Genomic DNA, 55,182 nt, shown 5'->3' on the forward strand with positions numbered 1-55,182 from the left:
ACGCCGAACGCCGCCTTCAGATGGGCGACGGCCTGGCGCAGCGCCGCGGGCCCTACCACTTTTTTGACAGCAGATCGTTCAACGCGGCTTTGTCGAGCATGGCGTCGGCCAGCAGGCGCTTCAGCTTTCCGTTCTCGTCTTCCAGGGCCCGGAGGCGCTGGGCGTCCGACACGCTCATCCCGCCGAACTTGGCCTTCCAGGCGTAGATCGTGCCCTCCGACACGCCGTGCTTGCGCGCCAGCTCGCCCGCTTTGGCGCCGGCCTCGTTCTCCCGCAGGATCCCGATGATCTGCTCTTCCGTGAATCTCGCTCGTTTCATTCCGTCCGTCCTTTCAAGGGCCGGACTCTAGCTCCGCGTGGAGGAAATTCTCAGGGGCACGTCACGCCCTCTACATCGGGGCGGTCGAAGGAGAAGAGGGCTGGCTCGGCCCCAAACACGTCTATCGCATGACGGATATCAAGGCGACGCCCGACGCATCGGACGCGGCTCGTCAAACCTATGCCGCCGACATTCTTAAGCCGGGCGGCTTCGCGGAGGGCGTCCGCTGGTATCAAGACAATACGCGCGAACCGATCCGCGATGAAACTCTGCGCGAGGGTTTGGTCGCAATGGGAGCAGTGATTGAACGCACCGACCTGCCTACTACCTCCAGCAAGCCGCGGTATGCACTTCGGAAAGATTTCGCAGATCTGTTCGATCCTACCCTTGAAGGCGATGTTCTGGTGTCGGCCATTACGGCTTGGAGCCGGGCGCATCTGAACGCCGGGGCGTTGGCGCGGATCGCCATCGTGCGCGGCGGCGCCAGCCAAGCGGACGATCAGGTCTTGGTCAACTTCCCCAATGGCGAAACTCAGCGCATGAAGCCTGGTCCGAGTTCGGTCATCACCAAGGCGGTGATCGAGGAGTTCGCCCCAAGGTTCCTAGCCAGTCCTACAGTCCTGTTTGTTTCAGAGAGCGGGGCGAAGGTCGTGGCCCGCTACGACGACATGGCCCGAAGGATCGGTTTGAAAATTCAGGCGGACAAGAACCTACCCGACGTGATCCTTGCCGATATCGACGGCGAACATCCTTTGCTGGTCTTTGTGGAAGTGGTCGCCACGGATGGCCCCATCAACGAGCGTCGCAAGTCTGCGCTGGCCGCGTTGGCCTCTGAGGCTGGTTTTCCAGTGGAGCACGTCGCTTATGTCACGGCCTTCCTTGATCGGAGCCGCGCTCCGTTCAAGAAGGCCGTCGATGGATTGGCATGGGGAAGCTATGCGTGGTTCGCGGCAGAACCAGAGCGACTGGTCGCGTTCTCCAGCGGTAAGCTAGCCCTGCTATAGCTGGAGTTGGTCGCCTTCCTGCGCAGCCCTCCAACAAACTTTGAAGGAAATGCGCGGCCATCTACCCCTGCACCGTCTCCGTGATGAAATGCCTCCCCTGCCGATCCTCGATCTCGACCACCCACAGGTCCGGGTCATACCCGCGCTGGCGGGCGATATAGGCGTCCAGTTCGGTTTCGCTGTCGGACGTCACCGGCTGGATCCACAGGCGGTCGCCGTCGGGGCCGAAGGCTTCGGTGAACAGGCGGGCGGTGCGGGTGGTGGTGTCGTAGGCCTTGACGATGACCGAGCCGGCGCGGGCGTCGCCCTTTTTGACGACGGTCGCATAGGCGCCCTCGATCTGGGCGCGGCGGATCAGGGCGCTGACCCACAGGTCGCTGGAAAGAAGCAATTCGCTAACCCTGCTCGAACACGGAACCCCAACCCTGGCGCGCTAGGGTCGGGGCATGAGGATAGGCCTTTCCCCCCGGCAAGCCAGAGGTTTCACGTCGGCCGTGCTGATCGCCGCGACGCCCCCCCTGTTCGTTTCGGGCGCAGCCTTCGCCGCGCCGCAGGACCGCTTCTATGAGCGCAGCTTCGTGCTGGCCGCCAACGACCGCTGCGGCCTGTTCGAGCCGCAGTTGACCGCCGCCCTGACGGCTGCGGCCTGGCAGGCGCGGGGCGCGGCCCTGCGCGCGGGATCCAGCGACCGGCAACTGGCCGAGACGGCCCAGCGCGCGCGGGCGCGGGCGAATACGACGCCGTGCGGCTCCACCGATCTGAAGACGGTTCAGGGCCGGGTCCAGACCGCCTTTTCCGGCTGGTCGCGCACGACGCGGATGGAGTTTCCCGGCGATCGCCGAAAGTGGAGCGCGGACCGCGCGGCCTATGCGCGCCCGACCTGGCGGTTGATGCAGGCGACCGTGACCGGCGCCTCGCCCGTGCGGTTCGGCATGGTCGGCGGCATGGACCGGCCGGATCAACTGGCCGCCGTGGTGTCCTGGCAGGGGCGCTCGCGGCCGACCGGGGTGCGGGTGGTGATGCGCGACCATACGGTGGCGCCGCGTCCGTGGCTGTCGCACGACCTGCCGCCCGCCGCGCAGCGCCGCGCCTTTTGGGCCGCCGGCGTGATCAGCGCCGAACCGATGCTGCTGCCCGAAGGCCGTCCGGCCGGTCAGGCCTGGCTGTTCCCCGCCGCCGCCGCCGACGCCCTCTCGGCCCTGGATCCGCGCGAGGTCTTCACCGTCGAGTTCCTGTTCCGCGACGGCAGCATCGCCCGCTCCACCTTCGAAGCGGGCGACTTCGCGGCGGGCCGGGCGTTCCTGGCGATGGGGCAGGTTTAGGGGGCGCGTTGCAGCTCTAACGCTGAACGGACCCTCAAGAGTGGGACATAGAGGTAGGCGACAGCGCCCTCGTAGGCCGCACCGCCGGTGTGGGCGCGTGTCCCGTTCCATCTCGTGGCCTCGCGCCGGGCGCGGGCTTCAGTCTGGCCTTGCATCATATGATCGACGCGACAGTCTCGATAGACGTCCCGTCGCACGATGCAACTTACCTCCATTGATCGACCCGGCGCGCCGGCGGTCGAGCTGGAGTCCGACGATACGACGACCAGCATCATCGGCGCTCGGGCCAGTGTGTCCCTGTCGTTCGTCAGCGCGTACCCGCAGGCCGTCAGAACGCGATCGACATTGGCATGTTCGGTCGGCAGTTCGAAGGTTGCCGTGACAGGCGAAGCCTGTCCGACGTCCGAACGCAGTTGCAGGGTGCCGACAGCGCGAAGAAAGCGTGCGTCACGCGCCGGGGCGGCGCTGAACCATGTACGTCCAGCAGCCACGTCCCATGTCTGAACGTCGGTCAGGCCATCCGCACGTTCGGCCCTCAGCCGATACAACGGGCCCGGTCGTTCCGGAAATCCCTGCAGAGCGACTTTCAGCTCACCCGCGCTGCATTGCACTATGATCGCTTGCCCTCCGTCGTAGCGAACGGCGGCGACGGACAGGTTGCGCGCCGCATCCTGGGCGAACTCCCAATCGTCACCCGTCTGTGCGCTGGCGAATGTCGCGTGGCTAAGACCGGCCGTGCTCATCGCGATCGCAAAAAATGTTGATGCCAAACGGTTCATGCCATTCCCTCCCTCATCCCTGCCGCAGGCTGAAAGCGGGTCGCCCAGACGTCAAGCCTAGACAGTGACCGGCGTCGCATCGACAGCCGCCTCGCTAGTCTCCACCACCATCACCGGCAACCGGATCATCACCGCTGCGCCTTCGCCCAGGGTGCTGTCGATGGTCATGCGGCCGCCGTGCAGTTCGGTCAGGCTGCGGACCAGGGACAGGCCCAGGCCGGTGCCTTGCGCCTTCTGGTCGGCGCCGCCGGCCTGTTCGAAGGGGCGGCCCAGGCGTTGCAAATCCTGCGGCGCGATGCCGACGCCGGTGTCGGACACGACCAGATCCAGGTCCGGGCCGTCGGCGTCCAGGGTGATGGTGACCGAGCCGCCCGCCGGGGTGAATTTGACCGCATTGGACAGCAGGTTCAGCGCCATCTGCTTCAGGGCGCGGGCGTCGGCGCGGACTTTGATGGGCTCTGACGGCAGGACGGCGGCCAGCTCGACCCCCTTGTCGTCGGCCTGAAGCCGGACCAGGGCGACGGCGGCGGACACGGCGTCGCGGGCGTCGAACGTCTCCATCGCCAGCTGGTAGCGCTCGGCCTCGATCTTGGACAGGTCCAGCACGTCGTTGATCAGGTCCAGCAGATGGCCGCCCGCCTGATGAATGGCGTCGGCGTAGCCAGCGTAGCGCTCGGGCAGGGGGCCGAACAGCTTCTGGCGCATGATGTCGGCGAAACCGAGCACGGCGTTCAGGGGCGTGCGCAGCTCGTGGCTCATATTGGCCAGGAAACGGGTCTTGCCGGCCGACTGGGCCTCGGCCTCGACGCGGGCGGTCTCCAGCCCCAGCTCGCGGGCGAACTGGGCCGTGCCGTCGAACGCCTGGGCGATCAGGCGCGGGCGGTCCGTCTCGTGCTGGAACGGGCCCAGGATCATGACGACCCGGCGGTCCAGGGCGATGCGCGGCGTGAACTGGACCTCGACCGACTGGCCCGACAGGGCGCGGGCCAGGGCCGCGGACACGGCCGGGCGGTCGGGCGCATGGACGGCCGAGATCAGGCCCTGTTCGGTCAGGGCCAGCACCGACAGCGCGGGCGGCGGCGTGCCCCAGGTGGCGACGGCGCGGCCGGATGGATCGAGCAGCAGCGTCAGGGCCGGCTGATCCTCCAGCAGGGCGGCGATCCGGGCGGCCTGATCTTCGGCCTCGGCCAGGCGACGCTGGCGCGCGCTCCAGGTCAGGCGCATGGCCGCGATGATCGCGCCCATGGCCAGCAGGCCCGAGACGGCGGCCAGCAAGGGGCCTTGCGCCTCCGCCCCGTTCAGCCAGGTCGAGATCAGCCCCGCCAGCAGCGGCAGGGCCACCGCAAAGGCGCCCATCCGGGTCAGACGGTCGGCGCCGACGCGGGCGTGATCGAGGGCGATCCCCGCCGCCAGCGGCGTCAGGATCAGGCCGGGCAGGGCGCCGGTCACGCCGCCGGTCAGGCCGGCCGAGGCGGTGGCGGCCAGGATCCAGCCGCCCATGACCGCCAGCCTCAGCCCCACGCTGTCGCGCACCATCAGCACGACGCCGAACACGCCGGGGAAGGCCATCAGCAGCAGGGCGGCCAGCGGCGCGTCCTTCAGCCTGTCCATCATCTGCGCCGCCAGCGCCGTCAGGGCCACCGCCACCGCCCAGATCGCATGCCACAAGGCGACCAGAGGGGCGCCCAGCGCCGCGTCGTGCGTTGCGTCGTCCTCGTATCTGGCGGGAGCGTCGGGTTTCAAGAAGGGCGGGCCATGGGTTTCGTCTGCGCTCAGACTAGGGCTGCGGCTGAGTCGGTGCGAGGCCGCTCCCCCCTGAGGCGAACCCCATTGCGGCGTTCACCATGAATATCGGGGGACAAAACGGCCGGTTGTCGTTAACGGCCGCGCGGCCTATCTGGCGGCCCATGACCAACCGCACGCCGCCGACCGACACCCTGGACCAGACCCTGGCCGAACTGGCCGAGGATTTCGACCTGCTGGGCGATTGGGAGCAGCGGATCGAATACGTCATCGAACTGGGCAAGGGGCTGGCCCCGCTGGACGAGGCCGACCGGATCGATGCCAACAAGGTGCCGGGCTGTGCGGCCCAGGTCTGGCTGGCGACGACCCAGGACGACGGTCGGCTGTGGTTCGCCGCCGACAGCGACAGCGCCCTGTCCAAGGGCAATATCGCCCTGCTGCTGAAACTCTATTCCGGCCGCACGCCTGACGAGATCCTCGACTTCGACGCCCGCGCGGCGCTGGATCGGCTGGGCCTGCCCTCGGCTTTGACGCGCCAGCGCGCCAACGGCCTGAACAGCATGGTCGGCCGCATCCGCGAGGCCGCGCTGGCGGTTCAGTAGTCGGGGCTTGCAACCGCCGGCCCGGCGACCCACGATCGCAGGGTCGTAACCGGGGGCGCGAATGGACCTGCTGAAGATCCTGCGCAGTTTCGAGGAGTTTCTCTTCGAGGCGGTCAGCTGGCTGGTCTTCTATCCCCTGACCCTGTGGCGGATCTTGCGTGGGCCGCTGGCGGCGATGGACTATTCGGACCGCGAGCAGAGCGACAGCGAGGAGCATCGCTATGACGACGCGCTCAGCCCGCCGCTGTTCCTTCTGGCCACCATCGTCCTGACCAATCTGCTGTCGATGGCGCTGCATGTGCCACAGCCGCCCGAGGCGACCGACCTCAGCCGCGTGGTCTATGCGTCCCAGCAGAACCTGGTCCTGTTCCGCTCGCTGGCCTTCAGCCTGATCCCGCTGGTCGCCGCCGTCACCCTGCTGCGCCACGAGAAGAAGCGTATCGCCCGCGAGACCCTGCGCGCGCCCTTCTATGCGCAATGCTATCTGGCGGCCGTCTGCGTCGCCTTCGTCTCGGTCGGCGGCGCCATCTTCCAGCGGCCCGAACTGCCCAATGCGGTGGGCGCGGCGATCATGATCGTCGGCGCGGCCTGGTTCCTCTTCGTGCAGTCGCGCTGGTTCGCCCGGCGGCTGAACGTGTCAAAGGCGCGCGGCGCCGTGATCGCCGTCCTGGCCCTGATCCGGGCGCTGATCTACCTGCTGGCGATCCTGGTCCCCGTATCCCTGATCTAAGGCGTCAATAGGGGGCCATCGACCGGACGTTGCCCGCCGCCGTAACGGTGCAAAGCGAGCGGTAGGGTCCCGTGGCCATGGTCAGCTCGAACTCGCCACGTCCGAGGTCACGCATGCCGATCGGCACACTGGAGCCATAGGGACGATTCTGAAACTCGTCGGCGCGGCGCGAGCAGGCCTGGCGCGCTGCATAGGGGGCGTTCTGCATCCAGCCGCTGTTGGCGTGGCGACGGTTCTGGCCTTCGTCCTCCCCGGCCAGATAGCCTTCGTGATAACCCTCTGTCTCGTGATTGGCGTCATAGTCGGCGCCGTGCAGGGCGGCCTCGTAGCCGCGCTGATATTCCCTGTCGTGGTCTGCACCGGCGTCACGGTGGCGGTTGTTGTGAGCGGCGATGGCGGCTGCCAGGCCGACGATGGCGACCCCGGCCGCAATGGCCGTCGCGTTGGAGCGATCCGAACCGCCCGAGCCGCACTCGCTGCGGCCCGCCTGGTTGATCGAGACGTAGCGGCCGTCGCGCGTCATGATCGACACGCAGTCGGCGCCGTTACGCCAATAGGTCATGCGCCCATCGCCCACGACTTCGGACCGATCGGTAGGCTGATAGCCGCGACGGTTCAGCTCGCCCTCAGCTTGACCGGCGCGCGCGCCGACAAGGTCGCCGAGAGCCGAGGGCGTTTGCGCCGCCGCAGGCAGGGCGGTCGCGAGCATCAAAGAGGACATCAGGCAGGCGAGGGGGCGGGACATGGGCGATCTCCGTGTGTCGGGACAACTCAAGGACGATGCCACATGCCAGCGGATTTCAAAAACCTGCGTTATGGTTAAGCGCGATTTTTTGGGTGCGATCGTTGCCCTTCACCCGATCCCATAGTGATCCGCCAGGGCCTGAAGCGCCTGTTTCAGCACCGTCTTACCCTGGCGGCGGCGTAGGCCCAAGCCCGTTTCGGCCAGTTGCAGGCTGTCGCCGTGGATGCAGATGCGGGTCAGGATGGGGCGAAGGCGCGGGCCGACGGCGGTCAGGGCCTGTTCGACGCGGCGGGCGGCGGACAGGGCGCGGTCGGTCGGCTCCATCCGGGCGGCGGTTCCCGAGCCGGCGGTCGGCAGGGCGTCCCAGCGCATGGTGACCGACGCGCCCTTCGTCGCCTGTTCCGCCTCGCGCCGCAGCCGTTCGCCGGCGGCGGCCTCGGCCGGGGTCAGCCAGGGGCGGCCGGACGCATCCTTGCGTCGCGCCAGCCAGGCGATGGGGCTTTCGCCCAGATTGGCCCGCGCCCGGACCATGCAGCCGTCCGGCTGCATCAGGTCGCGCTCGCCCGCCACGAAGCCGGGACGGCCAGGGGCGGGGGCAGGGGCGGGGGACGGCTTCGGGTCCGGCTGGGCGCGTCCCGACCAGCCGCCGCCGGGCCGCACGCGCAGGCCGGGCTGGTCGATCAGGGCGCGAAACTCGGCCTCGGTCAGGGTCAGGCTGATGCGGCTGCGGCGATCGGGCGACAGGCGCAAGGCATAGGCGCCGCCTTCGGCCGACAGCCAGGCGCCGGGCTTGGCCATCAGATCGCGCGCGCGTTCCAGAAGCCGGCTCATTGCGGCAGCTCCAGGCGGGGCGACTGATACAGGCCCTGGATGCACCCTTCGAGGTCGTTCATCAGGTCGTCGATGCTGCGCCGTTCGCGCTCGTCCTCGACCCAGCGGCAGGCGGCGCCGACGCTGGCGCGATTGACGCCGAAGACGTGGCCGACCCGCTCCAACGTCCAGCCATAGGCGACGTGGGACAGATACATGGCCAGCCAGCGCGGGCGGGCCGCGCGCGGGTTCATGCGGCCCCGGCCGGTCATCTGCGACGGATGGGCGCCGGTGCGCGCCGCGATCAGATGAATGGCCAGCCCGGCCTTGACCTGATCCTCCTCGGTGACCGGCACCCTGTAGTCCTCCAGCACGAAACGTCTCCCTCTCACGAACTCTCGACGCCGGCATCATAGGCGGCCGTGACGTCGCGATAGGAATATCGTCCTACTGTGCGCCAAAATCGGTCGTGGCGGCTTAACCGCCTTGCGGTTGCGGGCAGGACATTGTGCGGGGTGAGTTGTGAGTGGTGAGTGGTTAGGGGAGCATTCGTATGCGCTTTTCGGCGTCGCCCACTGACGAGTCACGCATCACCACTCACCCTCCGCGCCGACCAACATGGTTAATAAATTTCGAATCGTTGACTCCAGCCCCTCGACGCCGATTCGCAAATCAGCCTAGATTCGCCTCAATTGGATGGCGTTAACCCTTCTTAAGGTTTTCACGTCTTAACTTGCGAACAAGGTTACCCGGCCGTGTGTCAGGGTGGTTACCGCAAAGCTTTTGCCTGGAGGGGCACGTATGCGCGTCCTGTTGATTGAAGACGATCACGCAACCGCCCAAAGCATCGAACTGATGCTGAAGTCGGAAGGCTTCAACGTCTATACGACGGACCTGGGCGAGGAAGGCATCGATCTGGGCAAGATCTATGACTACGACCTCATTCTTCTTGACCTCAACCTGCCGGACATGAGCGGCCTTGAAGTCCTGCGCCAGCTGCGCGTCGGCAAGGTCAACACCCCGGTCATGATCCTGTCGGGCAGCCACGAGATCGAAACCAAGGTCAAGACCTTCGGCGGCGGCGCCGACGACTATATGACCAAGCCCTTCCACAAGGACGAGCTGATCGCGCGCACCCACGCCGTGGTCCGCCGCTCCAAGGGTCACGCCCAGGCGATCATCCACACCGGCGAGATCGCCGTGAACCTGGACGCCAAGACGGTCGAGGTGAACGGTCACCGCGTCCACCTGACGGGCAAGGAATACCAGATGCTGGAGCTGCTCTCGCTCCGCAAGGGCACGACCCTGACCAAGGAAATGTTCCTGAACCACCTGTACGGCGGCATGGACGAGCCCGAGCTGAAGATCATCGACGTCTTCATCTGCAAGCTGCGCAAGAAGCTGGCCACCGCCGCCGACGGCAAACACTATATCGAAACCGTCTGGGGCCGCGGCTATGTCCTGCGCGACCCGGCCGAGGGCGTCGTCACGGTCGCCGCCTGATCGACCTTCGATCCACGATTTCGAAACGCCCGCCGGTGACGGCGGGCGTTTTGCGTTGAGACCCTACTGACGCTTGGCCGGCATGTCGCGGCCGCCCTGATGCAGGATCAGGCCCTCGACGGCGCCGGCGGGGTTGCGGGTGAAGGTGATCTGGGCGTCGACGGCGGTCAGGTAGAAGGCGTCCTCAGCCTCCGCCGTCAGTGCGAAGGCGGGCTGTCCGGTGGCCTGGGCCATCAGCTTGCCGTCCACGACCGAGATCGTCAGGGCGAAGGTCGGGGCCAGATTATAAACGCCCTCATAAGCCTTCAGCACCTCGGGCGACAGGGCGACCGCGCGGCGTTCGCTGGGCAGGGTGACGGTTCCGCCGCGCGCCAGGGTGACCAAAGCCGCGCCCAGCTTACCGGGCGCCTCACCGTTCAGATTGCCCAGGACGATGACGGCGGTCCGGTCGCCCGGGTCATAGGCCATATAGGTGTTGAAGCCCTCGATGGCGCCGTTGTGCCAGACCAGACGCTTGCCGTCGGCCTCCGACACCATCAGCCCCATGGCGTAGCCGTTGCGGACCGGCGTGGTCAGGGCGGTCATGGACTGGGCGTTCAGCAGTCGTCCGCCGAACAGGCCCTGTTCCCACTTCAGCAGGTCGCGGGTGGTCGAATACAGGGCGCCGGCCCCGGTCGGGATGCTCATGTCCACATAGTCGGCGTTGACGACGCCGTCGGCGCCCGGCGCATAGCCCGAGGCGCGGCGGGGCAGGATCACGTCATGGCGGTCGTAACCGCTGTCGCTCATGCCCAGCGGGTGAAACAGATTGGCGGCTATGAAGTCGGCGTAGGTCTGGCCGCTGGCCGCCTCGATGATGGCGCTGAGCAGCACATAGCCCGAGTTGGAATAGGCGAACCGGGAGCCTGGCGCGAAGTCCAGCGGCCGGTCCCGGAACCGGGCGATCAGCTGGCTCATCGTCGCGGGCCGGGTCTTCTGCGCCTCAAAGTCGGAAAAGGCGGTGAAGTTGGGCACGCCCGCCGTGTGGCTGAGCAGGTGGCGCGGGGTGATCGCATCCCAGGCGGCCGGGGCGTCGGGCAGCCAGGTCTTGATCGGCGCATCCAGATCCAGCCTGCCCTGCTGGTTCAGCAGCATGACCGCGACGGCGGTGAACTGTTTCGACAGGGAGCCCAGGCGGAACTTCACATCACCGTCGTTGGGGATGTTCCATTCGCGATTGGCCAGGCCGTAGCCCTGATCCAGAAGGATGCGGCCGTCGCGGGCGACCAGGACGGCGCCGGAGAAGGCGTCGGCGTCGCTGGAGGCGCGGATCACCTGATCCATGCGCGCCACATCCTGGGCGGCGGCCGGGCGGCTGGCCAGCGGGCTGAGCGTGAGGGCCAGGGCGCTGGCGGCCAGCAGCAGGAGGGCCGGGCGACGGCGGGCGAGGGGCGACTGAGGCAACGGGCGGTCTCCTGAACGCGTCACGCTAACGCTTTCAGAGAGAGGCGGCGAGCGCGGCGTTCGGATGCAGGCGCCGCGACCTTTTCGTCAGGGCTGTCGGAAGGTCAGGGTCGCCTCCAGCCCGCCGCCGTCGGCGTTGGCGAGCGCCAGATGGGCGCCGGCGCGTTCGGCCATGCGGCGCGCGATGGTCAGCCCCAGGCCGGAACCGCCGCTGTCGCGCGAACGGGACGGATCGAGGCGGTAGAAGGGCTCGAACAGTTTCTCCAGTTGATCCGGCGCCACGCCGGTCCCGCGGTCGCGCACGATCAGGCGCACGCAATGGTCGTCGCGCACGGCGCTGACGGCCGCATCGCCGCCGTGGCGGACGGCGTTGTCGATCAGATTGGTCAGGCAGCGGCGCAGAGCCTGGGGCCGGGTCGGCACGACGGCGTTGCAGCCCTGAACGAACGCGACCGGCTGGCCCGCCTCGGCCGCGTCCTCGCAGATGGCGGACAGCAGCGCGTCCAGATCGACGGGGGTTGTGGCCTCGACGGTCGTCTCGATCCGGGCCAGGTCCAGCCCCTCGCGGACCAGATGCTGCATGCCCGCCAGATCGCTGATGAACTGGCCGCGCAGAGCCTCGTCCTCGATCTTTTCCACGCGCAGCCGCATCCGGGTCAGGGGCGTCTGGAGGTCGTGGGCGACGGCGGCCAGCACGCGGGTGCGATCCTCTATCAGGGCCTGCAGCCGGGTCTGCATGGCGTTCAGGGCGGCGGCGGCCTCGCGCACCTCGCGCGCGCCCTCCTCGACCAGGGGCGGGCGATCCAGATCGTGACTGAGGGCGACCGCGCCCTGGGACAGACGGTTCAGCGGCCCGGCCGCCAGCCGAGAAGCCATCCAGCCGGCCAGCAGCAGGGCGGCCAGACCCGCAAACAGCAGAACGGCGGCCTCGCGGCTGAGCGTCCACGGGCGCGGAGCGGGCGGCAGGCTGATCGCCACCGGGACGGGCGCGCCATTGGCCGGCCGCAGCACCAGGATGCGACACCGCAGACGATCGGTCGCCGCGCCGCACGCCCCGGCCGAGGCCTCGAACGCCTTGACCGAGACCCCGTCCACGCCCCGTCGCTTCAGCGCCTCGGCGACCGCATGGGTCAGCGACGGATCGGGCGCGCCCAGCCGCTGACCGGCCGCATCCGGCAGTCCGTCGGTCAGGCCGGCGGCGGGATCGTCGCTGGAGCCGGCCAGGTCCACGATCCGTTCGGCGGTGGTGAAGTCATGGGCCTGGGACAGGCGATGGCGATGGTTCAGGCCCAGGGCGGCGAAGGTCACGCCCGCCGCCAGCAGGGCGCCGACCAACAGCAGCAGGAACAGCCGCGTGGTCTCGGCCCCGGCCCGGCCGTGGCGGCTTCTTACGCGCGCCCCCATCACGCGCGCCATGTCACAGGCCCCGCCAGCATATAGCCCAGGCTGCGCACCGTCCGGATCAGGGCCGGGGCCTTGGCGTCGTCGCCCAGCTTCTGGCGCAGGCGGCTGACCCTCAGGTCGATGGCGCGGTCGTCGGCGTCGGCGACGGTGGACAGGGCGCGGATCCGCTCGCGCGACAGGGGCTTGCCGCCGTTCCTGACCAGGGCGTGCAGCAGGTCGAAGTCGGCGCCCGACAGCGGGGCCAGCCGTCCGTCCGGCGCCGTCAGGGCCCGCGCGGCGATGTCCAGCGACCAGCCGGAAAAGTCGGCGTGCCGCCCTTCGACCGCCGTCGCCTCGCCGCCGGTGCGCCGCAGGACGGTGCGGATGCGGGCCACCAGCTCGCGGGGCTCGAACGGCTTGGCCATATAGTCGTCGGCGCCCATCTCCAGCCCCACGATCCGGTCGATCGGATCGCCGCGCGCCGTCAGGATGATGACCGGCGTTTTGGACGCCGCCCGGATGCCGCGACACAGCGACAGGCCGTCCTCGTCCGGCAGGTTCAGGTCCAGCACCACCAGATCGACCGGCCCGGCCTCCAGCGCCGCCTTCATCGCCCGGCCGTCGGCGGCCTTCACCGTGCGAAACCCGTGCTGCTCCAGATGGTCGGACAACAGGTTTCGGATCTCGCGGTCGTCGTCGACGACCAGAAGGACAGGGGCGGCGGGGGTCTGGGACATTGGCGTTCGGCGAGCGGGAAGAAGCGCGATCTGTCGTCCTGTCTCATGGCCAAAGCGCGGCGGATACAGTCGGACACAATTCTCTTCGCCGACGATACGCGGCGACACCGACCGGCCCCGAACCGGCCGGACGCGGGTCCGAAACAGTGACTGTCCGACACGAGGCCGGACGCCAAACACACAGAAAGACCCGCCATGAAGTCCTTCCGTTCCACCGCCGCTTTCGGCGCCGCCGCCTTGGTGATCCTGACCAGCGGCGCAGCCTTCGCCGGTACGCCTTCGGCCCCGTCGTCGGGCGCTCACGCCCGCCCCGCCGCCTCCGCCCGCGCGCATCATCGGGTCAGCCACGCCCGCACCCACCGCGCCGTGACGCCTGCCAAGAAGAAGTAAGGCCCGACGCCTTGCTGGTCCTGCCGGCGTCCCCGGCCGGCAGGATCCCCGACACTCCTGAGACTTCGACCTTCAAAAGAAAGACATCGACATGAAATCCTACCGCACCGCCGCCGCCGTTTCGGCCGTCGCCTTCGTCGCCCTGACCAGCGGGGCCGCCTTCGCCGGCACGACCCCGGCGCCCTCGACCGCCATGACCGCTCGTCCGGCCGCGACCGCTTCGGCGACGACCCCTGCGCCGTCGGCCCGCGCCCCGCGTGCGCACCGCCGGGGTCATCAAGCCCAGGCCCAAACCTCGGTCCAGACGCCGGCGACCGCCAAGAAGAAGTAAACCGGCCGCCCCAACCGGTTCGCAAAGGAACGCCCGGCTGTCGCAAGACGGCCGGGCGTTTCCGTATTCAGAAGCGTGTCGTCAGGCGGGGGTCTTGAAGCCCGCCGCGATGGCGGCCGCCATCGGATTGGGACGGCCGAAGCTGTCAAAGGGCAGGGGCTTGTCCCGGCCGTCGTCCTTGTCGCCCTGACGATACCAGCTGTCGGTGTCGCGCAGGCCCCAGACGGTGAAGGCGAACTGCTGGGCCTTGGGCAGGGCCGCGAAGGCCGAGGCCAGTTCGGTGACGCGGGCGCCTTGCGCCGCGATCCGGTCGGTCTGGCTGCGGAGGTCCAGCCGGTTTTCGGTGCGCAGGGTGCAGTCCAGTTCCGACACATGGATCGGCAGGCCGAACTGGCTGATCTCGCGCATATAGGCGGCGATGACGCCCTCGGGGATGTCGATCCACAGGTGGGATTGCAGGCCCAGCCCCTGCAGCGGACAGCCGGCCTTCAGCAGCCGCTCGACCAGTTTCAGGAACTGCGCGCCCTTGGCCGGCACGCGTTCCTGATTGTATTCGTTGAGAAACAGGATGGCGTCAGGATCCGCGATCCGGGCCTTTTCGAACGCGCGCAGGATATAGCCGTCGTGGCCGTATCGCGCCGACCAGTGGCAGTCGCGCAGGCCCGAGCCGTCGTCCAGGATCGGCTCATTGACCACGTCCCAGCTGCGGACCTTGCCGCGATAGCGACTGGCGACCGTGGCGATATAGCCGTCGAAGGCGCGATCGAAGGCGGCGCCCGACAGGCCGCCAAAGGCCTCCTTGCCTTGCGCGTACCAGATCAGGGTGTGGCCATGCATCGCCATGCCCTCGGCCCGGGCGAAGGCGGCGATACGGTCCGAGCGGTCGAAGTTGGGCCGGTCCAGGCCGTTCGCCAGGATATATTCCATCTTCATCTCCCACTCGGGCGTGAGTTGAGAGACGTTGGCGCGGGCCAGGGCGACCCAGTCCGGGTCGTCGATCTGGCTGGCCTTGATCGCCGTGCCGAAGGGCGCCGGGGCGATGGACTTCAGCGGAGGAACGTTGGGCGGCGACGGCTCCGCCGAGGCGAAGCGGTCGCAGGCGGCCAGATTGCTCAAGGAAAGCGCGAGCGGAGCGGCGAGGACGGTGCGGCGGCTAAAGCCCTTCTCCCCTCGGGGGACAAGGTGGCTCGCGGAGCGAGACGGATGAGGGGGCTGTAGGGTCATCCCTGATCTCTCATCTCGAGGCTGGCGCCCCGCATCCGAGCCCTTCGGGCCCACCTTCTCCCCGAGGGAAGCAGGGAAGATCAAACGGCTCGCTTTCGCAGGCCCAGCTCGTCGAAGGCGGCGGTTTCACGCTTGGCCAGGGCGATCAGCTGGTTCAGGCGCGTAGTCTCGGCGACGTGTTCGAACTTCTTCAGCTCTTCGAACGCGCCCGTCAGGGCGTCGCGGGCGCCGGCTTCCTCGGCGTCCAGCACCGACAGGTCGCCTTCGGCTGCGGCCTTCCTGGATTTCCAGCCGTTCAGATAGGCGCCCAGCATCATGCCGGCCTCGGCGTCCATGCGGGCGCGGTTGCGTTCGCCCTCGGCCTCGGCGTCCAGCACGGCGATGCGGAGCTCGGCGACGGCGCGACGTTCGGCGATCTCGGCCAGACGCTTCTGCAGCGTCTCGACTTCATAGTTGGAGATGCGGATCAGGGATTGGGCCCAAGCGGTCATCTAAATCATCACTCCCTGATCATGCCTTGGTTCAGGATTGCTTCCAGCCGGGTAAAGGAATCGGAAAGACGCGTCGCATCGTCCTTGTCCTGACCCAGAAAATCTTCGAGGGCCGGGTTCAGCGCGATGGCCCGGTCCACGATGGGGTCGGCGCCGGTGCGGTAGGCGCCGATCTTGATCAGCTCTTCCATATTGGCATAGGCGCTCAGACACTGGCGCGCGCGCTTGTTCAGCTCGCGCTCGGGCGGGGTCTGACAGCCGGGCAGGGTGCGGCTGACCGATTTCAGCACGTCGATGGCGGGAAAGCGCCCGCGCTCGGCGATCTTGCGATCCATGACGATGTGACCGTCCAGAATACCGCGCACGGCGTCGGCGATCGGCTCGTCATGGTCGCCGCCGTCCACCAGCACGGTGAACAGGGCGGTGATGGGCGCCGCCGTCGTGCCGTCGGGCCGGATCGGGCCTGGACCGGCGCGCTCCAGCAGCTTGGGCAGTTCGGTGAAGACGGTGGGAGTGTAGCCCTTGGTCGTCGGCGGTTCGCCCGCCGCCAGCCCGATCTCGCGCTGGGCCATCGCAAAGCGGGTGACGCTGTCCATCAGGCACAGAACTTCGAGATCCTGGTCGCGCAGATATTCGGCGATGGCCATGGTCATATAGGCCGACTGACGGCGTTTCAGGGCCGGTTCGTCCGAGGTGGCGACCACGACAACGGCGCGTTTCAGCCCCTCTTCGCCCAGGGTCTCTTCCACGAACTCGCGCACCTCGCGGCCCCGTTCGCCGATCAGGCCGACGACCACGGCGTCGCAGGTCGCCTCCTTGGCCAGCATGGACAGCAGCACCGACTTGCCCACGCCCGATCCGGCGAAGATGCCCAGGCGCTGGCCCCGGCAGGTGGTGGTGAAGACGTCCATGGCCCGCACGCCCAGGTCCAGCCGCTCGCCGACCCGGCCGCGCGAATGGGCGGGCGGGGGCGGGGCGCGCAAGGGGTAGGGGGCGGGGCCTTGGGGCAGCGGCCCCTTGCCGTCGATCGGCTGGCCGAAGGCGTCGATGATGCGGCCCAGCCAGGCGGTGGTCGGGCGCACGCTGGCGGCCTGGTCGATGATGCGGATGTCGGCGCCGGGGGCCACGCCCTCGACCGGCCCGAAGGGCATCAGCAGGGCCTTGGAATCGCGGAAACCGACGACTTCGGCGGGCAGGGGATCATGGCCGCGCCGACCGATCTCGGCCCGGGCGCCGACGGCGAGGCGCGACAGGCCGCCGCGCGACTCGATCAGCAGGCCCGACACGCCCGCGACCTTGCCGGTCACGACCAGCGGATCGATCGCTTCGACGGCGGCGACGAGATTGCGCAAAAATCAGACCCCAGGAACAGGCCTCAACAGATGCGGCAACGTGGTTAACGACCGATGAAGCGCGGCTGCAACGCGGGGGATACGGCCGCGATTATTGCGTCTCGATTGCAACTCAAACGTGAAACGGTTTTTCAACTAATTAGGCGGCTAATCTTGCAACCGAGGCGGGCGGGGGCCGGCCGACAGCGAAGAGGTTGTGACCTATGTTCGCGCGTAAACCGAAGTCGTCGGACATGCAGGACCGGCTGATCGATCTGGACGGCAAGATGGCCGCCATCGGCCGGTCGCAGGCAGTGATCGAGTTCAACCTGGACGGCACAATCATCGACGCCAACCAGAACCTTCTGACCACGATGGGCTATAGTCTGGACGAGATCCGGGGCGCCCACCACAGGACCTTCATGGACCCGGCCGAGGCGGCCTCGCCCGACTACGCCGCCTTCTGGCGCGAGCTGAATGCCGGCCAGTTCCTGGCGCGCAAGTTCCGGCGGCTGGCCAAGGGTGGCCGCGAGGTCTGGCTCCAGGCCTCCTACAATCCGGTGTTCGGCCCAGACGGGCGGCCGGTGAAGGTCATCAAACTGGCCATCGACATCACCGCCGACGAGCAGGAGGCCGCGCGCCGCGAGGCCGAACGGGTCGAGGCGGAAAGCGCCCAGACCCTGCTGGTCGACGCCCTGGCGGGGGTGCTGAACAAGCTGTCGGCCGGGGACCTGACCGCGCGGATCGATGCGCCGGTGAAGGGCGACCATGTGCGGGTGCGCGACGACTATAATGCGGCGGTCGAAAGCCTGCGCCAGACGATGGGCCAGGCGCTGCGGGCCGTGTCGGGTCTGAGGGGCGGGGTGGGCGAAATCTCCAGCGCGTCCGACGACCTGTCGCGCCGCACCGAACAGCAGGCCGCCAGTTTGGAAGAAACGGCGGCGGCGCTGGACCAGATTACCGCCACGGTGAAACGCAGCGCGGATGGCGCCAAACAGGCCTCGGCGGCGGCCCTGGGCGCGCGCGCCGAGGCGGACCGGTCGGGCGAGGTGGTGCGCCAGGCGATCGCGGCGATGGACGGCATCAAGCGCAGCTCGACCCAGATCAGCGACATCATCGGGGTGATCGACGAGATCGCCTTCCAGACCAATCTCTTGGCCCTGAACGCCGGGGTCGAGGCGGCGCGGGCGGGCGAGGCGGGGCGCGGCTTCGCCGTCGTCGCCTCCGAAGTGCGGGCCCTGGCGCAGCGCTCGGCGGAAGCCGCGAAGGAGATCAAGACGCTGATCACCACCTCGGGCCAAGAGGTGGCGCAAGGGGTCAAGCTGGTCGACGAGACCGGCGCCGCCCTGTCGGCCATTGCGGTCAAGGTGGCGGAGATGGACGCCCTGGTCAGCGAGATCGCCGCCTCGGCTCAGGAACAGGCGACGGGGCTGAGCCAGGTCAATACGGCCGTCAACCAGATGGACCAGGTCACCCAGCAGAACGCGGCCATGGTCGAACAGACGACCGCCGCCGCCATGAGCCTAAAGTCCGAAACCGAACAACTGGCCCTGCTGGTCGAACGCTTCGAGACCGGCGAGGCGCCGGCACAGGCCCGCGTCCACGACCTGTCGCAGGCCGCCGCCCCCGTCCCCCTGGCCCGCGAACGCGCCCGCATCCGGGCCTTCGCCAGCGGCGGCGGCGCCGCGGCGGCGGCGGCATCGAACGCGGGCTGGGAAGAGTTCTGACCACCCCGCCTCCGCTCATCCCCGCGAAAGCGGGGACCCAGTCCTTTCGCATGGCAGGGTGCGTAGGATTGGCGGTGTGACCGAACTCAAACGATGAAACGCCCAAAGCGCTGGGTCCCCGCTTTCGCGGGGATGAGCGGAATCTTTAAGCCGGTTCGATCTCAACGCGATCAGCCCGCGTCGTTGCGATGGCGCCGACCGAGGCGGCGACGATGGCGGCGATGGCGAGCCATTGCTGGCCGGTCAGATGCTCGTGCAGGATCACAAGCCCGGCCAGGGCGCCGACGGCCGGCTCGGCGCTGAGCACCACGCCGAAGGTGCGTTTGGGGATGCTGCGCAAGGCGATCATCTCCAGCGAATAGGGCAGGGCGCTGGAGAAGATCGCCACCGCCACGCCCGCCAGGATGATGGCGGGGTTCAGCAGGGCGGCGCCCGCATGGGCCACGCCGAACGGCACGACGACAAGGGCCGCCACGCTCATGCCCAGCGCCACCGACTGGCCGGCGTGCAGGTGCGACAGCCGCTTGCCGAAGACGATGTACAGCGCCCAGCACAGGCCGGCGAAGGCGGCCAGCGCCATGCCGACGGGATCCAGCGCGCCGGCCCCGGCCTTCAGCGGCAACAGCAGGCCTAGCCCCACGACCGCCAGACCAATGCAGGCGAAATGAATGGGCTTGCGCGAATGGATCAGGGCCAGGGTCAGGGGCCCCATGAACTCGATGGCGATGGCCAGGCCCAGCGGAATGGTGCGCAGGGCCATGTAGAAGCTGAGGTTCATCGCCCCCAGCACGACGCCATACAGCGCGATGGCGCTCAGGTCCGCGCGGGTCGGGCGGAACCGCCATGGCCGGAACACGGCCACCAGCAGAAGGGCCGAAATCCCGACCCGATAGGCCGAGGTCCCCTCCGCCCCGATCACCGGAAACAGGGTCTTGGCGAAGGAGGTGCCGCACGCCAGCGTCACCATGCCCGAAAACAGCGCCAGATAGGGGATCAGGCGCGCCGCCAGCGGCGAGTTCAGGTGGGTTTTCAGCGCCAGCGACGTCATTGCGTAAAGCTAGCGTAACGCCGCTTGCGCTTCCCGGCGATTTTCCGCTTGAATGCGACGGAAACCGTCACTGGAGGCCCCTTAATGACGAATTTCGTCACCCTCGACGATTTCGACCATAAGCTGCTGATGCGGGTCCGGCGCAACAATCTGGAGCCGGCGCGGGTGACGGCCGAGGAGGTGGGCCTGTCGGAATCCGCCGTCCTGCGCCGCCTGCGTCGCCTGCGGGCCGAGGGCGTCATCGCCGCCGACGTCGCCGTGATCGATCCCGCCCGGGTCGAGCCGCGCATCGTCCTGCATGTCCAGGTCGAGATGAACACCCAGGATCGTAAAGTCATGGAGGCGTTCCAGCGCGCCATGAAGGCCAGCCCCGAGGTCCAGGGTTGCTGGGACGTGACGGGCGAAACCGACTATCTGCTGACCGTCGCCGTCCGCTCCATGCAGGACTATGAGGCCTTCGGCATCCGCGAGCTGGTCCCCGAAAAGGGCGTGCGCGGCTTCAAGAGCATGATTGTCATCCGCGAAGTCGTCGGCTTCGACCCCGCCCGCGCCGTGCTGGAGCGCTAGGTCGCCGGAGCTTCGACCACCAGGATCGCGCCGACGCCCTGGGTTCGGTTCTCGATCGTGCCGCCGATCTGGCGGACCAGGCTGTCGATGACGCGCATGCCCAGGCTGCGGTCGCTGCGGGCGGCGATCAGGTCGAAACCCTTGCCCTGGTCCGCGACCGTGACGGTCAGGCGCCCGTCGGCGATGCGGCCGGTGACCGCAACGCCGCCGCCTTCGGGGCCATAGGCGTATTTGATCGCGTTGGTGACCAGCTCGTTGACGATCAGACCGAGCGGGATGGCGATGTCGGCGCCCAGGGGCGCGTCGGACGCCTCGCAAGTGACGACATGGCGGTCGCTGCCGGCGTCGATGGCTTCGCACAGCTGGCAAAGGAAGTCGGACAGGATCACGGTCTGGACGTCGGCGCCGCGCCACAGCTGATCATGCACTTCGCTGATGGCCTGGATGCGCGATCCGGCCGTGGCCAGGGCGGCGCGCACCGCGTCGGAGGCCGCGCCGCGCGCCTGCATCGACAGCAGGCTGGAGACCAGCGACAGGCTGTTCTTGACCCGGTGGCTGACCTCGCGCGTCAGCAGGGCCTGATGTTCGATGGCGGCCAGAAGCCGCTGCTCGGTCTGCTGGCGGGCGATGGCGGCGCCGACGACGGCGGCGAAGGCGTCCAGGAACAGGGCGTCGCGGGCGTCGAACTGACCCTCGTCGGGACTGTCAACCTCCAGCACGCCCCAGGGTTCGCCGTCCAGCTCGGGCCGGATCAGGACGTTTATGGCGCGCCGCACGCCGTGGTCAGCCAGAAGCCTGGGCGTGTGAAAGCGCTGCTCGTTCTCCAGATGGTTGGAGATCAGGGGCTTGCCAGTCTGGAAGGCGTAGCCGGCCGGCGAATCCAGCTCGACGCTCAGCGAGGCCTGGCCCTCGACCGGCCCCGTCCAGCCGACGCCCGCGATCAGCACCAGCCGGTCGCGCGCCTCGTTATGGATCAGCACCTTGGACAGCGGCGTCTCCAGCCCGTCGGCGCAGACCGCGCAAGCGGCGTCCAGCAGGGCCTGACGATCGCGCTCGCGCAGGGCCACCTCGCCGAAGCGCGCCAGCAGCGACTGCTGCTTCAGGCGATAGCGCAGCTCATCGGCGGTGGAGCGGGTTTCGGCGGCCGGCGCATCCTCGATCCTGGGCGCGACCGGGGCGTCCATCCGGATCTGGGTTTCGGCGGCCGTATCCGCCTGCACCTCCGCGACCAGTTCGGCGATTTCCGGGGTCAGGCCGGTGTCGGAGAGCGGACGGGTATGAGGCAAGGACGGAAATCTCGGTTCGCGCGACGGCGACATATAGGCTGACATAGCCGCTCTGGAAGGTTTGCGCAGAAATCATCGCGCGTCACCCCTTGCGTGAGGCGGCGAGGCCTTATCTGTTGTGCGCCAGCATTCGAGGAGACCTTTTCCATGACCGACTTCAGCTATGACGCGTCCCGCCACCTGAAGAAGGGCCGGGGCAAGGTCTATGACTCGATCGTCGACACCATCGGCGACACGCCCATCGTGCGTCTGCCGCGTCTGTCGGCGGAGTGCGATGCGAAGGCGACGGTTCTGGCCAAGCTGGAGTTCTTCAACCCGATCGCCTCGGTCAAGGACCGGATCGGCGTGGCCATGGTCGAGGCGCTGCAGGAGGCGGGCAAGATCGACCAGGACACGGTGCTGATCGAGCCGACCAGCGGCAACACCGGCATCGCCCTGGCCTTCGTGGCGGCGGCCAAGGGGCTGAAGCTGACGCTATGCATGCCCGAAAGCATGTCGATCGAGCGACGCAAGATGCTGGCCCTGCTGGGCGCGCGGCTGGAGCTGACGCCGGCCGAAAAGGGCATGAAGGGCGCGATCGCGCGGGCGCAGGAACTGCTGGAGACTACGCCGAACTCGATCAGCCCGTCGCAGTTCGAGAACCTGGCCAACCCCGCCATTCACCGCGTCACGACGGCCGAGGAAATCTGGAACGACACGGCCGGGGCGGTGGACATCGTGGTCGCCGGCGTCGGCACCGGCGGCACGATCTCGGGCGTCGGCCAGGCGCTGAAGGCCAAGAAGGCGTCGGTGCAGTTCATCGCCGTCGAGCCCGAGGCCTCTCCGGTGCTGTCCGGCGGCGCGCCCGGCCCGCACAAGATCCAGGGCATCGGCGCCGGCTTCGTGCCCGCCATCTATGATCCATCGGTGGTCGATGGGGTCGAGCAGGTCTCCAACGACGACAGTTTCGACATGGCCAGAAAGGCCGCGCGGGTCGAGGGCATCCCCGTCGGCATCAGCTCGGGCGCGGCCCTGACCGCCGCCTTCCGCATCGCCGCGCGCGAGGAGAATGCGGGCAAGACCATCGTGGTGATCATCCCGTCCTTCGCCGAACGCTACCTGTCGACCGCGCTTTTCGAGGGGCTTTGAAGGGAGCGTGATTCACGCTTTTTGACGCCGCCGCCGCGCGCCTTCGTCAAAAAACGATCAAGCTCCAAGCGCAGCCTTTAGGCCGTTCGCGTGTTCGATAACGGACGCGCGTGCGGCTTCGCTTGGGATGAGGGGCGACGCGCGGCGGATCAACAACGCCGGAGCGTTTCATGCCTGTCGCCGCCCTTCGCCTGATCGCCGTCGCCGGGGTCTCGGCCCTGGCGCTCGCTGCCTGTTCCAACAATGACGACAAAGCGGCGGTCGATCCGTCGATGTCGCCCGAGCAACAGGCCGCCGCCGCCGCCAACACCCCCGTCACCGCCCAGCCGCGCCAGATCCGCAATGTGCCGGTGAATGTGCAGGGCGTGACCGACGTGGGCGCCACGGTCCGGGTCAAGAACGTCGATCTGGCCGAAGACGCGACCATTCTGGACGTCAGCATCTCGTTCGCCAGCGACATGACCAACAGCGTCCAGATGGCGTCCGAGGCCACCTATGTCGAACTGCCGAACGGCCAGAAGCTGCGTCAGAAGCCGCCCGAGGGCAATCCGTACATGACCATCGCCAAGGGCGACACGATGAACGGCCGGCTGGTCTTCATGGGCGCGGTGCCGGCCGGGGTGAACCAGATCTCGGTGGTGTTCAACGAAGGCTCGACGTCGGACAGCATCATTGGTCCGTTCCTGCGCATGACCATTCCGCTGACCGCCCAGGCCGCCCAGAACCCGACGAGCGGAGCGGTCGGATGACGGGACGACACGCGCCCGCCATGGCGGCGGCGCTGTTGGCCGCAGGTCTGACGCCCTGCGTCGCCTCGGCCCTGACGGTGCGGCTGATGAGCGGCAGCGCCATCGGCCTGCGCTCAACCTTCGAAAAGGACATGGCCGCGCCCCGGTCCACCTTCGCCAAGGCGGGGGCGGACAGCGCGCTGGAAACCGTGTTCGTCTCGTCCGAGGTCGCGCCCGAACGGGTCGAGACGACCCGCAGCCTGCTGAGCGAACTGAACGCGCGGCGCACCGACGGTGTGATCGTGATCGACCTGCCGGCCGACGTTCTGTTCGACTTCGACAAGGCGACGATCCGGCCGGACGCCGAGCCGGCCCTGACGCGGGCGGCGGAACTGCTGAAAAGCTATCCGCAGGCTCAGGTCAGCATCGGCGGCCACACCGACGCCAAGGGCGACGACTCCTATAACGAAGGCTTGTCGCTGCGCCGCGCGCGCGCGGTGGCGGCGCGGCTGCAACGCGAGGCCGGGCGCAACCTGTTCGCCGAGGGCTTTGGCGAGCGCAGGCCCGTGGCCCCGAACGTCAAGCCTGACGGCTCGGACGATCCCGACGGGCGTCAGAAGAACCGTCGCGTCGAAATCCGCATCACGCCGCGCGCGGGAGGCTGAACATGGCCCTGATCCCTTGCCCCGCCTGCGGGCGTCAGGTGTCAGAGGCGGCGGTCGCCTGTCCCAACTGCGGCCATCCGATCGCGGGCGACGCGGCGCGGCCGCCGGGCACGTTCAAGGAGGCCCTGACGCGGCCCGAAGCGGTCAAGAGCGGCATCACTGTCCTGGGCGTCTTCGTCACCGCGCCGTGGATCGCGCGGGTGCTTGCTGTGATCGCCTTCGTGATCCTGGCCATCGTGGTGGTGGTCAACAAGAGCTGATCCGGCTCACGCCCGGTTAACCGCTCGCTTCTAAGGTGGGGGGATGGGCGATCTGGCAGCCATGATCGGGGAAGAGGCGACGCCGCCGACGCTGCGTGCGCGCCGGGCGCTGCTGAAGCGTCTGGCCGACGTCGTGTCCCTGCCCGCCAGCCGGATCAACGCCTTCGAGCGGGCGGTGACGGGCGACCTGCTGGTCGAGATGTTGAGGCTGGCCTCGCACGATGAGCGCAAGCGCGTGGCCGCGCGTCTGGCGCCGCTGGCCGAACTGCCCAACAGCGTGGCGCGCATCCTGTTGCGCGACGATCCGGATATCGCCGGCCTGCTGATCGAACAATGCGCCTCGCTGAGCGATGCGGACATCGTCGGCTGCGCGCGCGACGCCAGTTTCGAACACCGGATGCTGCTGGCGGTGCGCCGGGGTTTGTCGGAGATCGTGACCGAGACCCTGTTCTCCTTCGGCGAGATGGAGGTGATCGAGGCGGTGCTGCGCAATACGACCGCGCGCCTGTCGCAGCTGGGCATCGAGACGGTGGTGGGCCTGAGCCGCCAGTCGCCGAGCCTGTGCAGCCCCCTGCTGAAGCGGCCCGAGCTGAGGCCGTCGGGCGCCTATGTCATGTTCTGGTGGTGCGCGCCCGAGGATCGCCGCACCATCCTGCAACGGTTCGCCGTATCGCGCGAAGTCATGCAGGAGGCGTCCGAAGACGTCTTCGCCATCGCCAGTGATGAAAGCTGGTCCGATCCCGTCGCGCGCAAGGCGCTTCAGTTCATCGAGCGCCGCCAGCGCAATCGCGCCGCCATACAAAAGAGCCCGTTCGACAATCTGGAACACGCCGTCATGGTCGCCGCCAGCGACGGCCTGACGCGCGAGACGGCGTCCGAGATCGCCTTCCTGGCGGGGATCAAGCCGCTGACGGGGGCCAAGCTTCTGGGCGATCCGGGCGGCGAGCCGCTGGCGATCCTGTGCAAGGCGACGGGGATGTCGCGCGTCGATCTGACCAATCTGTGGCGCTCGATGCGGCGACCCGAGACGACGGCGGACGGCAAGATCCATCCCGACTGGGAGCGGGTGCAGATCACCTATGAAATGCTGGCCGTCGATCGCGCCCAGACGGTGCTGCGTTACTGGAACTGGTCTTTGTCGTCGGCCCTGACGCCCACACTGTTGCGCGCCATTCGCGACGGCGAGGATGACGCCGTCGATGAATATTCGGCGCCAGAGCGGGCGGCGATGATGGTGCTGGCCGAAGACTTCGGTCGATAGGTCTGATCACTAAAGCCGAATGCATGGACGTGCATATCGCACCGCTTATACGCGTGTTTGCTTTCGCGACGAAACAACCCTATGACGCTATTGGGGTCGTTCGGTTGGAGAATCAGCCGAACTCAATAGATCAGGAAAGCGAAGCCGATAATGGAAGATAAGCCCGAACTGCTCGAGATGACCGCAGACATCGTGTCGGCCTATGTCGGCAATAACTCGGTCTCCGCAGAGGCCCTGCCTGCGCTTATCGCCAATATTCACGCCGCACTGTCGGGTGTGTCGAACGGTCCGGTCGAAGCCGAACCTGAACCCAAGGAACCGGCGGTGCCGATCCGCAAGTCGATCGCGCCCGATTTCCTGATCTGCCTGGAAGACGGCCGCAAGTTCAAGTCGTTGAAGCGCCACCTGCGCACCAAATACGACATGAGCCCCGAAGAATACCGCACCAAATGGGGTCTGCCGAAAGACTATCCGATGGTTGCTCCCAACTACGCCAAGGCGCGGTCGGAACTGGCCAAGTCGATGGGCCTGGGCCAGGGCGGCCGCAAGCCCGCCCGCGCCGCCGGAACCCGCGCGAAGAAATAAACCGAACCCGTTTTCGGTCTGGAGACGCCTGCTTCCATCAGGAGGCGGGCGTTTTTGCTTTGAGGCGCACGATCATTCTCCCTTCCCGTGCCGGGGAGGGTGGCTGAGGCAAAGCCGAAGCCGGGTGGGGACGGTAGGGCGACGTCCCACAGGCTCGCTTTGATCAAAGGAGTGCGCCCTGTCGGGCCGCCCCCACCCGGTCGCTGCGCGACCACCCTCCCCTGCAGGGGGAGGGAGAAATCGGTGATGCTTACGCCGCCTGGGCGGTGCGGCGCATGCGCCAGAAGCGCAGGGTGCGCAGGGCGGCGTCGCGGGTCAGTTCGCCGTACATGCGGCCGTAGGCGGCGGCCTTGCCCATCGGATTGTCCTCGGCCCCCAGGACGGCGACGGCGTAGGTCAGATAGACGGCGCGGTCCATGTCGGCCGCTTTGCAGACCACCGACAGGGCGTCCAGGTCCTTGCGCTCGACGATGCCGCGCGCAGTGTGGAAGTCGATGTCGGCCAGCTTGGACAGGGCGATCAGGAAGGGCGTGCGGCCGTTGGAGCGCAGGAAGCGGATCAGGGTCTGCGGCGTCAGTTGGCCGGCGGCCTGAAGCTCGTCGATATAGGCCAGGTTCTCGGCATAGTCGGCCGGCAGGGCGCCGTCGTCGGTGGCGACGCGGGTGCGGCCGGCGGCCAGCGCCGCCTCCAGCAGGGCCGGATCCATGCGCGCGTTCTGTTCCAGGATCTGGTGACGCAGCCGGGCCTCGACGACGAAATACATCTCGTTCAGCAGGTCGGCGGGCAGGCTCTGGCGCTCGACCGTGGCGGCATGCAGGGCCGGGTTGGCCTTGGCGCGCTCGATGGCGGTTTCGGAGGCGGCGCGCGACAGTTGGGCGCCGTCGTTGCGCAGCAGGGTGTTTAAGGTGTCGTCGTCGCCGTGCTCGACGATGACGTCGGAAACCGCCTCCGACACCGTCGCGCGGCCCGAGACGGCGCGCAGATGGCCCTGGCTGCGCTTGCGCACGACCTGGATCAGATCTTCATCGGTCAGGACGGTGGAGGCGCGCAGAACCTGTTCGGCGACCTCGATCTCGTCGTCGGCGAAACGGCGGATCAGGCTGTGGGGGGCGTTGGGGGCCTGGGCGAAACGGGCGGCCAGTTCGGCGCGCACCGCGACCTCCATCTCGGCCGACAACTTGGCCAGCACTGTGCCGTAGAGCGCGGTTTCATTGGCGTTGGGCGCCGGCGCGCCAAAGAAGTGGGCCGTCAGTTCGCGCAGCAGCAGGCGACGCTTTTCGCTGGACTCCTCGCTGGCCAGGGCGATGAGTTCGGGTAGGCGCGAGCCCTTGATCTCGGCAGGTTCGATCACGGCGCGATCGTTCATGGCAGGTTGTCGGCTTCAGTCTGTGGCACGGCGCGTAAGCTGCCGTTGGCGTTGCGGATCAGGGCGGGCGGACCGTCCGGCTGGGCCAGATCGCTGGACTGCGGCGTCTGGGCCATCTGGACAGGCATGGCGTCGAGGTAGGTCTGCTGCGGCGCAGGGATGGCGTCGGGGTGACGGCCGGCCTGGCGGTGGACCGAATAGTAGCGCGCGCTGTTGTCGTCGGCTGTGGGCGTCGGGGCGGCCTGGCCGCTGGCGGCGACGGCGGCGGCGTCCAGCGGCGCGCCGGCCTGGGGCCGTTGCAGGCGATAGATGGGGGCGTCGCGGCGCGGGGCCATCGGGTCGGCGACGGCCGCCTGCGCCGGCTGGGGCGCGGGCGGCGGTTCGGCCTGCGCGGCCTGTTGCGGAGCGGGCGCCGGCTCGGCCGGCATTTGAAGTTCAGGCTGAGGTTGAGGCGCGGAAGACTCCGGAACATAGGGCGAGGGCGCGACGCGCGTCGCCGTCGTCTGCGCCGGGGTGGTTTCGACGGGGGCGGCCTCTACGGGCGGGGTCTGCGCGGGCTGGGCCGGTGTCGGCGCGCGCTGGGGCATCCAGGCGCTGGCGGGCGTCAGGCCGTTGCTGCGCGGCGTGGTGACCGAGGGGGCAGGCGACAGGCGGGCCAGGGGGATGGCGCCGGGCAGGGTGCGATTGGCGGCGGTCACGGTCGGGGCGGGCGCCTCGGCCTGACTGACGGCGGGCGTCGGGGTCGCGCGCGCGGCGACCGGCGGCTTGCCGGGCCACGACAGGTAGCGCAGGCCCGACGCGTTGGTCGGAGCCTGTTGCGCCACGGCGGCGCCGGCCGCCAGATTGACGGCGGTCAGGACGATCGAAACTGCGAGGGCGCGGCGCACGGCGGCTCTCCGGAGAGGAATTCCAGCGCACACACTAGGGCTCGGACCCTTAATCCCGCGCTAATGTGAAGCCAGGATTCGACAACGACCGCGTGTCAGCCGCGACCGGGCAGATAGTTGTCGGTGAAGGCGTCGCGCCAGTTCAGACCGGCTTCGTAAACCCCGGCTTTCGAGGTCACGTCGAAGAAGGCCTGCCAGCGTTCCTCGGTCAGGGCGCCCAGGCCGTAAAGCGCCGCGTCGCCGCCATCGACGATGGCGTAGTCGCGCAGGCGTTCGCGGGCCTGATCGAGAACCGCCTGGGTCATGTCCGGGTTGTCCTTGCGGATCAGGGCGTCGGCGGCCGAGGCGTCCCCGCGAATATAGTCGCGCCACCCTTCCGCCGAGGCGGCGATGAAGCTGCGTAGCGCCGCCGCATTGTCGCGGGCGAAGGCGTTGGGCGCCAGGACCATGGCGGCGTAGGAGGGATAGCCCTCGTCGGCCAGCAGGAAGACGCGCGGGTCGAAATCGGCGGCCTGTTCGATGGCGTAGGGATCGCTGGTCAGATAGCCCTGCTGCACCGCCCGCGCATTGGCGATGAAGGCGGCGGGGTCGTAGGCGAAGGGGCGCAGCTGTTCGTCGGTAAAGCCGTATTTGGCCTTCAGCCAGACCCAGAAGGTGCTGATCCCCGCTTCGGACAACAGGAAGGGCCGGCCGGCCAGATCGGCGATGGTCTCCAGCGCCGCGTCCGGATGGGCCATCAGGACCTGCGGATCCTTCTGGAAGAAGGCGGCGACCGCCTTCACCGGGGCGCCGGACGCGACCAGGTTCAGGGGGATGAAGCTGTTGGAGCCCATGCCCAGTTCGACCGCGCCCGAGGCCAGCAGTTGCGGCACGTTCACGCCGGGGCCGCCCTGGACGATCTGGACGTTCAGCCCGCGCTTCTCATAGGCCCCGCTGGCGAGGGCCTGATAGAAACCGCCCTGTTCGGCCTGGGCGCGCCAGTCGGTGGCGAACCGCAGCCGCACCCGGCCCTCTTCGTCGACCGGCGCCTCGGCCCGTCCGCAGGCCCGAAGCCCGATCGCGCCCGCCGCCACAGCCGCCCCGCCCGCGATCAGCGCACGGCGACGGGTCAGCAGGCGATTCCCCAACAAGCTCATGCCCCTGACTTACGGGGCGATAGGGGCCTTGGGAAGGCGGGGCGTCAGTCCGCCGCGTTGTCGGCGCCCCAATTGAGCGAGGGGACGAAGCGTTCGGGCGGACCCGTCAGCTTCGTCCCCTCGCCAAGTCCGGGTTGGACTTGGCCGTTCGGGTCTGGACCTTGGCGTCGGCGTCGTTTCGGGCGAACCCGAAAGGGCGGTCGGCTGTATCCTGTCGCGCTCCTGGTCTTCGGCGTTCCGCGGCATTTTAGTCCGCGTCGTCCGTCGATCCCGATCCGGTTCTCCTGTCTGTCGTCGATCCGAAGATCGTCGAGGACTGGAGCCTGGATCCCGCCTGTCGCACGTTACGATCCAAAGATCGCCCGAAGCGCCGGGTCGGAGAGCCGGGCCGGTTCGCTGGAGATCCAGGTCTCCCTGGATTTCCGCTGCCCCGTGTCCCTTGGCCTGTTGACGTTCGGACGAAACCGGCTATGAGGCAAGCGCCCGAACTCGCCCCGATGTGCACGATTGGCCCGGCGGCGGTGGACAAGCCTGTGAACATCGGTGGACGGATCAAATTCGCGATTGCGGATCAGCGTCTTGCCTTGTCCACAGAAACGCGGCGATAGAGGCTTATGTCCGGCGTCGGACACATTGCGCTGCAACCCTGCGGCGCGCTTTGGGTTCTGTGATCAACGGACAAAAGTCCTTGGGGAATTCGTTGTCCAGCACCGGGTCTGACCACGCCTTGTCTATCGGTATCAATCGCAGCCAGCTGGCCCAGATGTTCGCCCATGCGCCGGGGTTCATGGCGCTGGTCACGGGGCCGGACCATCGGTTCGAGCTGACCAATCCGAACTACCAAAAGGTGATCGGGCACCGCGAGGTGATCGGGCGCACGGTGGGCGAGGTGCTGACCGATGCGGTGGCGCAAGGCTATCTGGACCTGCTGGATCAGGTTTACCGCACCGGCGAGGCGCACCGGGCCGACGGCGCCCTGTACGCCGTTCAGGCCGAGCCGGGCGGCGAGGTGGTGGAGCGCTACGTCGATTTCGTCTTCCAGCCGCTGAAGGAGGACGGTCGGGTCTGGGGCATTTTCATCCAGGGGATGGATGTGTCGGATCGCCACCGGGCGGACCAGGCGCTGGCGCTGAGCGAAGCGCGATACGGCGCCCTGTTCGCGGCGATGGCGACGGGCTTCTGCGTCATCGCGATGAAGTTCGACGCGGCCGACCGGCCGGTCGATTACAGGATCGTCGAGGGCAACAAAGCCTTCGAGGATATGACAGGCCTGATTGACCCTTACGGCAAATGGGTCAGCGAGATCGCTCCGGGGCTGGAGCAGCACTGGTTCGATCTCTACGGCGGGGTGGCGCGGACGGGCGAGCCGGTGCGGTTCGAAAACCCGGCCGACATCTTCGGCCGCTGGTATGACGTGCAGGCGCTGCGGATCGGCCAGCCGGGCGCCTGGCAGGTCGCCATCCTGTTCAACAACATCACCGAGCGCAAACAGAGCGAGACGCGCCAGAACGCGCTGCTGGAGTTGAACGACGCGATCCGCGACCTGACCGACGCCGGCGACATCGCCCAGGCCTCGGCCGAGGTTCTGGCCCGCACGATGGGCGTCAGTCGGGCGGGTTACGGCACGGTGGACACGGTCGCGGAGACCATCACGATCGCGCGCGACTTCAACCAGCCGGGGGTGAGCAGCATCGCCGGCACCTTGGCCTTCCGCGAGCACGGCTCCTACATCGAGGACATCAAGCGCGGCGAGACGGTGGCGATCGACGATGTCGCGCTGGACCCCCGCACCGCCGCCACGGCCGATGTGCTGAAGCGGATCAGCGCCGGGTCGTTCGTCAACATGCCGCTGATGGAGCAGGGGCGGGTCGTGGCGATGGTGTTCGTCAATCATGCGACGCCGCGCCATTATACCGACAGCGATCTGCGGCTGATGCGGGAGGTGGCGGAGCGGGTGCGCTCGGCGACCGAACGCGCGCGCAGCGAGGCGGCCCTGCGCGAGAGCGAGGCCCAGTTCCGGGTCTTCGCCCAGGCCACGCCGATCCAGATCTGGGCCAGTTGGGCGGACGGGTCGCTGTATTGGTTCAACCCCCAGGTCTACGCCTATACAGGCGCAAAGCCCGGCGATCTGGACGGGCCGGAGGGCTGGCTGGTCAATCTGCATCCCGACGATGCGGAACGGGCGACGGCGGAATGGTCGGCGGCGCTGGCCAGCGGTCAGATCTACGAGACCGAGTTCCGGGTGCGGCGCCACGACGGCGTCTATCGCGCCTTCCGAATTCGGGCCGAGCCGGTCCACGACGAAGAGGGGCGGATCACCCGCTGGGTCGGCTCCAACACCGACATCGAGGACCTGCGCCGCCAGGCGGCCGAACTGGCGCGGTTCAACGAGACGCTGGAAGAGCAGGTCGCCGAACGTACCAGCGCCCTGATGCAGGCCGAGGAGGCGCTGCGTCAGAGCCAGAAGATGGAGGCGGTCGGACAGCTGACCGGCGGCATCGCCCACGACTTCAACAACCTGCTGGCGGGCATCAGCGGCAGCCTGGAGCTGATCACCAACCGGATCGCCCAGGGGCGTCACGCCGAGGTGGAGCGGTTCACCGTGGCGGCGCAGGGCGCGGCGAAACGGGCGGCGGCCCTGACGCACCGGCTGCTGGCCTTCTCGCGGCGCCAGACCCTGGATCCCAAGCCGACCGATCCCAACCGCCTGATCCGCGGGATGGAGGATCTGGTGCGGCGCACGACAGGGCCGGGCATCGCGGTCGAGGTGGTCGCCGGGGCTGGCCTTTGGCCCGTGCTGATCGACGCACACCAGCTGGAAAACGCGGTGCTGAACCTGTGCATCAATGCGCGCGACGCCATGCCGAACGGCGGGCGGCTGACCATCGAGACTGGCAACCGCTGGATCGATGCGCGCACGGCCAAGGCCCAGGATCTGGAGCCGGGCCAATATGTCTCCATCTGTGTCAGCGACACCGGCATGGGCATGGCGCCCGAGGTGGCGGCGCGCGCGTTCGAGCCCTTCTTCACCACCAAGCCGCTGGGCGAGGGGACGGGCCTGGGCCTGTCGATGATCTATGGCTTCGTGCGCCAGTCGGGCGGGCAGGTGCGGATCTATTCCGAGGCGGGCGAGGGGGCGATAGTCTGCCTGTATCTGCCGCGCCACTTCGGCGAGGTGGACGACGCCGATCTGATCCCCGAGGTCGAACAGGCCCCGCGCGCCCAGGCCGGCGAGACGGTCATGGTCGTGGACGACGAGCCGACGGTGCGGATGCTGGTCGCCGAAATCCTGCATGAGCTGGGCTATCAGTGCATCGAAGCGTCGGACGGCGCAGCGGGGCTGAAGCTGCTGCAATCGGGTGCGCGGATCGACCTGTTGGTGACTGACGTGGGTCTGCCTGGCGGGATGAACGGGCGTCAGATGGCCGATGCGGCGCGGATCGATCGGCCCGATCTGAAGGTGCTGTTCATCACCGGCTATGCCGAGAATGCGGTGGTCGGCAACGGGCACCTGGATCCCGGCATGCACGTCATGACCAAGCCCTTCGCCATGGAGGCGCTGGGCAGTCGGATCCGCGAACTGATCGAGGCAAACTAGAGCCGGGCGTTCAGCCAGGTGCGGATCGCCTTGCGCGCGCCGCGCGCGGCCGGGCCGCCGAAATGCAGGAAGCCGTGCGGGGTCTCGGGCACGCGGATCAGGTCGGCGTCAGAGGCCTCGCCCCAGCGGGTGGCCATCAACAGACTGTCCTCGAACAGAGGGTCCTGTTCGCCGGCGAGGAACAGGGCGGGCGGCAGGCCGGTCAGGTCGGCATACAGGGGCGAGACGTCGGGCTGGCGCAAGGCCGCCTCGTCGCGATCCGGCGCCAGGCGCGCCAGATCGGCCTGCATCGTCGGGCCGTTGAACAGCAGAGTCTCCGGCCCGGCCGAACGCACGCTTTCGGTGCCCGACAGGTCGAAGACGCCATAGGTGAAGACGCAGCCCTTCACCAGGTCGATCAGCCCCTGGTCGCGCAGGGCGACGGCGGTCAGGGCCGCCAGATGCCCGCCGGCGGATTCGCCCGCCAGAAACAGGGTCGAGGCGCCCAGTCGATCGACATTCGTGACCGTCCAATAGGCGGCGGCCAGACAGTCGGCGATGGCGGCGTCGATATAGATCTGGCGCCTTTCGGACAGCAGGCGATAGTCCACCGAGACGACGCAGAAGCCGTGGTGCGCCAGATGGGCGTTCAGCCGGTCGTTCAGCCCGGCGCTGCCCAGCACCCAGCCGCCGCCGTGAATGTCCAGGATCACGGCGCGGGGCGTGCCCGTCGGATGCAGGATGCGCAAGGGAACCGGATGGTCGCCATCGGTCTGGACGATCTCGACCGTGACGCCGCGCTTCTTCAGGCGTGGCGTGGTGACCCGACCGGCGGCGGCGTCCAGCCACAGCGACAGCCGCTGGCCCGCATCGATCCGCCAGCCGTCGGTGCGCAGGCGCGGCGCGCGGGCGAGGATGGCGTTGATCCGCCGCACCGCCGCCTGCTGGGGCGGGGCGAACTCGACGAGGTGGCTGCGAAGGGTCATGAAGCTTGAGTGTGCGGCGGCGGGTTTGGTTTCAAGTCGGCGCTTTCGGCCGAGCCTCGTCAGCCACGACAAAGCCGGTTATCGTCCGCCCCATGAAACGGCTCACCCCCTTCGGCGTCCTGTTGATCTTCGGCCTGATCGGGCTTTTGACGGGCAAGTTCGGCCTGTGGTTCGCGTTCGGCCTGGTCGCCTGCATCGCCGTCAGCGTGATGCAGAACCGGGGTGCGGCGAAGACGCCGACCGGGGATCCGGACAGTCAGGGTTAGGACCTGAAGCCGTCCTCGCCAGAGTGACGAGCCGTTCGGTATTTACCCCGCCAGGGCCGCCTTCTTCTCTTCCAGCTCCAGCCATTCCAGTTCGGCGGATTCCAGCTCGGCGCGGGCCTTTTCGGCGGCCTTCATGGCGGCGTCGAAGGCCTTGGGGTCGCGAGCGTAGAGGCCGGGGTCGGCCAGGGTTGCGTCGTGTCTGGCGATGGTCGCGGGCAACGCATCGATCAGGCCTTCCAGCTCCTTCAGGCGGTGGGCGTCCTTGAAGGAGAGTTTGGCGGTTTTCTTTTGAGTGGCGAGTGGCGAGTGGCGAGTGGCGAGAGCCTTGTCCGCGCCAGTCGTTTGTTCCGCCTTCTTCTTCTCGCCACTCGCCACTCGTGACTCGCCACTCAGAAAGCCGGGGTTCTGGCGGATGAAGTCGGTCCAGCCGCCGGGGGTCTCGACGATGTCGCCGCGCCCGTTGAGCGCCAGGGTCGAGGTGGACAGGCGGTCGATGAAATCGCGGTCGTGGGAGACCAGGATCAGGGTGCCGTCATAGCCCTCCAGCAGCTCCTCCAACTTGTCCAGTGTGTCCATGTCCAGGTCGTTGGTCGGTTCGTCGAGGATCAGCATATTGGTGGGCTTCGCCAGGGCGCGGGCCAGCAGCAGGCGGTTGCGCTCGCCGCCCGACAGGGTCGAGATCGGCTGGCGCAGCTGGGCCTCTGAGAACAGGAAGTCCTTGGCGTAGGCGGCGACATGTTTGGACATGCCGCGCACCAGAATGCTGTCGCCGCCGCCCGGCGTCAGGGCGTCCCACAGGGTCATGTCCGACTTCAGCCCTTCGCGCGACTGATCCAGATAGACGGGCTCAAGGTTCGCGCCCATGCGCACCGTGCCCTCGTCGGGCGCCAGTTCGCCGAGAAGGGTCTTGACCAGGGTGGTCTTGCCCGCGCCGTTGGGACCGACGATGCCCAGACGGTCGCCGCGGATGATGCGGGTGGTCAGGTCCTTGAACAGGGTGCGGCCGTTGAAGCCCTTTGAGACATGCTTGATCTCGGCGACCAGCTTGCCCGAGGTCGAGCCGGAATCGACGCCGAGATAGAGCTCACGCGGCACGTCCTTCATCTTCTCGGCGCGTTCGGCGCGCAGCGCCTGAAGCGAGCGAGCGCGGCCCTCGTTTCGGCTGCGGCGGGCGGTGATGGAGGAGTAGAAGGTGGCGGTCTCGCGCTCGATGGTCTTGGTCAGGCGGCGCAGGGATTCGGCCTCTTCCTCCAGCACCTTGGAGGACCATTCGTCGAACTCGACGAAGCCCTTGTTCAGGGTGCGGACCCGACGGCCTTCCAGCCAGTGGACGGTGTTGGTGACGCGGTTCAGGAAGGCGCGGTCGTGGCTGACGACCAGCAGGGCGAACCGGGCCTGGATCAGCTCGTTCTCCAGCAGTTCGATGGCCAGGATGTCGAGGTGGTTGGTCGGCTCGTCCAGCAGCAGCAGATCGGGTTCTTCGGCGAAGGCCTTGGCGAGCGCCGCGCGGCGGGTCTCGCCGCCAGACAGGCCTTGCGTCGATTTCGCCGGGTTCAGGCCGAAGGTTTCCAGCCAGCTTTCCGCCGTCCAGGTCTCGGCCTCGCCCGATGACGCATAGTCCAGCAGAGTTTCGCCAGTGATGACCGGCTCCTGCGGCACATAGGCGAAGCGGACGGCCGACTGGATCGAGCGGTCGCCGCTGTCCGGCTCGATCAGGCCCATGACGACCTTCATCAGGGTGGACTTGCCCGCGCCGTTGCGCCCCACCAGGGCGGCGCGGCTGCGCGGTTCGACCGCGAGGTCGACGCCGTCGAAGAGGGGGCGCTGGCCGTCCTGAAGACGGACGTCCTTGAGTGCGACGAGAGGGGGTCTGGCTGCCATGTGACTTTCGATCCTCCCCTGCTGGCGGGGGAGGGGGACCGCGCGTCGCGCGGTGGAGGGGGCGGAAACGGGTGTGATCTAAGGGTTGTGAGGCGGATATTCCACTGGAAAGGTCGGTGGGGCGTTCGCCCCCTCCACCGCTTCGCGGTCCCCCTCCCCCGTGAACGGGGGAGGATCAGCCGTGGTTGACAGTTACCGTCCGGTTGGTATGTAACGCGGATGGACAGCACCACACGCCGTCGCGCGCCTGACGACACCCGCGCCGAGATTATCGAAAAGGCGCTGGAGGTCGCCGCCGAGCTGGGGGCGTCAGGCTTTACGCTGGATGCGGTGGCGGCGCGGACGAGCGTCAGCAAGGGCGCCCTGCTGCATCATTTTCCTAGCAAGATCGCGCTGTTGGAAGGGATGGTCGATCATCTGGGGCGGATGCATACGGACACGATCCTGGCCGAGGCCGCGCGCGATCCCGAACCCTATGGCCGGAATGCGCGGGCCTATCTGAGGGCGACGGTCAATGAGCCGGTGACGCCGCAGGACGTCAGCATCGGTCGGGTCATCATGGCCGCCTGCGCCATCGATCCGGCCTTGGCGCAGCGCTGGAACGGCTGGATCGACAAGGTGAAGGTGGACGATCCCAGCGATCCGGTCGGGGCGGACGACGCCCTGATGCTGAGGCTGATCGCCGACGGCTTGTGGATGTCGGACCTGTTCGGCACCCATGCGGTGTCGCCGGAACAGAGACAGGCGCTGCTGTCGCTGCTGACGCCCGGCCATCCGATCACGGCGAACGACGCGTGAGTCTTATGACCTGGGCCGCGCTGCTGGCCGCCATTGCGCTGGAAGTGGCGGGCACGACGATGCTGCAGGCCTCGCACCAGTTCACGCGGGCCTGGCCGACGGCGGGGATGGCGGTCTGCTACGGCCTGGCCTTCTATCTGCTGTCGATCGCCTTGCGGCAGATGCCGGGGGGGATCGCCTATGCGATCTGGAGCGGGCTGGGGGTGGTGCTGATCTCGGTGATCGGGACGGTGGTGTTCCGCCAGCGGCTGGACCTGCCGGCGATGGTCGGGCTGGCGATGATCGTCGGCGGGGTCGTGGTGATCAACCTGTTCTCGAAGACGGTGGGGCATTGATGAAGATCCTCCCCCGTTCACGGGGGAGGATCTAGAGGGACAGGATAAATTCGGCGACGGCGTCCGGGTCGTCGAGGACGAGGGCGGCGGCGATGCGGATGGTGCGGACGCCCTTTTCGGCAAGCCAGGCGTCGCGTCTGGCGTCGCGCGCGAGATCGTGCTGCTGGCCGTCGATTTCGATGCAGAGCCGGTCTCTGGCGCGATAGAAGTCCAGGATGAAGGGGCCGAGGGCGTGCTGGCGACGAAAGCCGTGGCCTCGAATACGCTGCCAGATCAGGACTTCGGGCAAAGACATCGACCGGCGGAGACTTCTGGCGCGTTTTTGGGTAAGGACCGGCGCTCTCATGGAGCGTATCACCATCACAAGCTGTGCTTTTGGCAAGGGGATGCGTCGCGCGTGGTGCGGCGTCCGCCCCCTCCACCGCTACGCGGTCCCCCTCCCCCGCAGGCGTGGGAGGATCTGATGGCGTCCTACTGGGAAACCAAGACCCTGGCCGAGATGTCGCCTTCCGAGTGGGAGGGGCTGTGCGACGGGTGCGGGCTGTGCTGCGTGATCCGGTTCGAGGACGAGGATACGGGCGAGGTCATTCCGACGCGGGTGCACTGCAAGCTGTTCGACCCCGAGGCCTGCGCCTGTTCGGACTATGCGAACCGCAAGGCCCAGGTGCCGGACTGCATCAAGCTGACGCCCGGCAATATCGAGGCGTTGGAGTGGATGCCCAAGTCGTGCGCCTATCGCCGGCTGCACGAGGGGCGGCCGCTGGCGAAATGGCATCATCTGATCTCGGGCAGTCGCGAGACGGTGCATACGGCGGGCGTGTCGGTGCGGGGCCAGACGATTTCGGAGCTGTCGCTGGCCGAGCCGGAAGATGCGCTGGATTTCGAGGCGCCGGAATGGGCGGTCGAACGGGGCCGGGAGCGATAGGGTAGCACCCCCTAGCCAGCGCAATGACGCTGGTTGAAAACGTGCGAAAACAGACCGTTAACGAATTATGTGGGCGTTGTTCCGGCCTGAGGACGCTGGTCCGCTATGGTTTGGGCATGACGGGAAATCAGGACGACGAAGAGGGCAGCTGCGGCGGCGCGCGCGCGACGGCTGCGTCCTGCGCGGGGTGGATGGAGCCCCTGTTCCTGATGATGAAGGCCAAGATCGAGGAGACGGCCAAGAGCGTCTGCGAGACCGACGTCAAGGACGCCGCCGTCGCCGAAAAGGTCGCGCGCCAGATCGGGGTGATTGCGCGGTCGGCCAAGGCGGTCGAGGCGATGCGGCTGCTGTGCCTGAGCGACAACGAAGAGGACGAGATGGGTGGACGAACCTACGACCCCGCCGAGGACGAGCGAATCCGACAGGAACTGGTCGTCGAACACGCGCGGCTTGATCGAATTCTGGAAGAGAAAAACGCCGAAGCTGCTGAAAGAGCGCGGGCTAAGGCTGCATCGCAATCACTGTCGGCTGGCGAAGCATCAGTTTCCGCCGACTGACGACGACCTGAAGACCTGGCTGCTGCTGGGCGGCCGGGGATCGGGCAAGACCTTCGCCGGGTCGGTCTGGATCGACATCATGGCGCGAGAGCTGCCCGGCATCACCCTGGCCCTGGTCGGCCCCGCCCTGCACGACGTGCGCGAGGTGATGGTGGAGGGGGCGTCGGGGATCAAGGCGCTGGCGGAGCCGGGCGACCGGCCGCGTTGGGAGGCCGGGCGGCGTCGGTTGGTGTGGGGCAATCAATCGGCGGCCTATGCGTTTTCGGCCGAGGATCCCGACAGTCTGAGGGGGCCGCAGTTTCACGCCGCCTGGGCGGACGAATTCTGCGCCTGGCGGCGGCCGGAGATGGTGCTGTCGAACCTGAGGTTCGGACTGCGGCTGGGGGCCTGGCCGCTGCTGGCGGTGACGACGACGCCCCGGCCGATCCCGGCGCTGAGGCGGCTGATGGCCGAAGCGGGGACGGTGACGGAACGGGCGGCGACGGCCCTGAACGCGCACAACCTGTCGCCCGGCTTTCTGGCGCATCTGAACGACGTCTATGGCGGGACGCGACTGGCGGCGCAGGAGCTGGAAGGCGTGGTGGTCGAGGGCGAGGGCGCCCTGTTCCGCATTGCGGACCTGAAGCGGGCCAGGGGCGCGCGGCCGGCCGAACTGGACCGGATCGTCGTGGCGGTCGATCCGCCGGCGACCGCGACCGGAGACGCCTGCGGCATCGTGGTCGTGGGGCGAAAAGGTCGCCAGGCCTTCGTGCTGGCCGATCGGACGGTGCAGGGGCGCTCGCCCCGGAGCTGGGGCGGGGCGGTCAGCGCGGCGGCGCGCGAATTCGGCGCGCACGAGGTGGTCGCCGAGAGCAATCAGGGCGGCGACATGGTGCGCTCGGTCCTGGCCATCAGCGCCTGTCCGTGCCGGATCGAGATGGCCCACGCGTCGCGGTCGAAGGCTGCACGGGCCGAGCCGGTGGCCCTGCTGTATGAACAGGGGCGGGTGGTCCACTGCGACGCCTTCCCGGCGCTGGAGGAAGAGATGCTGGCGCTGGGCAGCGAGGGCGGACCCAGCCCGGACCGGGCCGACGCCCTGGTATGGGCGATCACGCGGCTGATGCTGGGGCCGCAGTCGGCGGGACCGCGGTTGCGGGGGCTTTAGAGCCTCAAGATTTCAACGACAGGAGAGACGAATATGCCGGCCATTCCGGAGCGGGACGGATTGCTGAACCATGGGCGCGACGCGGGCGGCCCGCCGAGGCGCGCGGCGGCGGTCACGCCCAGCGACGCGGCCGATCTGACGACTTACGCCAAGGCGCTGTATATCGGCGGCGCGGGCAATATCCGTGTGCTGACGGTCGGGGCAGAGGACGGGGACGCCGTGACCTTCGCCAACCATCCGGTGGGGTGGTTGCCGGTGCAGGTGCGCCGGGTGCTGGCGACCGGGACGACGGCGACGCAGATCGTGGCGGCCTTCGACTGATGTCGGGTCTCGAGATCGGAGCGGCGACGGCGGCGCCGGGCGGGGTTCTGGGGAGGGCGCGGTTCGCCGTGCCCGACTTGCCCGTCTGGTCGGCGGCGGTCAGGACCATGCAGGCGGGCGGGCGCGAGGCGCGGCTGCTGTGCATCGGCGACAGCGTGACCCAAGGTTATGGCGCGGTCCCCGGCGGTTGGACGCCCAACGGTCGGGCGAGCGCCTGGCCCGAACGGCTGGCGGCGATGATGAGTGGTCGGGGCCTGCCGGCCTCGGCGGCCTCGGTGGCCGGGGCCGGGGCGGCGGATGGTGCCAGCGGAGGCTATCCCGCCTATGACCCGCGCGTGACGATGGGCGCCGGGTGGGGCGTAAACGCCCTGACCGGGATTGGCGGCAAGCTGTTCTCGGGCGCGGCCGCGTCGACGGGCGTCTGGAGCTTTCAGCCGGACCGGCCGGTGGATCGGTTCGATCTGTGGGCCGTAACCAATACGGCGCTGGGCGTGCTGACGATCGAGACGGACGGCGCAGTGCGGGCGACGGTGAACACCACCAAGGGCGGCGTCGATGGAGGTCACGACGGTGGCCTTTCCCGAGACGACCGGGCCTGTGAGCGTGCGCTGGGCCTCGGGAGGAGCGGTGTTCATCGCGGGCGGGGTCGCGTGGCGCTCGGACGTGAAGCGGGCGCGGGTGATCAACGCCGGGTGGGGCGGGGCCAGGATCGCGGACTGGATCACGACGGATCAGCCGTACCGGGCGTATGGGTCTATCCCGGCGGCGGCGCCTGATCTGTCGGTCGTGTGTCTGACGATCAACGACTGGAACGCGGGGACGGCGGTGGCGACCTACAAGGCCGGGCTGGGGACGCTGGTGGATCAATGCCTGACGACGGGGGACGTGCTGCTGATGACCGGATGTCCGTCGGATCCGGCCCAGGGCAAGGCGAGCTATGCCGCGCAAGCCGCGTTGCGGGACGCGGTGTTCGAGGTGGCGGCGACGCGGGGGCTGGCCGCGCCCGTCGACGGGACGGCCCTGTTCGGCGGCAGCTTCGCCGGCGGGCTGATGTTCGATTCCGTCCATCCCAATGCGGCGGGCCAGGCGAGGATCGCCGAAGCGGTGCGCGCGCGGGTGATGATCTGAGGTTGTCGTGCGCGCTCGCGCGATGATAATCGTGGCGGATGGGCGAGCGGTTCTTTGGGGTGCAGGCGCTGCGGTTCGCGGCGGCGACGGCGGTGGTCGTCACGCACGCCGTGGATCTGGCCGGGACGCGGCTGGGGCTGGAGACCGCGCTGGGCGGCGGGACGCTGGAGAACTTCGGCGCCGTGGGCGTGGACGTGTTCTTTGTCATCAGCGGCTTCATCATCGCCACGACGACGCAGGGGCAGACGGGCGTGGGCGCGGCCGGGGCCTTTCTGTGGCGGCGGTTTCGGCGGGTGGCGCCGATCTACTGGCTGCTGTCGCTGCCGATCCTGGTCGGGATGGCGCGGGGCGGGACGCTGAGCCCGGAGGTGGCGGCGGCCACGTTTCTGTTCTGGCCGTTCAGCGGGCTGGAGATGACGTTTCCGGCGTTGGGGCCGGGGTGGACCCTGTGTTTCGAAATGCTGTTCTACGCCGGGTTTGGGCTGGCGATAGCGGGCGGCCGGCGGGTCGGCTGGGGGCTGGTCGCGGTCTATGCGGCGATGCTGGCGGCCGGGCTGGTCGTGGCGGCGCCGGTTCTGAGGTTCTGGGGCGCGCCGATCATTCTGGAGTTTCTGCTGGGCGTCGGGATCGCCTCGGTTTGGCGGTTCGCGCCGCCTCGGTTGGGGCTGTGGGCGGTCGGTCTGGCGATGCTCGGGTTCGGGCTGGGCCTGGTGGTCGGCTATGGCGGCATCGACGATGTGCGGGCGTTGAACGATCCGTGGAATGGGTTGAGGCGGGCAGCGGTCTGGGGTCTGCCCAGCGCCCTGCTGGTGTTCGGCGTGGTGCGGATGGAGCGGACGGACCGGGCGCCGGGGCGGTTGGGGCGGGCGGCCGCCTTCATGGGGGATGCGTCCTATTCGATCTATCTGGTCCATGTGCTGGTGATCCGGGCTTTGGGGCGGATGTTCGAGAGCGGGATGGTCGCCCTGCCGGGGGATGCGGTGGTGGTGGTGACGGTGCTCGCCAGTCTGGGGGCGGGGGCGGTCGTGCACGTGTGGATCGAGCGGCCGCTGTTGCGGCTGATGACGCCTTCAAGACACCGCCCCTTGCTTCACACGCCGTCATCCTAGGCCTTGCGCCTAGGATCCATAAACACCGGACTTGAGCGGCGAGCACCGTGAGTATGGGTCCTCGGGACAAGCCCGAGGATGACGAACTAAAAGGAAATCGACACAATGGTTTCGATCCGGTGGCCGTTCGGCCAGGCGGGGCGCGTGGGCGCGCCTGAGGGCAAGCAGAGCCGGGCGGGCGGGGTGATCGCCTTGTCGGGGGTGGGGCGGCCGCGGTGGACGCCCAACGACTACGCCAGTCTGGCGCGCGAGGGATATCAGAAGAATGCGGTGGCCTATCGCTGCATCCGCATGATCGCCGAGGCGGCGGCGGCTGCGCCGTTCGCGGTGTTCGTGGACGGGGTGCGCGACGAGGCGCATCCGCTGGCGAAACTGATCCGGCGGCCCAATCCCGAGCAGTCGGGGGCGGAGTTGATGGAGGCGGTCTATGGGGCGTTGCAGGTGTCGGGCAACGCCTATGTCGAGGCGACCGGCGATGCGGACGGGGACGGGGCGCCGGACGAGCTGTGGCCGCTGCGGTCGGACCGGGTGAAGGTGGTTCCGGGCCGGTCGGGCTGGCCCGAGGCGTGGGATTATTCCGTGGACGGACGGTCGGTGCGGATCAGGCGAGCGGCGGACGGCTGGGCGCCGGTGATGCACCTGAAGCTGTGGCACCCGCTGGACGACTGGTACGGGCTGTCGCCGCTGGAGGCGGCGGCGCAAGGGGTGGACGCGCACAATGCGGCCGGCGCCTGGAACAAGGCCCTGCTGGACAATGCCGCGCGGCCGTCGGGGGCGCTGGTCTATGGGGCGAGGAACGGCGAGCGGCTGACGGACGGCCAGTTCGAGGCGCTGAAGGATCAGCTGTCGACCGTCTATGCCGGGGCGACGAACGCCGGGCGGCCGATCCTGCTGGAGGGCGGGATGGACTGGAAGCCGCTGAGCCTGACGCCGGCCGAGATGGATTTCACCGCCGGCAAGCACGCGGCGGCGCGCGAGATCGCTCTGGCGTTCGGGGTTCCGCCGCAACTGCTGGGGATACCGGGCGACGCGACCTACGCCAACTATCGCGAGGCCAATGCGGCCTTCTGGCGACAGACGGTGATCCCGCTGGTGAAGAAGGCGGCGGGGGCGATGACGGGCTGGCTGGGCGAGCGGTTCGCGGGGTGCGAAATCCGCGCGGACCTGGATGCGGTCTCGGCGCTGCAGCCCGAGCGGGACGCCCTGTGGGCGCGGCTGGAGGCGGCGAGCTTCCTGACCGACGAAGAGCGTCGGCGAATGGCGGGGTTGGGAGCGTGAGTGGTGATTGGTGATTGGTGACTGGGGTGGCGCCAATCACCAACCACGCGTCACGAGTCACGCGGCAAAGGAGAGCGAAATGACCGAACATCAAATCCGGCGCGTGCCGACGGCGCTGCTGATCGCCGTCGTGGTGCAGACGGTGGGCGGCTTGGTCTGGGCCGGGGGCGCCGCGGCGCGGATCGCGACGCTGGAGCAGCGGGTCGGGGAGCAGAGGCTGGTCGCCGAACGGCTGGCGCGGCTGGAGGTCCAGGGCGAGGCCACGGCGGCGGCCGTGGAGCGGATCGAGCGTAGGTTGGAGGGTGGGACGTGAGTGGTGAATCGCGATTGGTGACTCGACAGAAGCATTCACGTGTCACGATCCACCACTCACCCCTTGAGATCGAAGGCTACGCCTCGCTGTGGGGCGTGGCGGATCTGAACGGGGACGTGGTGCAGGCGGGGGCGTTTGCGGACAGTCTGGCCAGGACGGGGGTTGAGGGGGTGCGGATGCTGAACCAGCACGATGCGCGGGCGCCGGTCGGGATCTGGGAGCAAATCGTCGAGGATGCGCGCGGCCTCTTCGTGCGCGGCCGGATCGAGGACTGGTCGGCCGAGGCGCGGTTCGCCGGGGCGCTGAGCCGGGCCGGGGCGCTGGACGGGCTGTCGATCGGCTACCGCACGGCGCGGGCCCGGCGTCAGGGACGGCTGCGCGTACTGAGCGCGGTCGAGCTGTGGGAGGTGTCGCTGGTGACGTTTCCGATGCTGCCGGGCGCGCGGTTCAGGGTCGTGACCGAATGACGGCTTTCGACCCTGACCGACGTTGTCATCCAAACGAACGGTGTTCATGATCTTGGAATGAACTGGTTCGCGATTATCGCTGGGCTAACAGCCTCGCTGACAGCCAACTCCGCACCCGGACTGTCACCCCAACCCCATCCTGCAGTGGGTGAGGAGCACGAGGTCATCATCTCCTATGTGACTTCCAAGCAGAGTAGCGATGGCTCCTCCAGTAGCTCAAGCGGACAAGACGTTCTGCTGGAGCGGGTGATCGCCGTCAGTAACGCCGGGCTTGAGTTGGAATTCGATCTACCGAGTGACGCAACCGCTGAGGATAGGGCCCGGGACTGGAAATTTCCGGCGCGGATTCTCCAGCAATCAAACGGCGCCATCCGGCTGCTGAATGGCGATAAGCTGGATGAACGCGTCGACCGCTGGCTTAAGGCGTCGGAGATGTCGCGGGACATGTGCGGACGCTGGATTTTTACCTGGAATGCGTTTCGCATCGAGTGCGATCCGGAGTCTGTGATCGCCGATATTGCAGCCATCAACCTGCTCAACGTCAATCTGCGGGAGGGTGCAACCTATCGGCATCCCCAAACTGTCGGTTCCGGGATTTTGTCTCTTACATCCAAGGGGCCGGGCGGCGCGGTCTACTCTGTGAGGTTGGCGGTCGATGCCGACGCTGTCCGCAGGGAGCGCGCCGAAAGTGACGTGGTCGTCGGCGAAATTACGCAGAATCCGGTGACGTTCGAGGCCGCCTTTAGCGAACGTTCGAAAGAGACTGTCTCTGGAACTGTTGAGGTCACGTTTGATGTTGATGCTTCGGGGAACCCGATGCGGCGAACGGTCGTAACAACGCTGGATACGGTAAAGCCTGATGGGGTGTCGGAGAAAGATCGGCGAACCGACACAGTGGAGCGGGTCGCTTCCGGAGGGACAAACCGGTCTTGAAGCAGGTTGGCGGCTGTCCGCTTTCCACCCATAACTGACGTTAGCGGCGTCCGTTGTGGGCGCTCCATCATAGCCGAGAATGGTGGTGACGTTCCGATGCTGCCGGGGGCGCGGTTCAGTTTGGCTTGAGGGCCTGAAAAGCGCCGTTGCGGTCGAGGGTTTCGGCGAGGGCGGCCATCTGGGCGCGGCCCTTCTTGCCGTGGAGATAGCGCAAGGCCCAGCCGGCGAGCACCAGGCCGAAGATCCAGCCGACGTGCAGCACCAGGTGGGCGAACAGGATGAAGACGGCCGCCAGCGCATAGGCGCCAAGATAGACCAGGGCCAGCTGGCCGCCGCGCGACGCTGTGGGGTTGGACAGGCCGGCGATGATCTCGGCCAAGCCCGGTGCCGCTGCGGCGGACGGCAGGGTGTGATCGGAGGTTTTGGGAGCAGGTTTGGGGGCGGGTTTGGGTTGAGCTTTCGGTGCGGCCTGGGCGGCGGGTTTTGCCTTGGGCGGGATCGGATCGGACGCGCGCCGGGCGGGGCGGAACAGGATCGATCGGCCGGCTTCGTCGACGGTGAAAATCTCTTCGAAGGCGGTGGTCGAGAAGTCGATGGCGCGGGTGTCCTGGCCGTAGCTCTGGCCATGCAGGGCCGTCAGCCGGCCCTGGCGCAGCTCGATCTGGAAGCCGACGGGGTCGGGCAGGCCGGCGACCATCGCATGGACCGTGCCGAACAGGCCGGTGGCGTCCGGGTTGGCGGTCGCGCGGTCCGCATCGACGACGATCTGGGAATAGAGGCCGGCGCCGGTGTTGCGACGCAGCCCCGGCGAACTGGCGGCGACCTGGGCGCGCAGGTCCGGCACGCTGTCGCCCATCTGCCAGATCATCGCGTCCATGACGGCGCTTTCGAGGGGCGTCAGGTGGGACATGGAGCGCTAGGACGACTTGGATGCAGCATTGCGACGCAGCACCAAAACCACGATGCCGAGGATCAGGACGAGTATGGCGATCTGCGCCGCGCGGTAGGGCAGGCCGCTTTCGCCCTCAGCCTCGGCGCCGCGATGCAGGGCGGTCAGGACGATATCGGCAACCGTGTAGACGATGACCGGAAAGCCACTGGCCGCCGCCCATGGCCAGCGGGCCAGGCGTCGCGGCCCTGCTGAAAGCGTGCCGGGCGGAAAGAGGATCGCGAAAAGGATCAGCGCGGCTGCATGAAGCAGCGGGCTGTAGAGATCGGCTTCGACGAAGATCGGCGCGGGCATGAAACGAGCCTAGCGGTCGCCTGAAGCCGCCGCAATCACAGGTTTCGGGCGGTCGATGACGGCCGCTCGCGAAATGGGAAGGTCGCGACGCGGCCGCCCCCTCCACCGCCTTCGGCGGTCCCCCTCCCCCGCATCGCGGGGGAGGATCGTTTCAGCAGGAGATATCATGAAAGAGACCAAACAGGCTTCGGGCCAGCCCGAGGCGCGCGATGTCGTGCGCGAGATGATGGCGGCGTTCGAGGCGTTCAAAGGGGCGAACGACGCCCGGTTGGGCGAGATCGAGAAGAAGGCGGCGGCCGATGTGCTGCTGGAGGAGAAGGTGGCGCGCATCGACCAGGCGGTCGCCTCGGCCCAGGCGCGGCTGGATCGGATGATGAGTCAGAGCCGTCGACCGGCGCTCGGCGGCGAACCGGCCGAACCGGCGTCTGCGCCCGAGGCGAAGGCGGCGTGGGATGGATACTTGAAGACAGGTCAGTCTGGCGCGCTGGAGGTCAAGGCGGGTCTGTCGGGCGGCGCGACCTCGGGCGGCTATGTCGTGCCCTATGAGACCGAGCGGGCCATCGAGCGGCGTCTGATGGCGGCCAGTCCGATGCGCGAGATCGCGACGGTCAGGACCGTGGCGGCCGGCGTGTTCAGAAAGCCGGTGTCGACGGCGGGCGTGGCCTGCGGCTGGGTGGCGGAGACGGCCGCGCGGCCCGAGACGGACCCGGCGACCCTGGCCCTTCTGGAGTTTCCGTCGGCAGATCTCTACGCCAATCCGGCGGCGACACAGGCGTTGCTGGACGACGCCATGGTCGATCTGGACGAATGGCTGGCGGCCGAGGTCGAGGACGCCTTTGCGGCGCAGGAGACCCAGGCCTTCGTCAACGGCGACGGGGTGAACAAGCCCAAGGGGCTGCTGTCCTATCCGACTGTGGCGGACGCGGGCCAGGCCTGGGGCCAATAGGCTATGTCCCCTCGGGCGCGGCGGGCGGCTTTGCAGCGACCAGTCCGGCGGATCGCCTGATCGACCTGATCTATGCGCCCAAGGCCCAGTACCGACCGAACGGCCGGTTCGTGATGAACCGAAAGACGGTCTCGGCCGTGCGCAAGTTCAAGGACGCGGACGGCAACTATATCTGGCAGCCGGCGACGCGGCTGAACGGACGGCTGGCGGGCGACGGGCGCGATCTGATCGAGGCGGTGCTGGCGCGAGGCGGCTTGTCGCCCGACGAGATGGCCATCGAGGGCGTCGAGGGGGCGGCGGCCGGCTATGTGATCGACCGACCGATGCGGACGCGGGATGCGCTGGAACCCCTGCTGGCGGCGTTCGACGCCGTGGCCGCCGAGCGCGACGGGAAGGTCGCAGTCTTGGGGCGGGTGGAGACGGTGGTCGAGATCACGGGCGAGGCGCTGGCTCTGCCCGATGGCGGGGCGGCGGAAACGACGACGCGGACGCGGGAGCCCCGGGCGAGCGAGGCGCGGGTGCGGTTCATCGACGAGACGGCGGACTATCAGACTGGGGCGGTGGTCGTGAGGTCGGACGATGCGTCGGCGACGGCGGGCGGGGTCGATCTGGACTTGCCGCTGCTGTGCGGCGGCGGGCTGGCGACGGCGGCGGCGCAGCGGGCGCTGGACGGCGAGGGCATGGAGGCGAGAACGCTGGCGCTGGGGCCGCTGGAGGCCTTGCGGTTGGAGCCGGGCGACGGGGTGCGGCTGGAGGGTCGGTCGGGCGACTGGCGCGTGATGCGGGTCACGTCGGATGAGACGCCGTCGGCGGTGCTGGAGCCGGTGACGGCCCGGCGGATGGTCGAGGATGACGGCGTCTGGCGCGGGGGTGAGACGCCGGTCGTGGTCGGGGCGCCGTTTCTGAAGGTATTGGAGCTGCCGCCCTTGATCGGGAGTGATACGGACGCGCGGCCCCTGATCGCTGTGGCGACCGAGCCGTGGCGGACGATGCGGCTGCATGCGGGGCCGACCGCTGAGACCCTGACGGCGAGGGGCGATGTGGAGACGCCGGCGACGGTCGGGGTGCTGCTTGAGGCGCTGGGGCCGGGCGTGCGGCACCGCTGGGACGAGGCCAACGCCATAGTGGTGCGGGTCGAGGGCGAGGCGCCGGAAAGCGCGGTCGAGGCGGCGGTGCTGGGCGGCGGCAATGCGCTGGCGGTCGAGACGGCTGTGGGCTGGGAGATCTTGCAGTATCGGTCGGCTGTGCTGGTCGGACCGGGGACGTGGCGGCTGACGGGTCTATTGCGCGGGCAGCAGGGGACCGAGGTGGAGATGCGGGCGGGCGCCGGGGCGGGGGCGGTCGTGGTCTTTCTGGACGACCGGCTGGCGCGCGCGGAGATCGGGCGGGGCGAGCGAGGACTGCCGCTGGTCTGTCGCGCGGGGCCGGCTGGCGCGGCGCCGGGCGGTTCGGGTTTCAGCGAGACCCTGTTCGTGGCGAAGGGCGTGCATGATCGGCCGTGGTCGCCGTGCGGCCTGATGGTCGAGACGTCGGCCGAGGGGCTGGCGATCCGATGGACGCCGCGCGTGCGGCTGTTCGGCGACAGCTGGGATGGGGAATCGACCACGGTCGATCCGGTGCGGTTCCGGCTGCGCGTGTTTGATAATGACGTCGTGGTTCGGACGATGGAGGTCGAGGGGCTGTCGGCATCCTATTCTGCGATCGACTTGGCGGCGGACTTCCCAGAAGGCGCGACATCGACGGCGCGGATCGCCGTGGCGCAGTGGGGCGAGGGGTTCGGGTGGGGCTCAGAAGCAGAGGTGGAGGCGGAAATCCGGCGGGTCTGACGAAATAGGGCGGGTCCAGCCCTTTGCGCGGGGCGGGGCATGGCTTAACTGACGGCCTCTCGACGTTTTTCAGCTGGAGTGACAACGGACGTGGCAGGCGACCCCTACAAGGAACTGGGCGTTTCGAAGGGCGCGAGCGCGGACGAGGTCAAGAAGGCGTATCGCAAGCTCGCCAAGGAGTTGCATCCCGACAAGAACCCCGGCGACAAGATCACCGAGGACAAGTTCAAACGGGTGACGGCGGCCTTCGACATCCTGGGCGACAAGGAAAAGCGCGCCAAATACGACGCCGGCCAGATCGACGGCGACGGCAACGAACAGTATCGCGGCTTCGGCGGGGGCGGTCGCGCCGGCGGCAGCCCGTTCGGCCAGGGCGGCAATCCGTTCGGACAAGGCGGCGGGCCGGGCGGCCGGGCCAACTTCGAAGGCGTTGATCTGGACGAGCTGTTCGGCATGTTCGGCGGGGCCGGGCGTCAGCGCGGCGCGAGGGACTTCACCTCACGCGGTCAGGACGTGAAGGCGACGCTGGACATCAGTCTGGAAGACGCCATCGCCGGGGCGACGCGGCGGATTCAGTTCTCGGACGGGCGCACTCTGGACGTGACCATTCCAAAGGGGGCGTCGGAAGGCCAGACGATCCGCCTGCGCGGCCAGGGATCGCCGGGGCGCGGGGCCGAGAACGGCGACGCCCTGATCGAACTGAGGATCGAACCGCACCCGATCTACAAGCGTGACGGGGCGGACCTGACGATGGATCTGCCGGTGTCGGTGCCCGACGCGGTGCTGGGCGCCAAGGTGAGGGTGCCGACGCCGGAGGGCGTGGTGCAGATGACGCTGCCGGCCGGCTCGAACTCGGGCAAGGTGCTGAGGCTGAAGGGGCGCGGCGCGTTCGCGCAAGGCAGGCGCGGCGATCTGCTGGCGCGGGTGATGGTGACGCTGCCGGATGCGCCGGACGCCGAACTGACCGCCTTCGCAGAGGATTGGCGGGCCAAGCGGCCTTATACGCCGGGGCGGTGAGCGCGCTCAAGCAGCGTGAAGCGCGGTTGCGCCAAAGGAAGAGAGCATGAGCACGAAGCCTGATGTGAAGCCCGCGCGGCCGTGGTTTTCGGCAGGGCCGACGGCGAAGCGGCCGGGCTATGCGCTGGGCGGATTGCCGTCCGACCTGCTGGGACGCGGTATTCGCGCGCCGGAAGTGGTGGAGCGGTTCGCGCATGGCCTGCGGCTGACGCGCGAAGTGCTGGAAGTGCCTGACAGCCATGTGATGCTGTATACGCCGGGGTCTGACACAGGCGCGGTCGAGGCGGCGCTGTGGGGGATGCTGGGCGCGCGGCCGGTGCAGGTCGTGGCGTTCGAGAACTTCGGGCTGACCTGGCTGGCCGACGTGAAGGATCATCTGGGGCTGGAGCCCGAGGCCCTGACGGCGCCGTGGGGCGAGCTGCCGGATCTGAGCCGTGCCGACTGGTCCAAGGACGTGGTGTTCCCGTGGAACGGCACGACCTCGGGCGTGCGGGTGCCGGACGCCGACTGGATCGCCGACGATCGCGGTGGGCTGGCGATCTGCGACGCGACCTCCGCCGCCTTCGCCATGCCGCTGCCGTTCGACAAGCTGGATGTCGTGACCTTCAGCTTCCAGAAAGCGCTGGGCGGCGAGGCGGGGATCGGGGTGATGGTGCTGTCGCCGCGCGCGGTCGAGCGGCTGGATACCTTCCGACCGGATCGGGCGATTCCGAAACTGCTGCGGCTGACCGACGGCAAGGGACGGTTCGATCGGGCGCTGGCGGACGGGGTGGTGATCAACACCTTCTCGATCCTGACCCTCGAAGACTGGATCGACGCCCTGGACTGGGCGAAGGACATCGGCGGATTGAGCGAACTGATCCGGCGGACAGACGCCAACTACGCCGCGTTGGCGCAATGGGTGGAGCGGACCGACTGGATCGCCTTCCTGCCGGATCGGCCGGAGATCCGGTCGACGACCTCGGTCTGCCTGAAGTTCACCGATGCGCGGATCGCGGCCTTGGACGACAAGGCGCAGAAGGCCTTCGTCATGCGGTTCAAGGCCCTGCTGGAAGGCGAGGCGGCCGTGTTCGACATGGAGCCGCATCGCAATGCGCCGCCCGGACTGCGCCTATGGTGCGGATGCACGGTCGAGACGGCCGATGTAGTTGCGGCGACGCCCTGGCTGGAATGGGCGTTCGAGACGGCGGTCGGCGAAGTCGGATAAATCCGCCTGACGGGACGACATCGGACGATTCCCTCGCTATAGGCTGCGCCCGCATTCCAGTGCGGAGAGACGGTTTTGGCGAAGGTAGCGGTGGTCGGCGCCCAGTGGGGTGACGAGGGCAAGGGCAAGATCGTGGACTGGCTGTCCAACCGCGCCGACGTGGTCGTGCGGTTCCAGGGCGGTCACAACGCGGGCCACACGCTGGTCGTGGACGGCAAGGTCTACAAGCTGGCGCTGCTGCCCAGCGGCGTCGTGCAGGGCAAGCCGTCGATCATCGGCAACGGCGTGGTCGTCGATCCGTGGCATCTGGTCGGCGAGATCGAGAAGATCGCCGCCCAAGGCGTGGCGATCAGCCCTGAAATCCTGACCATTGCGGACAACGCCTGCCTGATCCTGCCCATTCACCCTGCGCTGGACGTCGCGCGCGAGGCGGCGGCCAGCGCGCCGGGCGCGAAGATCGGCACGACCGGGCGGGGCATCGGCCCGGCCTATGAAGACAAGGTGGGGCGTCGCGCCATCCGGGTCTGCGATCTGGCCAATGAAGATGATCTGAAGGTCAAGATCGACCGGCTGCGCTCGCACCACGATCCGCTGCGCGCCGGTCTGGGGCTGGAGCCGATCGATCCCGACGCGCTGCTGGCGCAGTTGCTGGAGATCGCGCCGAAGATTCTGCCCTATGTGAAACCGGCCTGGCGCGTGCTGGATCAGGCGCAGAAGGACGGCAAACGGGTGCTGTTCGAGGGGGCGCAGGGCGCCTTTCTGGACGTGGATCACGGCACCTATCCCTATGTCACCAGCTCCAACACGGTGGCCGGCCAAGCGGCGGCGGGTTCGGGCATCGGACCGCGCGGCGTCGGTTATGTGCTGGGCATCGTGAAGGCCTATACGACGCGCGTCGGTGAAGGTCCGTTCGCCTGCGAACTGAATGATGAGGTTGGCGAGCATCTGGCGACCGTGGGCCGCGAGGTCGGGGTGAATACCGGCCGCGCGCGCCGCTGCGGCTGGTTCGACGCCGTGTTGGTGCGCCAGTCCGTGGCGATCAACGGCATCGACGGGATTGCGCTGACCAAGCTGGACGTGCTGGACGGGTTGAAGACGCTGAAGATCTGCGTCGGCTACAAGGTCGATGGCGAGGTGCTGGACTATCTGCCTTCAAGCCTAAAGGCCCAGGGCGCGGCCGAGCCGGTGTTCGAAGAGCTGGAGGGCTGGAGCGAAAGCACCGCCGGGGTCCGCAGCTTCAAGGACATCAACGCCAACGCCATCAAATATGTGCGCCGAATCGAGGAGTTGATCGGCGCGCCGGTGGCCCTGCTGTCGACCAGCCCCGAGCGCGACGACACCATTCTGATGCGCGATCCGTTCCAGGGCTGAGGCTTTGGAAGGGGCGGCGTGAGGCGGCGGACTACGCAGAAAGACCTATTCAACAGGTCTTAACCCGTGGGCGGTAAGGATAACGGCTCCAAACTCGGAGTCTGATGTGTTCGCCGCAAACGCCAGAACCATAAGCCGCATGGAGCCTGCGCTTCGTCGGGTGGTCATCGTGGACGCCAATCTGTCGTCGGCGCGACTGCTGACGGACATCGTCAAGGGCATGGGTGCGCGCGAGGTCTATGCAGAGGGTGACGAAGAACGCGCGCTGGAGCTGCTGCGCGACGTCGAGCCGGGCGTGATCTTTACAGAACGGTCCGGAGACAGGCTGAACGGCGAGACGCTGGCGCGGCGCATTCGGCGTTCCAGCATGTCGTGCCGCATGTCGCCGATCATCATGGTGACGGGCGAGGCGACCGCTGCGGCGATCAAGGGCGCGCGCGACGCCGGCATCCACGAGTTCCTGAGAAAGCCGTTCACGACGGGCGACCTGTTCAAGCGGGTCGAGAATGTGACGTTGAAGCCCCGGCCCTGGATCGAGGCGGTGGGCTATGTCGGACCGGATCGTCGCCGGTTTAACTCAGGTGAATATTCAGGCGCCCGCAAGCGCCGCAGCGATGGTGCAGCCGGAGGCGGCGCCGCTGAAATCCGCGACCAGGCGTCGCGGATCCTGGTTTCGGCCATGTCGCAGTTCGAGCAGGATCCGTCGCAGGCGACGCGCGCCATTCGCCAACAGGCCGAGACGCTGAACGGTCTGGCCATCAAGACGGCGGACGCCCGGCTGGCGATGGCTGTCGCGACCCTCCAAGCCTATGTGGCCAGCGGTCAGGTGACGAAGGCGGGATTGGCCCAGCCGATCGGCACGGTGGTGGCCGCTGCGAGAGCGGCCAATGAAGCGGCGCCGGTGGCGCGCGCGTCGTGACGATAGACGGTCCGCGGCGCCGTTGAAGGCGAAGCGGACCGAGTTGCTCAGGCGTCGACCAGGTTCCGCTCTTCGGCCGCGGCGCGCATGGCCTTTTGCAGCTTCTCGAAGGCGCGGACCTCGATCTGACGCACGCGCTCGCGCGAGACGCCGTACTGGCCGGCGAGCTCTTCCAGCGTGACCGGATCGTCCTTGAGGCGACGTTCCGTGAGGATGTGCTTCTCACGATCGGTCAGCTCTTCCATGGCCTCCTGAAGGAGGCTCATGCGGATGCCCTTTTCCTCGTCGTCGGCGAGCTGGGTTTCCTGGGACACGGCCGTGTCGTCGGCCAACCAGTCCTGCCACTCGCTTTCGCCGTCGGCGCGCAGAGGGGCGTTCAGGGAGGCGTCGCCGCCGAGACGGCGGTTCATGTTGGTGACCTCTTCCTCCGTCACGCCCAATTTGGTGGCGATGGCGGCGAGGTGTTCAGGATGCAGATCGCCTTCCTCGAAGGCCGAGATCTGGCTCTTGGCCTTGCGCAGGTTGAAGAACAGCTTCTTCTGCGCCGCGGTGGTGCCCATCTTCACGAGCGACCAGCTGCGCAGGATGTATTCCTGGATCGAGGCGCGGATCCACCACATAGCGTAGGTCGCCAGGCGGAAACCCTTGTCGGCGTCGAACTTCTTGACGGCCTGCATCAGGCCGACGTTGCCCTCGGAAATGACTTCGCCGATCGGCAGGCCGTAGCCGCGATACCCCATGGCGATCTTGGCCACGAGACGAAGGTGCGAGGTGACGAGTCGATGCGCGGCTTCGGGGTCCTGGTGCTCGGACCAACGCTTGGCGAGCATGAACTCCTCATCCTTGGTCAGCATCGGAAACTTGCGGATTTCCGTCAGATAACGCGACAGGCCTTGTTCAGGCGACATCACCGCGAGCGTACTATTGGCAGCCATATACAGGTCCCTCCGACCGTGTTGAACGAGCGGGCTCTTCGTCATCGGCCACGGTGTGTGCGCCGACGTCTCACCCCTCAACCGGTAAAGTAGCGATGGGTTGCCGCCATTTTTAGAGGCGGATCGTCACACGAAAGCGTGACCGTTGCCCTGGCGCCACTTGCGCCGA

Annotated in this window: 58 protein-coding genes and 2 pseudogenes; 36 read left to right on the top strand and 24 right to left on the bottom strand. The window is 68.1% G+C overall.

The features are described from left to right. Positions 1–319 (bottom strand): annotated as a pseudogene (locus tag HF680_RS00005) (transposase); the annotation flags it as partial. Between the two features lie 74 nt (positions 320–393). Between HF680_RS00005 and HF680_RS16205 the strand changes: the two are divergent. Next, positions 394–1,323, top strand: coding sequence for a BsuBI/PstI family type II restriction endonuclease (locus HF680_RS16205; RefSeq protein ID WP_317133995.1), 930 nt, complete (start codon positions 394–396; stop codon positions 1,321–1,323). A gap of 61 nt (positions 1,324–1,384) precedes the next feature. On the opposite strand, the gene HF680_RS00015 is transcribed toward HF680_RS16205, so the two are convergent. Further along, positions 1,385–1,714 carry a DUF1491 family protein gene (locus HF680_RS00015; protein WP_045810480.1) on the bottom strand — a complete coding sequence of 110 codons (330 nt, stop codon included), beginning with the start codon at positions 1,712–1,714 and terminating at the stop codon, positions 1,385–1,387. A 103-nt stretch (positions 1,715–1,817) separates the two neighbouring features. On the opposite strand from HF680_RS00015, the gene HF680_RS00020 reads away from it, so the two are divergent. After that, positions 1,818–2,645 (top strand): hypothetical protein, encoded by an 828-nt coding sequence (locus HF680_RS00020; RefSeq protein ID WP_317133968.1) that lies wholly within the window; start codon positions 1,818–1,820, stop codon positions 2,643–2,645. Here HF680_RS00020 and HF680_RS00025 read toward each other — a convergent pair. Both HF680_RS00025 and HF680_RS00030 read right to left on the bottom strand, forming a co-directional pair. Further along, on the bottom strand, positions 2,642–3,424 hold the full coding sequence (locus HF680_RS00025; RefSeq protein WP_185223684.1) for a hypothetical protein: 783 nt from the start codon (positions 3,422–3,424) through the stop codon (positions 2,642–2,644). The genes HF680_RS00020 and HF680_RS00025 overlap by 4 nt on opposite strands. A gap of 57 nt (positions 3,425–3,481) precedes the next feature. Then, on the bottom strand, positions 3,482–5,167 hold the full coding sequence (locus HF680_RS00030) for a sensor histidine kinase (protein WP_185223685.1): 1,686 nt from the start codon (positions 5,165–5,167) through the stop codon (positions 3,482–3,484). Between the two features lie 164 nt (positions 5,168–5,331). Between HF680_RS00030 and HF680_RS00035 the strand changes: the two genes are divergently transcribed. Both HF680_RS00035 and HF680_RS00040 read left to right on the top strand, forming a co-directional pair. Next, entirely contained in the window at positions 5,332–5,769 is a 438-nt protein-coding gene (locus HF680_RS00035; RefSeq protein WP_039244705.1) for a SufE family protein, read from the top strand. 61 nt (positions 5,770–5,830) lie between these two features. Then, positions 5,831–6,499, top strand: a complete 669-nt coding sequence (locus HF680_RS00040) for a hypothetical protein (protein WP_039244703.1) — start codon at positions 5,831–5,833, stop codon at positions 6,497–6,499. A gap of 4 nt (positions 6,500–6,503) precedes the next feature. Here the strand turns inward: HF680_RS00040 and HF680_RS00045 are convergent, their stop codons facing one another. From HF680_RS00045 to HF680_RS00055, 3 genes are all read right to left on the bottom strand, one after another. After that, a complete protein-coding gene (locus tag HF680_RS00045; RefSeq protein ID WP_185223686.1) occupies positions 6,504–7,244 on the bottom strand; it encodes a hypothetical protein in 741 nt (246 codons plus the stop codon). 108 nt (positions 7,245–7,352) lie between these two features. Then, positions 7,353–8,075 carry a DUF6456 domain-containing protein gene (locus HF680_RS00050; protein ID WP_185223687.1) on the bottom strand — a complete coding sequence of 241 codons (723 nt, stop codon included), beginning with the start codon at positions 8,073–8,075 and terminating at the stop codon, positions 7,353–7,355. Beyond that, positions 8,072–8,446 (bottom strand): chromosomal replication initiator DnaA, encoded by a 375-nt coding sequence (locus HF680_RS00055; RefSeq protein ID WP_265149636.1) that lies wholly within the window; start codon positions 8,444–8,446, stop codon positions 8,072–8,074. The genes HF680_RS00050 and HF680_RS00055 overlap by 4 nt, the downstream gene beginning before the upstream one ends. 409 nt (positions 8,447–8,855) lie before the next feature. On the opposite strand from HF680_RS00055, the gene ctrA reads away from it, so the two are divergent. After that, positions 8,856–9,557 carry a response regulator transcription factor CtrA gene (ctrA, locus tag HF680_RS00060; RefSeq protein ID WP_017505852.1) on the top strand — a complete coding sequence of 234 codons (702 nt, stop codon included), beginning with the start codon at positions 8,856–8,858 and terminating at the stop codon, positions 9,555–9,557. A gap of 63 nt (positions 9,558–9,620) precedes the next feature. On the opposite strand, the gene HF680_RS00065 is transcribed toward ctrA, so the two are convergent. From HF680_RS00065 to HF680_RS00075, 3 genes are all read right to left on the bottom strand, one after another. After that, positions 9,621–11,000 (bottom strand): serine hydrolase, encoded by a 1,380-nt coding sequence (locus HF680_RS00065; protein WP_185223688.1) that lies wholly within the window; start codon positions 10,998–11,000, stop codon positions 9,621–9,623. Between the two features lie 87 nt (positions 11,001–11,087). After that, entirely contained in the window at positions 11,088–12,416 is a 1,329-nt protein-coding gene (locus HF680_RS00070) for a sensor histidine kinase (protein WP_235968797.1), read from the bottom strand. Beyond that, on the bottom strand, positions 12,404–13,120 hold the full coding sequence (locus HF680_RS00075; RefSeq protein WP_185223689.1) for a response regulator: 717 nt from the start codon (positions 13,118–13,120) through the stop codon (positions 12,404–12,406). The genes HF680_RS00070 and HF680_RS00075 overlap by 13 nt, the downstream gene beginning before the upstream one ends. Before the next feature lie 195 nt (positions 13,121–13,315). On the opposite strand from HF680_RS00075, the gene HF680_RS00080 reads away from it, so the two are divergent. Next, positions 13,316–13,510: a hypothetical protein gene (locus HF680_RS00080; protein ID WP_017505846.1), complete on the top strand. Its 195-nt coding sequence runs from the start codon at positions 13,316–13,318 to the stop codon at positions 13,508–13,510. 91 nt (positions 13,511–13,601) lie between these two features. Next, a complete protein-coding gene (locus tag HF680_RS00085; protein WP_045810471.1) occupies positions 13,602–13,841 on the top strand; it encodes a hypothetical protein in 240 nt (79 codons plus the stop codon). A gap of 81 nt (positions 13,842–13,922) precedes the next feature. Here the strand turns inward: HF680_RS00085 and HF680_RS00090 are convergent, their stop codons facing one another. The 3 genes from HF680_RS00090 to fliI all read right to left on the bottom strand — a co-directional run bounded on the left by HF680_RS00090 (position 13,923) and on the right by fliI (position 16,908). Further along, a complete protein-coding gene (locus HF680_RS00090; RefSeq protein ID WP_185223690.1) occupies positions 13,923–14,957 on the bottom strand; it encodes an endo-1,4-beta-xylanase in 1,035 nt (344 codons plus the stop codon). Positions 14,958–15,145: 188 nt separating this feature from the next. After that, positions 15,146–15,556, bottom strand: a complete 411-nt coding sequence (locus tag HF680_RS00095; RefSeq protein ID WP_185223691.1) for a flagellar export protein FliJ — start codon at positions 15,554–15,556, stop codon at positions 15,146–15,148. A gap of 8 nt (positions 15,557–15,564) precedes the next feature. After that, a complete protein-coding gene (gene fliI / locus HF680_RS00100; RefSeq protein WP_066552424.1) occupies positions 15,565–16,908 on the bottom strand; it encodes a flagellar protein export ATPase FliI in 1,344 nt (447 codons plus the stop codon). A gap of 203 nt (positions 16,909–17,111) precedes the next feature. Here fliI and HF680_RS00105 point away from each other — a divergent pair, with 203 nt between their 5' ends. Continuing rightward, positions 17,112–18,614 (top strand): methyl-accepting chemotaxis protein, encoded by a 1,503-nt coding sequence (locus tag HF680_RS00105; protein ID WP_235968798.1) that lies wholly within the window; start codon positions 17,112–17,114, stop codon positions 18,612–18,614. A gap of 145 nt (positions 18,615–18,759) precedes the next feature. Here the strand turns inward: HF680_RS00105 and HF680_RS00110 are convergent, their stop codons facing one another. Next, positions 18,760–19,662: an EamA family transporter gene (locus HF680_RS00110; protein ID WP_185223692.1), complete on the bottom strand. Its 903-nt coding sequence runs from the start codon at positions 19,660–19,662 to the stop codon at positions 18,760–18,762. 84 nt (positions 19,663–19,746) lie between these two features. Here HF680_RS00110 and HF680_RS00115 point away from each other — a divergent pair, with 84 nt between their 5' ends. Beyond that, positions 19,747–20,229 (top strand): Lrp/AsnC family transcriptional regulator, encoded by a 483-nt coding sequence (locus HF680_RS00115; protein ID WP_185223693.1) that lies wholly within the window; start codon positions 19,747–19,749, stop codon positions 20,227–20,229. On the opposite strand, the gene HF680_RS00120 is transcribed toward HF680_RS00115, so the two are convergent. Continuing rightward, entirely contained in the window at positions 20,226–21,515 is a 1,290-nt protein-coding gene (locus HF680_RS00120) for a sensor histidine kinase (protein WP_235968799.1), read from the bottom strand. The two genes, HF680_RS00115 and HF680_RS00120, sit on opposite strands and share 4 nt — an antisense overlap. A 147-nt stretch (positions 21,516–21,662) precedes the next feature. On the opposite strand from HF680_RS00120, the gene cysK reads away from it, so the two are divergent. The 6 genes from cysK to HF680_RS00150 all read left to right on the top strand — a co-directional run bounded on the left by cysK (position 21,663) and on the right by HF680_RS00150 (position 26,142). Further along, a complete protein-coding gene (gene cysK / locus HF680_RS00125) occupies positions 21,663–22,643 on the top strand; it encodes a cysteine synthase A (RefSeq protein ID WP_185223694.1) in 981 nt (326 codons plus the stop codon). 170 nt (positions 22,644–22,813) lie between these two features. Beyond that, positions 22,814–23,392, top strand: a complete 579-nt coding sequence (locus HF680_RS00130) for a hypothetical protein (RefSeq protein ID WP_185223695.1) — start codon at positions 22,814–22,816, stop codon at positions 23,390–23,392. Beyond that, the gene (locus HF680_RS00135; protein ID WP_205195851.1) at positions 23,389–24,036 is read left to right on the top strand and encodes an OmpA family protein; all 648 of its coding nucleotides are present in this window, start codon (positions 23,389–23,391) and stop codon (positions 24,034–24,036) included. Before HF680_RS00130 ends, HF680_RS00135 begins: the two co-directional genes overlap by 4 nt. 2 nt (positions 24,037–24,038) lie before the next feature. Beyond that, the gene (locus tag HF680_RS00140; RefSeq protein ID WP_185223696.1) at positions 24,039–24,296 is read left to right on the top strand and encodes a zinc ribbon domain-containing protein; all 258 of its coding nucleotides are present in this window, start codon (positions 24,039–24,041) and stop codon (positions 24,294–24,296) included. 43 nt (positions 24,297–24,339) lie between these two features. After that, positions 24,340–25,557 (top strand): DUF2336 domain-containing protein, encoded by a 1,218-nt coding sequence (locus HF680_RS00145; RefSeq protein WP_045810464.1) that lies wholly within the window; start codon positions 24,340–24,342, stop codon positions 25,555–25,557. Positions 25,558–25,707: 150 nt separating this feature from the next. Beyond that, complete coding sequence (locus HF680_RS00150) at positions 25,708–26,142, top strand: MucR family transcriptional regulator (RefSeq protein ID WP_017505833.1); 435 nt, start codon at positions 25,708–25,710, stop codon at positions 26,140–26,142. Positions 26,143–26,392: 250 nt separating this feature from the next. Here HF680_RS00150 and HF680_RS00155 read toward each other — a convergent pair whose 3' ends face one another. From HF680_RS00155 to HF680_RS00165, 3 genes are all read right to left on the bottom strand, one after another. Continuing rightward, complete coding sequence (locus tag HF680_RS00155; RefSeq protein ID WP_039244673.1) at positions 26,393–27,508, bottom strand: DUF2336 domain-containing protein; 1,116 nt, start codon at positions 27,506–27,508, stop codon at positions 26,393–26,395. Next, positions 27,505–28,395: a hypothetical protein gene (locus HF680_RS00160; RefSeq protein WP_185223697.1), complete on the bottom strand. Its 891-nt coding sequence runs from the start codon at positions 28,393–28,395 to the stop codon at positions 27,505–27,507. The genes HF680_RS00155 and HF680_RS00160 overlap by 4 nt, the downstream gene beginning before the upstream one ends. 95 nt (positions 28,396–28,490) lie before the next feature. Continuing rightward, positions 28,491–29,531 carry an ABC transporter substrate-binding protein gene (locus HF680_RS00165; protein ID WP_185223698.1) on the bottom strand — a complete coding sequence of 347 codons (1,041 nt, stop codon included), beginning with the start codon at positions 29,529–29,531 and terminating at the stop codon, positions 28,491–28,493. Between the two features lie 727 nt (positions 29,532–30,258). On the opposite strand from HF680_RS00165, the gene HF680_RS00170 reads away from it, so the two are divergent. Further along, positions 30,259–33,129 (top strand): GAF domain-containing hybrid sensor histidine kinase/response regulator, encoded by a 2,871-nt coding sequence (locus HF680_RS00170; RefSeq protein ID WP_205195855.1) that lies wholly within the window; start codon positions 30,259–30,261, stop codon positions 33,127–33,129. Here the strand turns inward: HF680_RS00170 and HF680_RS00175 are convergent. Continuing rightward, positions 33,126–34,094 (bottom strand): alpha/beta hydrolase, encoded by a 969-nt coding sequence (locus HF680_RS00175; RefSeq protein WP_185223699.1) that lies wholly within the window; start codon positions 34,092–34,094, stop codon positions 33,126–33,128. The two genes, HF680_RS00170 and HF680_RS00175, sit on opposite strands and share 4 nt — an antisense overlap. Positions 34,095–34,186: 92 nt before the next feature. Here HF680_RS00175 and HF680_RS00180 point away from each other — a divergent pair, with 92 nt between their 5' ends. Next, positions 34,187–34,360 (top strand): hypothetical protein, encoded by a 174-nt coding sequence (locus HF680_RS00180; protein ID WP_185223700.1) that lies wholly within the window; start codon positions 34,187–34,189, stop codon positions 34,358–34,360. Between the two features lie 42 nt (positions 34,361–34,402). On the opposite strand, the gene HF680_RS00185 is transcribed toward HF680_RS00180, so the two are convergent. Further along, positions 34,403–36,241, bottom strand: a complete 1,839-nt coding sequence (locus HF680_RS00185) for an ABC-F family ATP-binding cassette domain-containing protein (protein ID WP_185223701.1) — start codon at positions 36,239–36,241, stop codon at positions 34,403–34,405. A 219-nt stretch (positions 36,242–36,460) separates the two neighbouring features. Between HF680_RS00185 and HF680_RS00190 the strand changes: the two genes are divergently transcribed. Both HF680_RS00190 and HF680_RS00195 read left to right on the top strand, forming a co-directional pair. Next, positions 36,461–37,039 (top strand): TetR/AcrR family transcriptional regulator, encoded by a 579-nt coding sequence (locus HF680_RS00190; RefSeq protein ID WP_137721040.1) that lies wholly within the window; start codon positions 36,461–36,463, stop codon positions 37,037–37,039. Positions 37,040–37,044: 5 nt separating this feature from the next. Continuing rightward, entirely contained in the window at positions 37,045–37,374 is a 330-nt protein-coding gene (locus HF680_RS00195) for a DMT family transporter (RefSeq protein ID WP_185224280.1), read from the top strand. Between the two features lie 31 nt (positions 37,375–37,405). Here the strand turns inward: HF680_RS00195 and HF680_RS00200 are convergent, their stop codons facing one another. Further along, positions 37,406–37,669 carry an endonuclease domain-containing protein gene (locus HF680_RS00200; RefSeq protein WP_235968800.1) on the bottom strand — a complete coding sequence of 88 codons (264 nt, stop codon included), beginning with the start codon at positions 37,667–37,669 and terminating at the stop codon, positions 37,406–37,408. Positions 37,670–37,837: 168 nt separating this feature from the next. Between HF680_RS00200 and HF680_RS00205 the strand changes: the two genes are divergently transcribed. The 11 genes from HF680_RS00205 (at position 37,838) to HF680_RS00255 (ending at position 45,549) form a co-directional block, all read left to right on the top strand. Continuing rightward, on the top strand, positions 37,838–38,299 hold the full coding sequence (locus tag HF680_RS00205) for a YcgN family cysteine cluster protein (RefSeq protein ID WP_185223702.1): 462 nt from the start codon (positions 37,838–37,840) through the stop codon (positions 38,297–38,299). A gap of 116 nt (positions 38,300–38,415) precedes the next feature. Then, positions 38,416–38,856, top strand: a complete 441-nt coding sequence (locus HF680_RS00210; RefSeq protein WP_185223703.1) for a hypothetical protein — start codon at positions 38,416–38,418, stop codon at positions 38,854–38,856. Further along, positions 38,750–40,000, top strand: coding sequence for a DNA-packaging protein (locus HF680_RS00215; RefSeq protein ID WP_235968801.1), 1,251 nt, complete (start codon positions 38,750–38,752; stop codon positions 39,998–40,000). The genes HF680_RS00210 and HF680_RS00215 overlap by 107 nt, the downstream gene beginning before the upstream one ends. A gap of 33 nt (positions 40,001–40,033) precedes the next feature. Then, positions 40,034–40,321 (top strand): spike base protein, RCAP_Rcc01079 family, encoded by a 288-nt coding sequence (locus tag HF680_RS00220; protein ID WP_185223704.1) that lies wholly within the window; start codon positions 40,034–40,036, stop codon positions 40,319–40,321. Continuing rightward, positions 40,321–41,097: an SGNH/GDSL hydrolase family protein gene (locus tag HF680_RS16210; protein WP_185223705.1), complete on the top strand. Its 777-nt coding sequence runs from the start codon at positions 40,321–40,323 to the stop codon at positions 41,095–41,097. The genes HF680_RS00220 and HF680_RS16210 overlap by 1 nt, the downstream gene beginning before the upstream one ends. Further along, positions 41,000–41,449: an SGNH/GDSL hydrolase family protein gene (locus HF680_RS00230; RefSeq protein ID WP_185223706.1), complete on the top strand. Its 450-nt coding sequence runs from the start codon at positions 41,000–41,002 to the stop codon at positions 41,447–41,449. The genes HF680_RS16210 and HF680_RS00230 overlap by 98 nt, the downstream gene beginning before the upstream one ends. A 38-nt stretch (positions 41,450–41,487) precedes the next feature. Beyond that, a complete protein-coding gene (locus tag HF680_RS00235; RefSeq protein WP_045810453.1) occupies positions 41,488–42,558 on the top strand; it encodes an acyltransferase family protein in 1,071 nt (356 codons plus the stop codon). Between the two features lie 105 nt (positions 42,559–42,663). Continuing rightward, positions 42,664–43,836 carry a phage portal protein gene (locus tag HF680_RS00240; protein ID WP_185223707.1) on the top strand — a complete coding sequence of 391 codons (1,173 nt, stop codon included), beginning with the start codon at positions 42,664–42,666 and terminating at the stop codon, positions 43,834–43,836. Between the two features lie 79 nt (positions 43,837–43,915). Continuing rightward, entirely contained in the window at positions 43,916–44,149 is a 234-nt protein-coding gene (locus HF680_RS00245) for a hypothetical protein (protein WP_185223708.1), read from the top strand. Positions 44,150–44,166: 17 nt separating this feature from the next. Then, entirely contained in the window at positions 44,167–44,616 is a 450-nt protein-coding gene (locus HF680_RS00250) for an HK97 family phage prohead protease (protein WP_231576594.1), read from the top strand. Positions 44,617–44,673: 57 nt separating this feature from the next. Further along, positions 44,674–45,549 carry a hypothetical protein gene (locus HF680_RS00255; RefSeq protein ID WP_185223709.1) on the top strand — a complete coding sequence of 292 codons (876 nt, stop codon included), beginning with the start codon at positions 44,674–44,676 and terminating at the stop codon, positions 45,547–45,549. A gap of 115 nt (positions 45,550–45,664) precedes the next feature. On the opposite strand, the gene HF680_RS00260 is transcribed toward HF680_RS00255, so the two are convergent. Both HF680_RS00260 and HF680_RS00265 read right to left on the bottom strand, forming a co-directional pair. Further along, entirely contained in the window at positions 45,665–46,459 is a 795-nt protein-coding gene (locus tag HF680_RS00260; RefSeq protein WP_185223710.1) for a hypothetical protein, read from the bottom strand. Positions 46,460–46,465: 6 nt separating this feature from the next. Next, positions 46,466–46,792 carry a hypothetical protein gene (locus tag HF680_RS00265; protein WP_185223711.1) on the bottom strand — a complete coding sequence of 109 codons (327 nt, stop codon included), beginning with the start codon at positions 46,790–46,792 and terminating at the stop codon, positions 46,466–46,468. Between the two features lie 166 nt (positions 46,793–46,958). Between HF680_RS00265 and HF680_RS00270 the strand changes: the two are divergent. The 6 genes and pseudogenes from HF680_RS00270 to HF680_RS00295 all read left to right on the top strand — a co-directional run. Next, a pseudogene (locus tag HF680_RS00270) lies at positions 46,959–47,923 on the top strand (phage major capsid protein); the annotation flags it as partial. Positions 47,924–48,007: 84 nt separating this feature from the next. After that, a complete protein-coding gene (locus tag HF680_RS00275; RefSeq protein ID WP_394353518.1) occupies positions 48,008–49,564 on the top strand; it encodes a GTA baseplate fiber-binding domain-containing protein in 1,557 nt (518 codons plus the stop codon). Between the two features lie 90 nt (positions 49,565–49,654). Continuing rightward, a complete protein-coding gene (locus tag HF680_RS00280; protein WP_045810446.1) occupies positions 49,655–50,581 on the top strand; it encodes a DnaJ C-terminal domain-containing protein in 927 nt (308 codons plus the stop codon). A 46-nt stretch (positions 50,582–50,627) separates the two neighbouring features. Further along, entirely contained in the window at positions 50,628–51,788 is a 1,161-nt protein-coding gene (locus HF680_RS00285; RefSeq protein WP_185223712.1) for a phosphoserine transaminase, read from the top strand. Between the two features lie 75 nt (positions 51,789–51,863). Continuing rightward, on the top strand, positions 51,864–53,159 hold the full coding sequence (locus HF680_RS00290) for an adenylosuccinate synthase (protein ID WP_185223713.1): 1,296 nt from the start codon (positions 51,864–51,866) through the stop codon (positions 53,157–53,159). Between the two features lie 139 nt (positions 53,160–53,298). Continuing rightward, positions 53,299–54,078: a response regulator gene (locus tag HF680_RS00295; RefSeq protein ID WP_185223714.1), complete on the top strand. Its 780-nt coding sequence runs from the start codon at positions 53,299–53,301 to the stop codon at positions 54,076–54,078. Positions 54,079–54,125: 47 nt separating this feature from the next. Here HF680_RS00295 and rpoH read toward each other — a convergent pair whose 3' ends face one another. Then, on the bottom strand, positions 54,126–55,013 hold the full coding sequence (gene rpoH / locus HF680_RS00300; RefSeq protein WP_026108409.1) for an RNA polymerase sigma factor RpoH: 888 nt from the start codon (positions 55,011–55,013) through the stop codon (positions 54,126–54,128). Between the last annotated feature and the right edge of the window lie 169 nt (positions 55,014–55,182).

The organism is Brevundimonas huaxiensis (genome assembly GCF_014218725.1).
In the GTDB taxonomy this organism is placed as follows: Bacteria; Pseudomonadota; Alphaproteobacteria; order Caulobacterales; family Caulobacteraceae; genus Brevundimonas; species Brevundimonas huaxiensis.

Bases quoted from the DNA above. Each gene is read 5' to 3' on its own strand.
- HF680_RS00025 (WP_185223684.1), bottom strand. From the start codon at position 3,424: ATGAACCGTTTGGCATCAACATTTTTTGCGATCGCGATGAGCACGGCC.
- HF680_RS00035 (WP_039244705.1), top strand. From the start codon at position 5,332: ATGACCAACCGCACGCCGCCGACCGACACCCTGGACCAGACCCTGGCC.
- HF680_RS00040 (WP_039244703.1), top strand. From the start codon at position 5,831: ATGGACCTGCTGAAGATCCTGCGCAGTTTCGAGGAGTTTCTCTTCGAG.
- HF680_RS00045 (WP_185223686.1), bottom strand. From the start codon at position 7,244: ATGTCCCGCCCCCTCGCCTGCCTGATGTCCTCTTTGATGCTCGCGACC.
- HF680_RS00050 (WP_185223687.1), bottom strand. From the start codon at position 8,075: ATGAGCCGGCTTCTGGAACGCGCGCGCGATCTGATGGCCAAGCCCGGC.
- ctrA (WP_017505852.1), top strand. From the start codon at position 8,856: ATGCGCGTCCTGTTGATTGAAGACGATCACGCAACCGCCCAAAGCATC.
- HF680_RS00070 (WP_235968797.1), bottom strand. From the start codon at position 12,416: ATGGCGCGCGTGATGGGGGCGCGCGTAAGAAGCCGCCACGGCCGGGCC.
- HF680_RS00075 (WP_185223689.1), bottom strand. From the start codon at position 13,120: ATGTCCCAGACCCCCGCCGCCCCTGTCCTTCTGGTCGTCGACGACGAC.
- HF680_RS00080 (WP_017505846.1), top strand. From the start codon at position 13,316: ATGAAGTCCTTCCGTTCCACCGCCGCTTTCGGCGCCGCCGCCTTGGTG.
- HF680_RS00085 (WP_045810471.1), top strand. From the start codon at position 13,602: ATGAAATCCTACCGCACCGCCGCCGCCGTTTCGGCCGTCGCCTTCGTC.
- HF680_RS00095 (WP_185223691.1), bottom strand. From the start codon at position 15,556: ATGACCGCTTGGGCCCAATCCCTGATCCGCATCTCCAACTATGAAGTC.
- HF680_RS00105 (WP_235968798.1), top strand. From the start codon at position 17,112: ATGTTCGCGCGTAAACCGAAGTCGTCGGACATGCAGGACCGGCTGATC.
- HF680_RS00110 (WP_185223692.1), bottom strand. From the start codon at position 19,662: ATGACGTCGCTGGCGCTGAAAACCCACCTGAACTCGCCGCTGGCGGCG.
- HF680_RS00115 (WP_185223693.1), top strand. From the start codon at position 19,747: ATGACGAATTTCGTCACCCTCGACGATTTCGACCATAAGCTGCTGATG.
- cysK (WP_185223694.1), top strand. From the start codon at position 21,663: ATGACCGACTTCAGCTATGACGCGTCCCGCCACCTGAAGAAGGGCCGG.
- HF680_RS00130 (WP_185223695.1), top strand. From the start codon at position 22,814: ATGCCTGTCGCCGCCCTTCGCCTGATCGCCGTCGCCGGGGTCTCGGCC.
- HF680_RS00135 (WP_205195851.1), top strand. From the start codon at position 23,389: ATGACGGGACGACACGCGCCCGCCATGGCGGCGGCGCTGTTGGCCGCA.
- HF680_RS00140 (WP_185223696.1), top strand. From the start codon at position 24,039: ATGGCCCTGATCCCTTGCCCCGCCTGCGGGCGTCAGGTGTCAGAGGCG.
- HF680_RS00145 (WP_045810464.1), top strand. From the start codon at position 24,340: ATGGGCGATCTGGCAGCCATGATCGGGGAAGAGGCGACGCCGCCGACG.
- HF680_RS00150 (WP_017505833.1), top strand. From the start codon at position 25,708: ATGGAAGATAAGCCCGAACTGCTCGAGATGACCGCAGACATCGTGTCG.
- HF680_RS00155 (WP_039244673.1), bottom strand. From the start codon at position 27,508: ATGAACGATCGCGCCGTGATCGAACCTGCCGAGATCAAGGGCTCGCGC.
- HF680_RS00165 (WP_185223698.1), bottom strand. From the start codon at position 29,531: ATGAGCTTGTTGGGGAATCGCCTGCTGACCCGTCGCCGTGCGCTGATC.
- HF680_RS00175 (WP_185223699.1), bottom strand. From the start codon at position 34,094: ATGACCCTTCGCAGCCACCTCGTCGAGTTCGCCCCGCCCCAGCAGGCG.
- HF680_RS00180 (WP_185223700.1), top strand. From the start codon at position 34,187: ATGAAACGGCTCACCCCCTTCGGCGTCCTGTTGATCTTCGGCCTGATC.
- HF680_RS00185 (WP_185223701.1), bottom strand. From the start codon at position 36,241: ATGGCAGCCAGACCCCCTCTCGTCGCACTCAAGGACGTCCGTCTTCAG.
- HF680_RS00190 (WP_137721040.1), top strand. From the start codon at position 36,461: ATGGACAGCACCACACGCCGTCGCGCGCCTGACGACACCCGCGCCGAG.
- HF680_RS00195 (WP_185224280.1), top strand. From the start codon at position 37,045: ATGACCTGGGCCGCGCTGCTGGCCGCCATTGCGCTGGAAGTGGCGGGC.
- HF680_RS00200 (WP_235968800.1), bottom strand. From the start codon at position 37,669: ATGTCTTTGCCCGAAGTCCTGATCTGGCAGCGTATTCGAGGCCACGGC.
- HF680_RS00205 (WP_185223702.1), top strand. From the start codon at position 37,838: ATGGCGTCCTACTGGGAAACCAAGACCCTGGCCGAGATGTCGCCTTCC.
- HF680_RS00210 (WP_185223703.1), top strand. From the start codon at position 38,416: ATGACGGGAAATCAGGACGACGAAGAGGGCAGCTGCGGCGGCGCGCGC.
- HF680_RS00220 (WP_185223704.1), top strand. From the start codon at position 40,034: ATGCCGGCCATTCCGGAGCGGGACGGATTGCTGAACCATGGGCGCGAC.
- HF680_RS16210 (WP_185223705.1), top strand. From the start codon at position 40,321: ATGTCGGGTCTCGAGATCGGAGCGGCGACGGCGGCGCCGGGCGGGGTT.
- HF680_RS00235 (WP_045810453.1), top strand. From the start codon at position 41,488: ATGGGCGAGCGGTTCTTTGGGGTGCAGGCGCTGCGGTTCGCGGCGGCG.
- HF680_RS00240 (WP_185223707.1), top strand. From the start codon at position 42,664: ATGGTTTCGATCCGGTGGCCGTTCGGCCAGGCGGGGCGCGTGGGCGCG.
- HF680_RS00245 (WP_185223708.1), top strand. From the start codon at position 43,916: ATGACCGAACATCAAATCCGGCGCGTGCCGACGGCGCTGCTGATCGCC.
- HF680_RS00255 (WP_185223709.1), top strand. From the start codon at position 44,674: ATGAACTGGTTCGCGATTATCGCTGGGCTAACAGCCTCGCTGACAGCC.
- HF680_RS00260 (WP_185223710.1), bottom strand. From the start codon at position 46,459: ATGTCCCACCTGACGCCCCTCGAAAGCGCCGTCATGGACGCGATGATC.
- HF680_RS00265 (WP_185223711.1), bottom strand. From the start codon at position 46,792: ATGCCCGCGCCGATCTTCGTCGAAGCCGATCTCTACAGCCCGCTGCTT.
- HF680_RS00275 (WP_394353518.1), top strand. From the start codon at position 48,008: ATGGCCATCGAGGGCGTCGAGGGGGCGGCGGCCGGCTATGTGATCGAC.
- HF680_RS00285 (WP_185223712.1), top strand. From the start codon at position 50,628: ATGAGCACGAAGCCTGATGTGAAGCCCGCGCGGCCGTGGTTTTCGGCA.
- HF680_RS00295 (WP_185223714.1), top strand. From the start codon at position 53,299: ATGGAGCCTGCGCTTCGTCGGGTGGTCATCGTGGACGCCAATCTGTCG.
- rpoH (WP_026108409.1), bottom strand. From the start codon at position 55,013: ATGGCTGCCAATAGTACGCTCGCGGTGATGTCGCCTGAACAAGGCCTG.